A 56,337-nucleotide genomic window follows, 5' to 3' on the forward strand; every position below is an offset into this window, starting at 1 on the left:
GCCGTCCGGGCCGTGCTGCGGCCGCGCGTCGCGAGCAGCCGCGGCGGCCTCGGCCGCTGCCGTCGCCAGCACGGCCGTGACGGCGGCGACCTCTTCGGGCGTGACGCCCTTCGTGAGGAACCGGAGCTGGGACGGGTCGAGCGGGGAGGCGTCCGACGCTGCGTGGGCGCCGCTCACAGCGGGATGTTCCCGTGCTTCTTCGGCGGCATCGCCGCACGCTTGGTACGCAGCGCCCGCAGAGCCTTGATGACCGAGATGCGTGTGGCGGCCGGCTCGATCACGCCGTCGAGCTCACCGCGCTCCGCGGCGAGGAACGGACTCGCCACGTTGTAGGTGTACTCACTGGCGAGGCGTGCGCGCACGGCTGCGACATCCTCTCCCGCCTCCTCGGCGCGCTTGATCTCGCCCCGGTAGAGGATGTTGACGGCTCCCTGGCCTCCCATCACCGCGATCTCGGCGGTGGGCCAGGCGAGGTTCATGTCGGCGCCGAGCTGCTTGGAGCCCATCACGATGTAGGCGCCGCCGTAGGCCTTGCGCGTGATGATCGTGACGAGGGGCACGGTCGCCTCGGCGTACGCGTACAGCAGTTTGGCGCCGCGGCGGATGACACCGGTCCACTCCTGGTCGGTCCCCGGGAGGTAACCCGGAACGTCGACCAGGGTGAGGATCGGGATGCTGAACGCGTCGCAGAAGCGCACGAACCGCGACGCCTTCTCGCCGGCGTCGATGTTCAGCGTGCCTGCCATCGCGCTCGGCTGGTTGGCGACGATGCCCACCGAGCGGCCCTCCACGCGTGCGAACCCGATGACGATGTTGGGCGCGAAGAGCGGCTGCACCTCGAGGAACTCGCCGTCGTCGACGATCCCCTCGATGATCGTGGTCACGTCGTACGGCTGGTTGGGCGAGTCGGGGATGATCGTGTCGAGCCGGCGGTCGGCGTCGGTGATCTCCAGCTCGGGCTCCGACTCGAAGACCGGCAGCTCGGCCAGGTTGTTCTGCGGGAGGTAGCTGAGCAGGGTGCGCGCGTAGTCGAGGGCGTCCTCCTCGTCGCTCGCGAGGTAGTGCGAGACGCCGGAGATCTTGTTGTGGGTGAGCGCGCCGCCGAGCTCCTCGAAGCCGACGTCCTCGCCGGTGACCGTCTTGATCACGTCGGGGCCCGTGACGAACATGTGGCTCGACTTGTCGACCATGATCACGAAATCGGTGAGCGCGGGGGAGTAGACGGCGCCGCCGGCGGCCGGACCCATCACGATCGAGATCTGCGGGATGACGCCGGAGGCCGCGGTGTTGCGGCGGAAGATCTCGCCGTACTTGCCGAGCGCGACCACGCCCTCCTGGATGCGGGCGCCACCGGAGTCGAGGATGCCGATCATCGGCACGCCGGTCTTGATGGCGTGATCCATGACCTTGATGATCTTCTCGCCGGCCACCTCGCCGAGGCTGCCGCCGAAGATGGTGAAGTCCTGGCTGAAGACCGCGACGTTGCGGCCGTGGATCGTGCCGACGCCGGTGACGACCGCGTCGCCGTACGGGCGCTTGGCCTCCATGCCGAACGCATGCGTGCGGTGCCGGACGAACTCGTCGAACTCCACGAACGAGCCCTGGTCGAGCAGGAGGTCGATGCGCTCGCGTGCGGTCAGCTTGCCCTTCGCGTGCTGCTTCTCGATGGCGGCCTGGCCGCTCGCGGTCACGGCCTCGTGGAACCGCTCCTTGAGGTCGGCGAGCTTGCCGGCGGTCGTGAAGGGATCGGGGGTCTGACGTGCTTCGGTGTCGGTCACGCCGTTCACTCTACCTGCCAGCCGAATGCCCGTGCCGTCTACGGAATCCTACAAATCCGCGCCCGTTCGCTGGCAGAATTGAGCAATGAACTTCCGCCGCAGCCGCGCCGTCGTCCCCGTTCTCGAGGTGCTTCCCGAAGCCGCCTCCACCAACGATGTGCTGCAGTCGCGTGCGGGCGACCTGCCGGATCTCGCAGTCGTCGTGACCGACAACCAGACGGGAGGCCGCGGCCGGCTCGGCCGGGTCTGGGTCTCGCCCCCGGGCAAGTCGCTGGCCATCTCGGTGCTGCTGCGCCCGGAGGGGCTCGCCCCGGAGGCGCTGGGCTGGTTCCCGCTGCTCGCCGGCGTCGCGATGAGCCGCGCTCTGGCCGGGTTCACGGCCCGCGACGTGTCGGTCAAGTGGCCCAACGACGTGCTCATCGACGAGGCGAAGGTGTGCGGCATCCTGTCGGAGCTGCTGCCCGGGATGGACGGGGTGATCGTGGGGGCGGGGGTGAACCTGACCCTGCAGCTCGACGAGCTGCCTACGCCGACCTCCACCTCGCTCGCGCTGGCCGGAGCCACCGAGGTCGACCCCGACGCCGTGCTGGCCGCCTACCTGATCCAGCTGAGCGTGCTCTACCGCGAGTTCGTCGCAGCGGGAGGCGACCCGATCCGCAGCGCCCTGCGCGACGAGGTGTCCGAGGCCTGCCACACGCTCGGTCGCTCGGTGCGCGTCGAGCTGCCCGGCGGCGATGTGCTGCTCGGCACGGCGACGGCGATCGACGAGTCCGGCAGGCTGATCGTCGAGTCGGATGCGGGGCCGACCGCGGTGGCGGCGGGCGACGTGACGCACCTGCGGTATTAATGGGAGACATGAGCAGTACGCCGGAGGGTTCGCCCGCGCCGCCTCCGGAGCGGGTCATCGCCCGTCTCCGGTCCAACGCCCGCGCGCTCTTCTGGCCGAGCCTCGCCCTCATCGTCGTCGCCGGCGGTGTCGGCTTCTTCGCCGGACGGGTGTCGGAGGTCTGGGAGGTCGTCCTGCTCTGGTCGGCGGCCGCCGTCGCGACCCTGCTGCTCTTCCTGCTCCCGCTCGCCGTCTGGCTGAGCCGCCGCTACACGGTCACGACCCGGAGGCTCATCCTGCGCCACGGCTTCTTCGTGCGCGTGCGCCAAGAGCTGCTGCACAGCCGCGGCTACGACGTCGCCGTCAAGCGGACCTGGCTGCAGAGCATGTTCCGTTCCGGGGACGTGCGCATCAACTCCGGTCTCGACCACCCGGTGGTCCTCAAGGACGTGCCGAAGGCCGATCAGGTGCAGCGCGCGCTCAGCGAGCTGATGGAGCACGCGCAGACGATCGTCGCGGTGCGTCGCCAGCAGTCGGAGTCAGTCTCCGACGAGACCACCGTCTGGGGTTCGCGCTAGCGTCGAGCCGGTCACCGTCGCGGGCTCGGACCTGGCGGTGGCGGGCTCGGCGGCGCGAACCGCGGCGGCCTTCCTCCGCTCGGCACGTGCGGGGGAGAAGACCCACCAGCGGTACAGGGCGAACCGGAACAGCATGCCGAGCGCCAGCCCGACCACGTTCGCCGAGATGTTGTCGGCTACGGGGTTCGCCAGGCCGAGCAGATAGTGCGACACCCAGATGCAGACGAGGGGGATCCCGGTGCCGGTCGCGAGGCTGACGACGAAGAACTCGACCCCCTCGCGGGCCGCGTTCTGCTGGCGCTGACCCGAGAACGCCCAGTAGCGGTTGCCGATCCAGTTGGTCAGGATCGCGATGACCGTGGCGATGATCGTCGAGTAGATGGTGGCGTGCTGAACGTTGCGCAGAACGATCAGCAGCATCACGTTGAACACCACGAGGTTCACGCCGAAGCCCACTGCGCCCACCGCGCCGAACTTGATCAGCTGCGGGAGGAGGCGGGCCCTGCTCGCCGTGGTGTTCGTCTCGGTCGTCATGCTCCAGCCAAGGGATGCGGGAAGATAGGAGGTGCGTTCGCCACAATACGCGAGCCGGAGCGGCCGTATCTGGGAGTTGCCCGCGCAGCGTGTGAAGAGTATCGAGGAGAGACATCGGAAATGGCCAGGAACACGATCGGAGTCATCGGCGGCGGTCAGCTGGCACGGATGATGATTCCGCCCGCGGTCGCGCTCGGGATCGACATCCGCGTCCTCGAGGAGGCCGAGGGGATGAGCGCCGAGCTCGCGGCCACGGGCGTCGGCGACTACCGCGACCTCGACACCGTGCTCGCCTTCGCGCAGACCGTCGACGTAGTGACCTTCGATCACGAGCACGTCCCTCCGGCGATCCTGCGTGAACTGGTGTCGCGCGGGATCCCCGTGCACCCGGGACCGGACGCCCTGCTGTACGCGCAGGACAAGCTGCAGATGCGCGCGAAGCTCAGCGAGCTGGGCCTGCCGGTGCCCGACTGGGCGGCGGTGGAGTCGGCCGACGAGCTCGGCGCCTTCCTCGCGGACCACGGCGGCCGCGCGGTCGTGAAGACGGCGCGCGGCGGCTACGACGGCAAGGGCGTCCGCGTGGTGTCGGAGGCGTCAGGAGCCGACGACTGGTTCCTCGCGCTCGCCGAGGACGGCCGCGGTGGAGCGCTGCTGGTGGAGGAGCTCGTCGACTTCCGGCGCGAGCTCGCCCAGCTGGTCGCCCGGCGGCCCTCCGGCGAGATCGCCGTGTGGCCGGTCGTCGAGACCGTGCAGAAGGACGGCGTGTGCGCCGAGGTCATCGCCCCCGCTCCCGGCTCGGCGGGCAGGGTCGCCCTGGTCTCCGCCGAGATCGCGACCCGCGTCGCCGAGGGGCTCGGCGTGACGGGCGTGCTCGCCGTCGAGCTCTTCGAGACCACGGATGGCCGGGTACTGGTCAACGAGCTCGCCATGCGGCCGCACAACAGCGGCCACTGGTCGATCGAGGGCGCGGTGACCGGCCAGTTCGAGCAGCACCTGCGCTCCGTCCTCGACCTGCCGCTCGGGTCCACCGCCATGCGCGAGGAGTGGTCGGTGATGGTGAACATCCTCGGCGGCCCGGCGGAGGGCTCGCTGCAGGACCGCTATCCGGCGGCCCTCGCCGCGCATCCCGAGGCGAAGTTCCACGGCTATGGCAAGGCACCGCGCCCCGGCCGCAAGGTCGGCCACGTGACGGTCACGGGCGACGACCTCGACGACGTCGTCTACAGCGCGCGGGCGGCCGCGTCGTTCTTCGAGGGGTAGAGAGGCCGGGGGAGGAGCGGCTCTCCCGCGCGCCTAACCCACCCCTCCCGCACCCCGCCCCTATCCTGGTTGCCATGCCCGCCTCCTCCCAGCCCCTGGTGTCCGTCGTGATGGGCTCCGACTCGGACTGGTCGGTGATGCAGGAGGCGTCACGACTGCTCGACGAGTTCGGAGTCGCCCATGAGGTGGAGGTCGTCTCCGCGCATCGCACGCCCGAGAAGATGATCGCCTTCGGTGCGGAGGCCGCCGGTCGTGGCGTCCGGGTCATCATCGCCGGCGCCGGCGGTGCCGCCCACCTGCCCGGCATGCTCGCCGCCGTGACGACGCTTCCCGTCGTCGGCGTTCCCGTCCCGCTGGCGCGACTGGACGGCTTGGACTCGCTGCTGTCGATCGTCCAGATGCCCGCCGGCGTGCCGGTCGCGACCGTGTCGATCGGTGGCGCGAGGAACGCCGGGCTGCTCGCCGTCAAGATCCTCGCGACCGCCGACCCCGCGCTCACGACCGCGCTGGCCCGTTTCGCCGACGACCTCGAGGCGAGCGTCGAGGAGAAGAACCGGGCGCTGAAGTCGAAGCTATGAGCTCGGCGACCGTGCTGCGCCACCCCGACGTGTCGTCGCCGGGCGAGATGACCGCGCGCGGCTGGTGGCTCGTCGGCCTCAACATCGTCTTCCCCGGCACCCCGCAGCTGGTCGCCGGCAACCGGGTGCTCGGGCGAGTCGGGATCCTCGCGACGCTGCTGCTCTGGGTGCTCGCCGTGATCGCGCTGGTGCTGATGCTCGTGGCGCCGTCGTCGCTCTACACGTTCGCCACCCAGGCCGGGAGCCTCACCGCCCTGCAGCTCCTGCTCATCGGGTACGCGGTGCTGTGGGTGGTGCTCACGCTGGACACCCTCCGGCTCGTCCGGCTGGTGAAAGCGCGCTCGAACGCCCGCGGCTGGATCGCGGCGTTCTCCGTGGTCGTGCTCGCCGGTCTGGCCGGGACCGCCGCCTACGGGTCCACCGTGGCCGGCTCCGCGCGGGGAGCCCTGAGCGACATCTTCGCGGCGGGACCGTCCGTGCCCCCGGTCGACGGCCGCTACAACATCATGCTGCTGGGCGGCGACGCGGGGCCGGACCGTGAGGGCCTGCGGCCGGACAGCATGTCGATCGTGAGCATCGACGCGGCGACCGGCAAGGCGGTCACGATCGGTCTCCCGCGCGACCTGAACCCGGTGCCGTTCTCGGCGAAGTCGCCGCTGCGCACGCTCTACCCCGAAGGCTACGGCTATCACGACGCGTGCGACGTCGACGTGTGCCAGCTCAACTCCATCTACACGGAGGTCGAGCTGTACAAGCCCGACCTCTACCCGAACGCGAAGAAGCAGCAGAGCGAACCGGGCATCGAGGCGATGCGTGACGCGCTGGAGGGCGCGACCGGACTGACCATCCAGTACTACGTGCTCATCGACATGCAGGGCTTCGCCGACTTGATCGACGCGCTCGGCGGTGTGGACATCACCGTGAGCGAGAAGGTGCCGATCGGCGGCGACGAGGACCTCAACGGCGTCGTCGAATGGATCCAGCCCGGCAAGCACCACCTGGACGGGTACCACGCCCAGTGGTACGCCCGCGCCCGGCACGGCACCAGCGACTATGACCGGATGGCGCGCCAGCGCCAGCTGCAGGACGCCATCCTCAAACAGTTCAACCCGCTCAACGTGGTCACCAAGTTCCAGGACATCGCGAAGGCCGGTGCCCAGGTCATGAAGACGGATATCCCGCAGTCCATGCTGGGATACTTCGTCGATCTGGGCATGAAGACGCGCGCCCAGCCCGTCGACAAACTGGAGCTGGTGCCGCCGGCGATCAACCCGACGAAACCGGATTACACGCAGATTCACCAGCTGGTCCAGCAGGCCCTCGCACCGTCGAAACCCACCCCCACGGGACGCTGACCGCTCCCAGGTGACCCCTGAACAGGTCACAGGAACCGCCCAGGGGTGACCCGTAGCGTCGCCGGCCTATGGCGGGTACTGGTGGAACCGTGGACGAGAAGACCGTGACGAAGAACGGAGCACGACTGACGGCCCTGGACGGCCTGCGCGGCCTGGCTGCCGTCGTCGTGCTCCTCCACCACGCCTTCTACACGAACCCCGGGTTCCCGGGTACGCCCGGTGGCGGCCACGCCCCCGTCGGCTCGCCGATGTGGTGGATCAGCTACACCCCGCTCAAGCTCGCCACCGCCGGCGTGGAGTCGGTGATCGTGTTCTTCGTGCTCTCGGGGCTCGTCGTGACGCTGCCCGTCGTCCGCCGTCGCGGCTTCGACTGGGTGGCCTACTTCCCGCGGCGTGTCGTGCGGCTGATGGTCCCGGTGGTCGCCTCCGTGCTCCTCGCGGCGGCGTGGGTGGCGGCGATCCCGCAGGTGAGCACGCAGCCGCACGGCACCTGGCTCAGCGACTCGTCGACGCCGAACTTCTCATGGGAGTACATCGTCAAGGCCGTCGACCTGCTCGGCGGGGACGGCCAGATCAACAACCCGCTGTGGTCGCTGCGCTGGGAGCTCGCGTTCTCGCTGCTGCTCCCGGTCTTCGCGATCGCCGCCCTCGCCGTGCGCCGCTGGTGGATCGGTGGGCTCGCGCTGGCGTGTGCGCTCACCTGGCTGGGGGCCCGCGCCGGGTCGGCCGAGCTGGAGTACCTCCCGGCCTTCTTCGTCGGTGCGGTGATCGCGGTCCGCCTCGACATCGTCCGGAACACCGCAGACCGCATCAACCGGCGCTGGTTCCGGCACCCGCTGTGGGCGCTGCTGGCCATCGGGAGCGCGTTGCTCCTCATCGCACCGTGGCTGGTGGGACCGGGAGTCGGGCAGATCCCCGAGCTCGAGCCTGTGCTCAAGGGCCTCGTGCCGATCGCCGCAGCAGGGCTGGTGGTCGCGGCGCTCGGGTGGACACCGCTGCGTGCGGTCTTCGAGTCGCGCCCGCTCCAGTTCCTCGGTGCGATCTCCTTCAGCCTCTACCTCGTGCACGTGCCGATCATCATCTTCAGTACGTACCTGTTCGCCGGGCAGGCCTGGTACGTCCCGCTGCTCTTCGCGATCCCGGTGGCCGTGCTGGTGGCGGTCGGCTTCCGCTGGCTGATCGAGAAGCGCAGCCACGGCTGGTCGAAGGCCGTCGGCGCCTGGGCGTCGGATCGCTATCGGACCTGGTTCGGACGGGACGACGACGAGGAGCGCCGTCAGAGCGCGCCGGCCTCCGAGGAGCGCGTCGCGGGCTGAGCAGGGGAACCCGGCCGTTCCCCGGGGTAGCGCGAGGCGAACGTACCGGAGACGAGCTTCCCGAACCAGCGCGAGAGACCGTGCGAGCGCCTCTCGACGAGCCAGTAGAACAGCACGGCGACCCCGAGTGCGCTGACGATCGCAAGTCCCGCGACCACGGGGAGCGACGCCCCACGGAGCAGGTAGGAGAGCGCGACGATGATCGGCACGTGCACGAGGTAGAGGCTGAACGAGATCCTGCCCGCCCATTGGAAGGGCTGTAGCGACAGCAGCGCACCGAGCGGCCGCCACTCCAGGCAGCACACGATCAGCCCCAGCGCGGCGAGCGGCTGGAGGCCGACGAGCGTGGTGCTCGTCATCGGGTGTCCCGCCGGCACGAACCAGGTCGAGATCAGCAGCAACGCGGACGCGGCGAGTGCGACGAGCCACACCAGCCAGCCCACGCGCCAGGAGCTGATGCGTGTTCCGACCGCCCGGAGCCTCGGCAGGCCGACAGCCGCGAGCGCGCCGACGAAGAACGCCGGGAGGTAGTGGAACCCGTCGGCGCGGGAGTCCTTGCCGAGGAACACCGCGAACACGGCGAGGGCCAGCAGCAGCGGCCACCAGCGGCGCAACAGCACGGCTGCGCCGACGAAGAGCGGCAGCATCATCGAGAACGCCATCTCCCAGTAGATCGACCACAGCGGGTTGTTCAGCGCGAAGTCGCCGGCCATCGGGTCGAGGTTGGCGACGAACCGCTCGATCCAGACGGGGTAGACACTCGTCGCGGCCACCCACGACGAACGCGCGTGCTCGGGATTCTGCGTCACCAGCAGGGCGAGCGCAGCCGCGAGCAGGATCGAGCAGACCACCGGGAGTCCGATGCGCACGAGTCGTCGCGGGTAATACGACATCCAGTCGAACGGTCGGCCGTTGAGCAGCGGGAGGGTGAGCACGAAGCCGCTCAGGACGAAGAAGACGATGACGGCCTCCGGGCCCGCGGTGAGGAGCTTCAGCGGAGAGTACGTCAGCCACCAGGAGATCGAGCCCGGGTGCGGTGTCTGTCCTCCCATGTAGGTGGCCGCGATCGGAGGGTACAGCAGGGAGACATGATGGACGACGACGATCAGGGCGGCGACGCCGCGCAGGCCGTCGAGCGCCGAGAGCCGTCTCGGCAGCGGGGGGAGTGCTGGCACGTGTGTTCCGTTTCAGAGGTCGGCGTGCAGCTGCCAGACCCGCTCCGCGGAGTCACGCCAGCTGAACGCGCGCGCCCGGTCGGAGGCGAGTACGCCCAACCGGGTGCGCAGGTCGGCGTCGTCGAGCAGCCGGCCGATGGCCCCGGCCAGCCGCTCGCTGTAGTCGGCGTCGTCGGCGGCGGACGCCGGCCGTTCCACCACGATGCTGGCCCCGGCGGCGACCTCCACGAGGGCGGGGTCGTCCGAGTGGATGACCGGCAGACCGAACTTGAAGGCCTCCACGATCGGCAGCCCGAAGCCCTCTGCGAGGCTGGGATAGACGAACATGGTCGCGCGGTCGAGCACCACGGCCAGGTCGGCGTCGTCGAGGCGGCCGAGCGCACGCACCCGGTCCTCGGGGAGTCCGGCGGCGGCCGCGACACCGGTCGCGGTGCCGTCGCCGTAGCGGTCGGGCCCGGCGATCAGCAGCGGGATGCCCTGAGCCTCCGGGCGGGCGACGGCGCGGATCAGCGGGGCGATGCCCTTGCGCGGCATGATCGAGCCCAGGGTGAACGCGTAGACCTCGGGCAGCTGCAGCCGGGCGGCGCGCGCGTCGGCGTCGGCCGGGAGCCGCAGCGTCGTGGCCGGCGCTCCGCCGATCACCCGGATGCGGTCGCCGAAGTCGAACACCTCGGCGAGACGGTCAGCGACGGCGTGGGTCGGAACGACGATGGCGTCGGCGAACTTGCGGGCGCGCTTGGCCATCGATTTCGTCCACATCACCGAGGCGGCCCCGAGCGATTCGGGGTGGGTCCAGGCGAGGGCGTCATGGATCGTGACCGCGATCTGGTCGTCGGCGTCGGCGGAACGGTGCTTCCGCAGCGGCGCCAGGAGGCTCGGCGCATGGATCATGCCGCGCACACCGCCGACGGCGATGCCGGACTGCCAGGCGAGGGAGAGTTCGCGCCGGGCGAGGGGGAGGCGCACAAGGTCGGCGAGCCCGGGCAGCGACGATCGGACCTCGTCCAGCTGCTCGTCGGGCACGTTCGACACGAACGCGCGCACGTCGCAGCCGGCTGGGGCGGTGGTGATGAGCTGACGGGTCAGCTCCTCCGTGTACCTCCGGGTACCACCGGTCTCCGCAGCGGTGAGGTCATCGACCACCACGCTGAGTGTCGTCATCTGTCTCCAGCTCCAGGACTCCGTGCCGTGCCGCGTCTGCCAGGGCTTCCTGCCAGGACCGCAGCGGCTCGAGGCCGGCCTTGGCCCAGGCCTCGTGTCCGAGGACGGAGTAGGACGGTCGCGGTGCGGGTCGCACGAACGTCGCGCTGTCGGTCGGTGTGACCCTATCAGGGTTCAATCCGGCTGCGCTGAAGACAGCCTTCGCGAACTCGAACCAGCTGGCCTGCCCGGAATTCGTGCCGTGGTAGACACCGGAAGGCGCGTCGGATTCGAGCAGGGCGACGATCCGGGCGGCGAGGTCGCCGGTCCAGGTCGGCTGACCGAGCTGGTCGGCGACGACGCTCACCGTCTCGTGGGTCGCGGCCAGCTTGACCATGGTGCGCGCGAAGTTCGCTCCGCCGGCGCCGTAGAGCCACGCGGTGCGCACGATGTACGTGCCTTCGGGGTGCGCGGCGAGCGCCAGCTCCTCGCCGGCCGCCTTCGTACGCCCGTAGGCGTTGATGGGATCGCGCGGGGTGTCCTCGGCGTACGGCTCGGTGGCGTGGCCGTCGAACACGTAGTCGGTGGAGACGGTCACATAGCGCGCACCCGCCGCTGCGGCGGCGATGGCCAGGTTCTCGGTGCCCAGGGCGTTGATCGCGTACGCCTCGTCCTCGTGCGTCTCGGCGTCGTCGACCTTGGTGTACGCCGACGCGTTGACGACGGCGTCGTGACCGGCGACGGCAGCGACGACCGCATCGCGGTCGGTCACGTCGAGCTCGGCGCGACCGAGAGCGGTCACGGTGTGGGCGCCGAACGCCTTCTGCAGGTCCTGCCCGAGCTGGCCGTTCGCTCCCGCGATGAGGACGCGCATCAGTTGTCCAGCGCGGCGCGCGCCTTCAGCGGCTCCCACCACTCGCGGTTGTCGCGGTACCACTGCACGACGTCGGCGAGGCCCTGCTGGAACGGCACCAGCGGCTCGTAGCCGAGCTCCTTCTGGATCTTGGAGATGTCGACCGAGTAGCGCAGGTCGTGACCGAGGCGGTCGGCGACCCGGTCGACGTACGACCAGTCTTTGCCCGTGGCCTCCAGCAGCAGCTCGGTGAGTTCCTTGTTGGTCAGCTCGGTGCCTCCGCCGATGTTGTAGATCTCGCCGGGGCGGCCGTTCACGAGCACCATCGCGATGCCGCGGGTGTGGTCGTCGACGTGCAGCCAGTCGCGGATGTTGTTGCCCTCGCCGTAGAGCGGAACGTGCTTGTCGTCGATCAGGTTGGTGACGAAAAGCGGGATGACCTTCTCGGGGAAGTGGTAGGGGCCGTAGTTGTTCGAGCAGCGTGTGATCGAGAGGTTGAGCCCGTGGGTGCGGAAGTAGCTGCGCGCCAGCAGGTCGCTGCCGGCCTTGGAGGCCGAGTAGGGCGAGTTGGGCTCGAGCGGGCGGTCCTCGGCCCACGAGCCCTCGGCGATCGAGCCGTAGACCTCGTCGGTCGAGACGTGCACGAAGCGCTCGAGCTTGTTGCGGAGCGCGGCGTCGAGCAGCTGCTGGGTGCCGAGGACGTTGGTCTCCACGAAGATGGAGGCGTCGCGTACCGAGCGGTCGACGTGCGACTCGGCCGCGAAGTGAACGACGGCGTCGACCGTCGGGAAGAGCTCGTCGAGCAGGCCGCCGTCGCGGATGTCGCCCTTGACGAACGTGTAGCGGGGCGAATCGGCGACCGGGGCGAGGTTCGCCAGGTTGCCCGAGTACGTGAGCGCGTCGAGTACGACGACCTCCGCGCCCTCGAGGCCGGGGTAGGCGTCCTGCAGGGTCCGGCGGACGAAGTTGGAGCCGATGAATCCGGCGCCACCGGTGACGAGAATCTTCATGCGGATGGGCTGCTTTCTGTCGGTGAACCGCCGACGAGTCTACCGGAGGCCCGGGGCGCACCCCCTTGGTAGACTCCCGGGGTGCAGATCCGAGAACTTTCGATCCCCGACGCCTACGAGATCACCCCGGTGCAGCACGCGGACGACCGCGGCCTGTTCTTCGAGTTCTACCGGTTCGACCGGTTGGAGGAGGCCGTCGGCCACTCGCTCGACCTCAAGCAGGGCAACACCTCGGTGTCGCGCCGCGGCTCGGTCCGCGGCATCCACTTCGCCGACATCCCGCCGAGCCAGGCCAAGTACGTCATGGCCCCGCGCGGGGCCGTGCTCGACTTCGTCATCGACATCCGCGTCGGCTCGCCGACGTTCGGCGGGTGGGACTCCGTCCTGCTCGACGACACCGACCGGCGTGCCATCTACGTCGCGGAGGGCCTGGGGCACTGCTTCGTGGCGCTGACCGACGACGCGACAGTGAGCTACCTGGTCACCGACGTCTACAACCCGGGGCGCGAGCACGGGATCAACCCGCTCGACGCCGAGATCGCGCTCGAGTTCCCCGTGCCGGCCGACGAGCTGCTCCTCTCGGCCAAAGACACGGACGCCCCCGGCCTCTCGGAGGCTCGGGAGACCGGCCTGCTCCCGACCTGGGACGCGGCCCGCGCCTACTACGCCTCCCTCGACCAGAAGTAAGGACGACACCACACTCATGCGCGGAATCATCCTCGCCGGCGGATCCGGCACCCGGCTGTGGCCCATCACCAAGGGCATCTCCAAGCAGCTCATGCCCATCTACGACAAGCCGATGATCTACTACCCGCTGTCGACGCTGATGATGGCCGGGATCAACGAGATCCTCATCATCACGACGCCGGAGTACAACGGCCAGTTCCGCGCGCTCTTCGGAGACGGCTCGCAGCTCGGCATCACCATCGAGTACGCCGTGCAGCCGTCGCCCGACGGCCTGGCGCAGGCCTTCATCATCGGCGAGGAGTTCATCGGCGACGAGTCGGTGGCGCTCGTGCTCGGCGACAACATCTTCCACGGCACCGGCCTCGGCTCGTCGCTGCGCCAGCACAACGACATCGACGGCGCGCTGATCTTCGCCTACCAGGTGAGCGACCCGACGGCGTACGGCGTCGTCGAGTTCGACGACAGCTTCACGGCCCTGTCGATCGAGGAGAAGCCGACCGTTCCCAAGAGCAAGTACGCGGTTCCCGGCCTCTACTTCTACGACAACGATGTGATCGAGATCGCCAAGAGCATTCAGCCGAGCGCCAGGGGCGAGCTCGAGATCTCCACCGTCAACGAGCGTTACCTGAAGGCCGGCCGGCTCCAGGTGCAGGTGCTCGACCGCGGGACCGCGTGGCTCGACACCGGCACATTCGAGTCGATGATGCAGGCGTCTGAGTACGTGCGCGTGATCGAGGATCGACAGGGCTTCAAGGTCGGCTGCATCGAGGAGATCGCCTGGCGTGCCGGGTGGATCACCGACCCGGAGCTCGCCGTGCTCGCCCAGCCGCTCCTCAAGAGCGGCTATGGTCGCTACCTCGCCGCGTTGTTGTCCTGATCAGCGGGAACCTTCGGAATGCGCCTCGTCAGGTACCAGGCGCGAACGGACAGGCCGGATCGGAGCGTCCAGCGCAGCGGCGCCAGCCAACCGGCCGAGTACTTCTTGCTGAGGTACCGGTAAGCGCTGTCGTGGTGCACCTGGATCATGCGGGCCGAGTCGTTCGTGGTCGAATGGGCGCCGGTGTGCATCACGCTCGCCGACGGAACCAAGACGCTCTTGAGGCCCTTCTTGCCGAGGCGGTAGCCGAGATCGACGTCCTCGAAGTACATGAAGTAGCCCTCGTCGAAGCCGCCGATCGCATCGAACGCGGCGCGGTCGACCATGACGAACGACCCGGAGAGCCACCCGACCGGGCGTTCCACCGTGAGTGAAGCGGCCTCCTCGCGATAGGAGCGGGTCCACGGATTCGACGGCCAGATCAGCCCGAAGACGGCGTGCCCGACACCGGTGCGCAGCGAAGGCAGGCGGCGCGCGGACGGATACACCGAGCCGTCCTCGTTCACGACGCGCGGGCCGACCGCGCCCGCGTGCCATCGTTGCATGGCATCGACGAGCGTCGAGATGGCACCGGGAGTGACGACGACATCGGGATTGGAGACCACCACGTAGCGGATCTCGGCCGGCAGCGAAGCCACGACGCTGTTGATGGCGCCGCCATAGCCGCGGTTCTCCCCGAGCTCGAGGAGCTTCGCCCCGTGTGCGCGGGCGATGCTCCGACTGCGGTCGACGTCCGTCGACGCGTTGTCGGCGATGACGACCAGGAGCCCTCCGGGCTCCGCCTCGGCCAGGGAGGCCAGGAACGGCTCCAGCTGCGAACTCGAGTTGTACGCCACCGATGCGACCGCGACGGAACGGAGCGGGGAATCGGTCATCCCTCACAGCATAGATGCTGGTCAGGGGGGCGAGAGCACGCAGAGAAAGTCCAGCCGGACGATTGCTAGACTTGTGCGCTGTCCGATCCGGCCTGGCCGGGGAGCGAAGCGAGGGTGGATTGACTGCGATCAGCAGAGGCTGGAAAGTGCTTACGGAGCAGGGTCCACGGGCACTGTTCGCCAAAACGGCTCGGCTGGCGCTCCGGCCGTTCCGCGTCCTCCGCGACGAGGGCCCCCGGTCGCTCTTCGCGCGGGTCCTCGGCAAGGCTCATCGCCGCCTGACGGTGAACACGCCGATGATGCTGGTCGCATTCGATGATGCCGCAGAGGTCGACTGGACTACCCCCGCCCCGCAGCTCCAGTCCCCGATCTCGGTGGCAGAGGGACCGATCGACATCGCCTGGATCATGTCTCCGCCCGGCAAAGAGTCCGGCGGGCACCAGAACCTGTTCCGCTTCATCGACTTCGCGGAGCAGGCGGGGCATCGCTGCACGATCTATCTCTACACGTCGGCCGAGGGCGTCGTCAGCATCCCCGAGGTCCGCGCGATGCTGGCGACGACGGACGCGTACCCTTCGCTGGAAGCCGACATCCGCATCTACTCGCGGGAACGTGGTGTGCACGACTCCGCTCAGGCGCTTTTCGCCACCGGCTGGGAGACGGCATATCCGGCTTACCTCGACAAGAGCTCGGCCAGGCGTTTCTATTTCGTCCAGGACTTCGAGTCGATCTTCTACCCGCTCGGCAGCGAGTCCGTTCTCGCTGAGAACACGTACAACTTCGGCTTCCACGGGATCACCGCGGGCGGATGGCTCGCCCACAAGCTCAGCAGCGATTACGGGATGTCAACGGACCACTTCGACTTCGCGGTGGACAAGCGCCGCTACAACGTCGTCAACACGGAGCGCCGCAACGAGATCTTCTTCTACGCCCGGCCGGTGACGCCGCGTCGAGGCTTCGAGTTCGGGTTGCTGGCGCTGGAGGAGTTCGCACGGCTGAAGCCCGACGTGACGATCAACCTCGCCGGCTGGGACGTCTCCAACTGGAACGTCCCGTTCGAGTACCGCAATCTCGCCAGCCTCGAGATCTCGGAGCTGAACGACGTCTACAACCGGTGCGCCGCCGGCCTGGTGCTCTCGCTCTCCAATATGTCGCTGCTTCCGCTGGAGCTGCTGTCCAGCGGCGTCGCGCCGGTCGTGAACGACGGGCCGAACAACCGGATGGTCTCCGACAACCCGTTCATCGAGTATGTTCCGTTGTCTCCGCCCGCGATCGCCCGTCGACTGGTCGAGGTCGTCGACCGGGCGGACCAGGTCGAGCGCTCCCGGCTCATGTCCCAGTCGGTCGCCGAGATCTCCTGGGAGGACTCGGGCAAACAGTTCGTGACCGCGTTCGAGAGGGCTATGCGTGGCTGACGCCGTCGTCATCGGAGCCAACGGGTTCATCGGGTCCCACCTCGTGGACGGGCTCGTCGACGCCGGGCACTCGGTGCGGGCATTCGACCGCTTCAGCTCGCGCCGTCCGACGTTCCAGCGGCCGGCCGAGGTGATGGTGGGGGAGTTCCTGAGCCGCGCCGACCTCGAGGCGGCCGTGGCCGGCCAGGACTACGTGTTCCATTTCCTGTCGACGACCACGCCGGCGACAGCCGAGGGCGACCCCACGCTCGACATCCGCACCAATCTGGCGCAGACGATCGAATTGCTCGAGGCGAGCGTTCAGGCAGGCGTGCGACGGTTCTACCTCGCGTCCACCGGCGGCGCGATCTACGGCGATCAGGGCAAGCGCGAGTACTCCGAGCTCGACGCGACGGTGCCTGTCTCCCCCTATGCGATCGGCAAGCTGGCGATCGAGCAGTACCTGAGATTCTTCCGTGTCAAACATGGGCTGGAGTCGACGGTCTTCCGCATCTCCAACCCGTACGGGACACGGCAGCATCCCAGCAAGAAGCAGGGACTCATCCCGATCGCGCTACGCCAGATCCTCAACGGCGAGCCCGTCGTGCAGTTCGGTGACGGCTCCATGGTCCGCGACTACCTCTTCGTCGAAGATCTCGTCCGGATGATCGTGCCTCTGACCGAGCGTGCGACCGAGTACGACCTCTACAACATCGGCAGCGGAGAGGGACACACCGTCGAAGAAGTCCTCGCGGCGCTTCGGCGGGTCACGGAGACCGACTTCGCAATCGAGCGTCGTCCGACCCCGCCGACCTTCGTCGACCACGTCGTCCTCGACACCGGACGCTATCGGACCGAGTTCGGCGAGATGCCGCTCACTCCGTTGGACGAAGGAATACGAAAGACCTACATCGAACTGAAAGAGGAACCGCAGTGACCCCGTCACCGGTCGTCACGGTCGCCATCCTGACCTACAACGGCGAGAAGTACATCGAGCGCATCCTGAAGAAGCTCCGCAAGCAAGACTTCGCTGAGCCGTTCGAGGTGCTCGTGATCGACTCCGGCTCCACGGACAGGACGCTCGAGATCGTCCGTTCGTACGAGGAGGTGCGCCTCCACGAGATTCCCAACTCCGAGTTCGGTCATGGCAAGACACGCAACCTCGCGGCCCAACTGGCCAACGGCGAGTTCGTCGCGTATCTGACCCATGACGCCGTCCCGAGCAACCGGAAGTGGCTGAGTGAGCTGATCGCGCCGTTCCAGCGGTTCCCGGAGGTGATGGCCGTCCTCGGCAAGCAGGTGGCCCGCCCGCGGGCGTTCCCTTTGCAGAAGTACGAGATCCACGGCATGTTCCGGCACCTGGGCCCGGATTTCGGAACCACGCTGTTCTATGCGACCCCGGACCTGCTCGAAGACGCGGCCAGCATCTCGGTCATGTCCTATTACTCGGACGTGAACTCGGCCGTCCGCCGGAAATTCCTGCTCGAGGTGATCCCCTACCGAGACGTCCGCTACGCGGAAGACCAGATGTTCGGGCGTGACCTGATCCTGGCCGGGTACACGAAGGCGTACGCGCCGCGGGCGATGGTCGAGCACTCGAATGACCTGACCCTCCAGGAGTACGGCCACCGCATCTTCGACGAGACGGTCGGACTCCGTCAGATCGGCAACGACATCCCGGTGATCAGCCGTGCAGCGGTCGTCACGTACGCGGCCAAGGGCACGATCGGCGATGGCATCCGTATCGCACGCGACCGCGCATACAGCTGGAAGCGCAAGGCATACTGGCTCACCATCAACCCTGCATTCCATTTCGCCAAGTGGAATGCGTACCGGCGCTCAGCCCTGGTCGATCTGGATGATCACGGCGCCATCCAGGCCGGCTCGCTGGAGCACAAGCGCAAGGTCAAGCACGAGCAGAGATCGGCCGAGAGCGCCTGATCAGCGCGCGCCCAGCGAGGTGTAGATCCCGTCGAACTGCGCTGCGAGGGTGGCGAACCCGAAGCGATCGCGGATAGGACGCGCGATCGTCTCGGGCGCGACGTCGGCAAACCTCTCGTGCGCGGCCTCGATCGCCCGCGCGAAGGCGTCGACGGTCATCCGATCGCGGGGGATGATGACCGAGTTGGATTCGTCCGCGAACTCGGTGAAGCCGCCGACCGCGGCGGCGACGACCGGCACACCTGTCGAGAGGGCCTCGGCCGCGGATGTGAAGAAATTCTCCTGCGTCGAGGGGAGGAAGTAGACGGACGCATGTTCGTACTCGACGAAGCGCTCGGCCGGGTCGACATTCCCCACGAGGGTGAACGCGTTCTCCAGCCCCAGCTCGGCGACACGCCGTTCCACATCAGCGCGCAGCGGGCCGTCGCCGACCCAGCGCATGGTGACTGTCGGGTGTTCGGCGCGCAGTGCGGCGACCACGTCGACGGCGAGGAGTGGGTTCTTGCGGGGGACGAGCGCGCCCATCGCGACGAGGTGGATGCCATCCGGCCGGGAATCGGGTATCGGCCGAGGGTTCTCGACGACACACGGGATGACGGCGGTCGGTGTTCGTCCGGCGAAACGTCGCATCCGGTCGGTGAGCTCGGTGGTGTCGCCGCCGACGTAGTCCGCGAATCGAAGCGTATTCCGGAGCCAGCTGAAAGCCGTCCAGACCTTGCCGACGGACTCGGGACGCGAGACTCCGTTCCAGTGCTCGGCGTGGACCCACGGGCGTCGCATCCATGGACGCACCAGGCTGAGCGCGAGGACGGTCGAGAACGCCATCGACTGGACGACATCGGCGTCGGCGCTGTTCTTTCGGAGGGTTCGCAGCCCTCGGATCGCACGAATCGGGTGACGGGGGGAGAGCGGGATGCGGGTGACGGGGAGTCCGCCGTACGCCTCGACCCGGATCGGCCCGCTCGCGCCGAGCTGCACGTGCGTGACCGCGACGTCGGAGGTGTCGGCGATGGTGTGCGCGTGTTCGAGGTTGAACGGCGCCTCGGTCGGACGCGCCTCGGAGGGGAACCACGTGCTGACGACGGCCACCCTGCGCCGCGTCACGTGAGCTCGATCTTCGCGTTCCGGACGAGAGGGACGGCTCCTTCCGCCGTGACGGACGTGCGCAGGGCGAGGACCCCGTTGCCGTAGTCATCGCCGGGGACCTGGAAGGTGCCGGCAGGAGTGGCGAGGTCGTAGTTCCGTCCGGCCTTGTCGCCGAGTCCGACGTTGATCATGTACTGACCGGGCCCGACACGGAGGTCGGGGATGGTGAAGACGAGTTCGTGGCGGCCGGTCGAGGTCGGTAGTGCGAGTTCGTCGAACGTCGTCATGTTGTACAGTCGCATCCCCAATGCGGTCTCGATCGAGAACCCGACACCCCAGTCCGGGACGGACTCGTTCACGTCGACGCCGAGGCGGGCGGTCAGGGTGGTCGTGCCCGCGTCGAAGCTCGATTCGAGGTCGAACGAACCGACTTCGAGAGCGAGCTTCCGGCGGCTGCCGTCCGCATTGCGCAGTACGGCCCGGCGCTCGTCTTCGTATCCTTCTCGGAGGATGCGGATGCCCTCGCCTGGATTGCCATCGTGCTGGATACGACCGCCGTCGAGTACCACCACGCGGTCGCACAATGAGCCGACCTGCTCCGCCGAATGGCTGACCAGGATGATCGTGCGACCCTCGTGCTGGAACTGCGCGATCTTCTCCATGCACTTGCGTTGGAACGGCTCGTCGCCGACCGCGAGGACTTCGTCGACGAGGAGAAGGTCCGGGTCGACGTGCACAGCGACGGCGAACGCCAGCCGCACGTACATTCCGGAGCTGTAGAACTTGACCTGGGTGTCGATGAATTCACCGATTCCGGAGAAGTCGACGATCTCGTCGAAATGCCGGTCGGTCTCCGAGCGGGTCAGCCCGAGGATGGCTGCGTTGAGATAGACGTTCTCGCGGCCGGTGAGGTCGGGATGGAACCCTGCTCCGAGCTCGAGCAGCGCGGCCATCCTGCCGCGTCGGAGAATACTGCCCTTCGTCGGCTGGATGATCCCGCCGATCACCTTGAGGAGCGTGCTCTTGCCCGATCCGTTGTGACCCACGAGCCCGACGGTGCTGCCCGAGTGGATGTCGAGGGAGATCTCGCTCAGCGCCCAGAAGTCGTCGCGGTGGCGGCGCGCCCTGCGGAAGTTGACGAAGCGTTCCTTGAGCGACTTGTCCTTGTGCATGATGAAGCGCTTGGAGACATCGTTGACGCTGACGATAGTGGGGGACGACATGGAAGGCGTTCTCAGAGCTCCTGCGCGAAGTTTCCCTGGAGCCGCGCGAACACGCGCTGTGCGAGCCAGAGAAGGACGATGCTGATGACGAATACCACGAGCAGGCGGATGCCGAGACCGGGCGGCCAGACCTGCGCCATCGGTCCGGTGGCGGTGTCGCCCGCGGACCACAAAGCGCGCTGCATGCCGAGGATCGCGATCGTGACGGGGTTGGCCAGGTAGAGCTGCTCCAGCCAGTTCCCCTGGAGGAGTTTGTGCACGTATGTGTAGGAGTAGACGATCGGCGAGGCCCAGAACAGGATGATGAGCGCGATCTCGACGAGGTGCTGGGCGTCGCGCAGGTAGACGTTGACCGCGGAGAGGAACAGCCCGATCGCCGTGGAGAACACCACGAGCGTGATGACGCTGGCCGGCGCGAGCAGGATCCCCGCGCTCCAATCGAACGGCACGCTCGCGAGGAAGATGATCGCCAAGACGAGCACGATCAGTTGCACGAGGAAGTTGAAGAGGGCTCCGCCGATCGAGCTGAGCGGGAAGATCTCGCGCGGCAGGTACACCTTCTTGACCAGGCCGGAGTTGGCCAGGATGGAGGTGGTGGAGCTCTGGACGATCTCCGAGAACAGTCCCCACATGGTGAGTCCGATGAAGACGAAGATCGCGAAGTCGGGCGTCGCCCGCGCGGCGCCGAGCACCTGGCCGATGGCGAGGTAGTAGATCAGCAGCTGGGCGATGGGCCGGAACAGGCTCCACAGCACGCCGAGCGAGCTGTCTTTGTAGCGCGACTTGATCTCGCGGCGCACCAGCAGTCCGAGGAGGTCGCGGTGCGCCCAGATGTCCGCCACCGAGCGCGCGGTTCCCCGGAACAGGCCAGAGGTCGTGCCCACCGCGACGAGCGGCTCGGTGGAGATGAGCGCAGCTCGGGAACGCGCTTCGGGAGAACTCATGGCGAATAGCTTAACTCAGCGCACCTGAACGAAGAGCGGACGCCGCACGTACTCGCCGAGGCGGCTCTGTACCCCTTAATAGGGCTGTGTCTGCCCTCGTGGCCCGGAAAGCGCCTGGCTAGACTCGACGGAGCGACCCGAAAGCACACGACGCGACAACCGTCGCATCTCGCCGACCCCGAGAGACGACATCCACATGAGCAGGTCCGCACCCCCCACCGCCTTCGCCTTCGCCGTGCTCCTCGCCGCAGCAGCGCTGCTGACGGCGTGCACATCCGCGCCTCCGGAGGCGACGGGTCCCGCAGCGCCCTCGGCGACCAAGACCAGTTCGCCGGGCGCGGACGAGGCGACGCCGGCGCCGATCGAAGCGGTCCTGGTCGTCGCCAGCGTCGATGTCGACGGCCGCAATGTCACGGCATCCGGCTATGTGCAGGGGACCGTTCAGGACAGCGGGACGTGCGAGTTCACCTTCAGCGCGAACGGATCGGAGTTCACCGTGGAGCACGACGCGAGCGCCGACCGGATGACCACGTCGTGCGGCAGCGTCCAGGTGCCGATCGAGAAGTTCCAGCGGGGGCCCTGGAAGGTGACCGTCGGCATGACGATCGACGGCACGCCCCACACGTCTGAGGCGACGACAGTGGAGGTGCCCTGATGCGGGGCCGTGTCATCGCCGTCGTCGCCGTCGTCGCAGCGCTCTGCGCCGTGCTCGTCCCCGTGGCATCCCCGACGCAGGCTCCGCCTGCCGCGGCCGCCGACGCACGCCAGTTCGATCCAGGCGACATCATCAGCGACGCCCTCTTCTTCGATGGTGGAGCCATGGGCGCCGGCGACGTGCAGTCCTTCCTCGCGAGCAAGGTCGCCTCGTGCACCGCCGGCTACACCTGTCTCAAGGACTATCGGCAGACGACGTCGTCGAAAGCCGCCGTGAGCGGCCGGTGCGACGCGTACGCGGGTGCGGCGAACGAGCTGGCCTCCACGATCATCGCGAAAGTCGGCGCGGCCTGCGGCATCAGCCAGAAGGCGCTCATCGTCCTGCTGGAGAAAGAGCAGAGCCTGGTGAGCGACACCTGGCCGACGGCCGGGCAGTACCGATCTGCGACCGGATACGGATGCCCCGACACGGCGGCGTGCGACACCGAGTACTACGGCTTCTTCAACCAGGTCTACAACGCGGCGCTGCAGTTCAAACGGTATGCCGCGACGCCGACGAACTGGAATCACATCGCCGGCCGGGTGAACGCCATCCGTTACAGCCCGAACGCCGCGTGCGGCTCGGGAAACGTGTTCATCCAGAACCAGGCGACCGCCGGCCTCTACAACTACACCCCGTACCAGCCGAATGCGGCAGCCCTCGCCAACCTGTACGGGACGGGGGACGGCTGCAGCGCGTACGGCAACCGCAACTTCTGGCGGATCTTCACCGACTGGTTCGGCTCGACGACCGCCGCAACAGCGCTCATGCGCACGATCTCCAACGCGACGGTGTACATCGTCTCGGGAACGGTCAAGTACCCGATCTCGAGCCAGCTCATCCTGAACGCGTATGCACCGCTCGGGCCCGTCGGGTACGTGTCCCAGAGCTACCTCGACGGCTTCACCACCCAGCAGACCGCCGGACGGGTCATGCGATCGCCGGGCGGGACGATCTACTTCACCGATGCCAGCATCAAACTGCCGTTCCTCTCGTGCGGGCTCGTCGCGGACTACGGCGGCCAATGCGGCACGAGTGGCTACGTGCAGTTGACCGACGAACAGCTCTCCGGGTTCGCCACCGGTCCCGCGATGGGGCCTGTCCTGGGAACCACTTCCGGCTCGCGCTACTACGTGACCCAGGGGTCCAAGCGCGAAATCCTCGACGCCACGTCGCAGGCCAACGCCGGTCTGCCCGCGAGCTACAACGTCCTCACCGAGAACGCCGTCGCGACGCTCCCTCTCGGCCAGCCGATCATCCGGGAGGGGGTCTACGCCCTCGACCGAGGCACCTCGACGTATTCGTATCTGGGCAACGGGCAGCGGTATGCGGTGGACGCGGGTGCCGTCGGCTCTTCCCAGGTCGCGTCGCGGTCCGTCGGGTCGCTCTCGAGCGCGAGTCTGGCGATGCTGCCTGCCGCCTCCACGTCGTTCGCGGGCCTGGTGACCGTGTCCGGCTCCAGCACGGTCTCCGTCCTCGCAGACGGCGGACGCTACGACTGGCGCGCGTCCGGCCCGACCCTGACGACGGTGCCGGTGCCGCAGGCGTTCCTGGACACGTATCCGTCGAAGGGCCAGATCGCGGCGGGCTCCAGCATCAAGACGTCGAGCTCGGCGACGGTCTACCTGGTGATGAGCGACAAGCTGCTGCCCGTCGGCGCCTGGGAGTCGCTGGTCGCCCTGTCGGGCGGGGGGACGCCGGTGATCAGCACGGTTCCGGACGCGCTGGTCAACGCCATCCCGAAGGGACCTGTCGCTCTCACCACGAACACGCTCGTCCGGTCGGATGCCGATGCCACGGTGTACCTGATCAACGGGGTGACGAGCAAGATCGCCATGTCGAACTTCGCCTACGCGACGGAAGCCGGCCTGACCGCGTTCAGCTACACGACGCAGGCCCGGATCGACGCCTATCCCCGGGCGACCACCCTGCTGGGATTCGGACTGACCTGCGGCAGCAACAACTATGTGAGCGCCGGGGGCAGCATCCACCAGGTCACCGATGCCCAGAAGGCGCTCTACCCGTTCACCTTCGTGGCGCTCGACAGCTACGCCTGTCAGCTGCTCACCATCGGCACACCGGCCACGTCGTTCATCCGCACACCGGACGGCAGCATCTATCAGCTGGTCGGCGGACAGAAGCGCCACATCGACTCGATGCAGCGCTTCGCTGAGCTGAGCCAGGGCCAGACGTTCCTCAACGTCCACGCGTTGTTCGGGGCCGCGATCCCGACGGGCCCGGCCGCCTGAGCGAGCCGAGCCGCGATCGATAGACTCGGGTGGTGTCATCCGCTGAATCCGTACGTGCCGGACGTCGTTCGTTCCCCACGATCATCCTCATCCCGATTCTGATCTTCCTGGCGCTCGGCGCCTGGGCGGTGTCCTCGCCGATCGGATCGAGTCCGGACGACGACTTCCATCTCGCGAGCACCTGGTGCGGTCTCGGAGACCGGCCCGGACTGTGCGAGGCGGTCCCCGGGCACGCGGACGAACGCTCCGTGCCCTATGCGGCTGCGGAGACGCTGTGCAATCGGACGACCGCAGCCCAGGACGCACGGTGCAGTCCCGCGGAGGTGGCCAAGCCGCATCCCGCGCTGGTCGCGACCGACCGCTGGAACCACGGCGGCCAGTATCCGCGTGTCTTCTATGCGATCCAGAGCATCTTCGCGAGCCCTGACGTCGCCGTCTCGGTCATCGTCATGCGTCTCTTCAACGCCGCGCTCTTCGCGGGGGTCGGCACTCTGCTCTACTTCCTCCTTCCGACCCGTCGACGTGGCACGCTGCTCTGGATGTGGTCGGTCACGGTCGTCCCGCTCGGGATGTTCCTGATCGCGTCGAACAACCCCAGCTCCTGGGCGGTGATCGCGGGCGGCTCGGTGTGGCTCGCCCTGGTGGGATTCTTCGAGACCACCGGCAAGCGGATGTGGGGACTCGGGGCGGTCGCTCTCGGCACTGCGGTCATGGGAGCGGGCGCGCGCGCCGACGCCGCCGTCTATGTCGGCGTCGCCGTGGCGGCTGTCGCGGTCTTCGAGGCCAGGCGGACGCGGGAGTACGCGCTCAAGTGCATTCTGCTCGCCGGGCTGCTCGTGCTCGCCCTGCTCCTCTACCGCAGCGCCGGCCAGTCGGGTTCGAGCGGTGGTCTCGTCGGCAGCCACGAGGGGAGCGGCCTCAGCGCGGTCGGACTGCTCTGGAACAACCTCCTCGACCTGCCGGGACTCTGGTCGGGGTCGCTGGGGACCTGGGGACTGGGATGGCTGGACACGCCGATGCCGGGCGTCGTGCCCATGTTCGCGATCGGCGTCTTCGGCGCCGCCCTCTTCGCCGGCGCAGTCGCTTTCAGCGTCCGGAAGCTGCTGGCGATGATCGTCTCCGGCTTCGCGCTGGCGGCCATACCCAGCTATGTCCTGTTCGCGGGCGATGCCATCGTCGGCAAGGAAGTACAGCCACGGTACGTCCTGCCGTTGCTCATCATGTTCGCCGGCTTCGCACTCCTCGACACGAATGGTCGTGGGCTGCGATTCACCCGCTTCCAGGTGGTGGCCACTGCCGTCGCCCTCGCCGCAGCCAACGCCGCCGCACTGCACGTCAACATCAGGCGGTACATCTCAGGCTTGAGCGTTGAGGACCCCAACCTCAATCACTTCGTGGGCCAGTGGTGGCTGGGGCCGGTCTCGCCGATGGTGGTCTGGGTGGTCGGGACGCTCGCGTTCGCTGGAGCCGTCGCGATCGCGCTGTGGTCCACGCGGGTCGAGCGCGAGGAACCTGCGGAGCTCGCTGTCGTGACGGATCAGACAGCCGCGCCGATCACACGATAGGCGGCACCCGGCCACGCGTCGGGCGAGCTGACGCGCCGTCCGTCGACGACCGCGCGTACCCCGGGGATGTCCGTCGAGCCGAGCGAGCGATACTCCGCGTGGTCTGTCTGGATGACTGCGGCGTCGGCCGCGCCCCCGAGGTGATACGGCCGGAACCCGAGAGTGCGAAGCTCGTCATCCGTGTACAGGGGGTCGTGCACGACAGCGACAGCACCTCGCGCCTCGAGCTCCGCGACGGTGGGGAAGACGCCTGAGAACGCCGTCTCTTTGACACCACCGCGGTAAGCGGCGCCGAGCACGACCACAGTCGCGCCGTCGAGACCACCGGTAGCTGCGTCGAGCAGGTCGACGGCGTGGGCAGGCATCAGCGAGTTCGCCTCGCGGGCAGCGCGGACGACCGTCGCCTCCGGGTCGTTCCACAGATAGAGGCGCGGGTACACCGGGATGCAGTGGCCACCGACCGCGATCCCGGGCCGGTGGATGTGGCTGTACGGCTGTGAGTTCGACGCCTCGATGACCTGGTACACGTCGATGCCGGTGCGCTCGGCGAACTGCGCGAACTGGTTCGCCAGCGCGATGTTGACGTCACGGTAGGTCGTCTCGGCCAGCTTGGCGAACTCGGCGGCCTCGGCGGAGCCCAGGTCCCAGACCCCGTTGGGCCGGTCGAGGTCGGGGCGCTCGTCGAACTCGAGCACCTGCTCGTAGAACTCCCTGGCACGGTCGGCACCGGCCGCGCTGAGACCGCCGATGAGCTTGGGGTAGCGTCGGAGGTCCGCGAAGATCCGTCCCGACAGCACGCGCTCGGGGGAGAACGCGACATGGAAGTCGGTGCCCTCGGTCAGGCCGGAGACCTCTGCCAGTCGTGGCGCCCAGCGGGTCCTCGTCGTGCCGACGGGCAGAGTTGTCTCGTAGGACACGAGAGTGCCCGCTGTGAGGTGACGGCCGATCGAGGCCGTCGCCGAGTCCATCCAGGTCCAGTCGGGGCGCGCCTCGGCGTCGACGAAGAGGGGGACCACCACGACGACGGCGTCGGCGTCGGGGATGGCCTCGGAATAGTCGGTGGTCGCACGGAGCAGGCCGGAGCCGACGACCTCGCTGAGCCGTTCCGGGAGCTCGGCCTCACCGGGGAATGGTGCGATCGCCGCATTGACCGAGGCGACGACCGCGGGGTCGACATCGACACCGACGACGGTGTGCCCCTTCGATGCGAACTGGACGGCCAGCGGCAGCCCGATCTTCCCGAGCGCGACGACGGTGATTCTCATGATGCTCCATCTTACGGTCCGGTTCTGAGGGGTCCTTCAGCGTCTAAGCTGAGTTGATGCGCATTCTGAGTGTGGTCGGAGCTCGGCCCCAGTTCGTCAAGCTCGCCCCGATCGCACGGGCCTTCGACGGGCACGTCGAGCACATCGTCATCCACACGGGTCAGCACTACGACGAGCTGATGTCGGACGTGTTCTTCCGTGACCTCGGCATACCGGCGCCCGACGTCAACCTGGCGATCGGGTCGGGGCGGCACGGTGCCCAGACCGGGGCGATGCTCGCCGCGCTGGAGCCGGAGCTGGAGCGATACGCTCCCGACTGGGTGCTCGTCTACGGCGACACCAACTCGACGCTGGCGGCCGCCGTCGCGGCGGTCAAACTGCACCTTCCGCTCGCCCATCTCGAAGCAGGGCTGCGTTCCTTCAACCGGCGGATGCCCGAAGAGCACAACCGGGTGCTCACCGACCACGCGGCCGATCTGCTTCTCGCGCCGACGGAGGTCGCGCTCGAGCACCTCGAGGAGGAGGGTCTCGGCTCCCGAAGCGTGCTCGTCGGCGATGTGATGACCGACGTGCTCTTTCGCGTCCGCGACAGCGTGCGCACGGCGTCCACGCCGTTCGACGGCCTCGAACCGGGCGGCTATCACGTGGCGACCCTGCACCGGCCCGACAACACCGATCGACCGGAGCGACTGGCGGCGATCGTGGATCAGCTCTCCGGGCTGACGCGGCCCGTCGTCCTTCTCGCGCATCCACGTCTCCGCGCCGCCGCCGACGCCGCCGGCATCGCGCTCGACCGCGGCTCGATCGTCGTCCACGACCCGTTGGCGTACCCCGATCTCGTCACCGCCGTGATGAACAGCGCCGGTGTCGTCACGGATTCCGGCGGGCTCCAGAAGGAGGCCTTCCTGCTCCGGATCCCGTGCACGACGGTCCGCTCCGAGACCGAGTGGGTCGAGACCGTCGACCTCGGCTGGAACGTGCTCGTCGATTCCGACCTCTCACAGCTGCGCAGCGCGGTCGAGCGTCCTCGGCCGGAGGACACCTCCGCGGCGCCTTACGGAGACGGGCACGCTGCCGAGCGCGTCCTGGAGGCGCTCAGCCGGTGACCGGTGCGCTGTTGCCGACGGTCGCGAGTGCCGCTTTCGCACCGCGGTCGCCGATCGCGTCGAGCGACGCGTTGTCGGCGACCCAGCGGCTGCGCTCGGCCGCGCGAGCGGCGCGTTCGCCATTCGCCTCCGCGCGGGCGGCCGCGATCATCGCTTCGGCGACCTCCGCGGGATCGTAGCCGGCGCGCCACCCGAGACCGCTTTCCGCGACCAATTGCGCCCCTGCGCCGATGCCGGCGAACACCACGGGCGCTCCGCACGAGGCCGCGGCGTAGATCTTCGTCGGCTTGGCGAAGTCGTAGCCGACCCCCGGTGTGATGCTGGCGAGCGCCGCTGTCGCGCCGCGCAGCCAGCGCGCCGCGACCGCAGGCGCGACCACGCCCCCGAACTCGACAGAGCCGGGAGCGAGCTGCTCTGCGAGTTGCCGGGTGGCCTCCTCCTCGACACCCTGCCCGAAGAAGTGGATGCGAGCGGAGGGGAATTCTTCGAGCACCCGAGGCAGGGCCTTGACGAAGACGCCGGGAGTCTGCCACTCCGACATCGACCCCGTGTAGACGAACGTCGGTCGTGACTCGTGCTGCACCTCGCCGTCGAGGCGGAACGTCTCCATGTCGACGCCGTTTCCGATGTTGGTGATCCGTTCCGCCGGCACACCGAACTCGGAGACCCGCTCGGCGACACCGTCGGAGACCGCGAGCACCAGTGCGGCATTGCGGAGGGTGAACCTCTCGAGAGTGCGCATGATCGCGACGACGAATCGCGGCGCACCGAGAGCGACCACGCCGTCGGTCCAGATATCGGCGGCGTAATGCACGTAGGGACGTCTGCGGAGCCACGACGTGAGAGCGACGACCGTGCCGGTCGTCGGCGGCGGTTCGCAGATCACCAGGTCGCCTCGGGCGAACAGGAGCCGGAAGAAGAGCGGGAGGTCGAAGCTGAGGTACTGCAGGTAGCCTCGGACGTTGCCCCCCGAATCCCGGAGCACGGGGAAGCGCGACACCCGGACGCCGCGGTCCTTCGGTGGCTTCGGCGAGTGACGCGGCGGTCTCGTCGTCACGACCCGCACCTCGGAGCCGTTCGCGGCGAGGCCGCGCGCGAGCGCGCGCAGCCGGAAGGCCGCCGCGGCGACCTCCGGCGCATAGAGACGCGTCGCCACCAGGACGCGTATGCCGCTCACCGGTCCACCTTGACCGAGACGCCGAGCGCCGCCGAGCGCAGCAGGGCTTCGGCGACGCGGACGTTCTCGACTCCCTCGGTCATCGTGACGATGTCCGAACCGACGCCGAGGATCGCGTCGCGGAACGCTTCGTGCTCGACACGCAGCGGCTCGCGCTTGTTCAATGCGAACCGGGTCACGGTGCCCTCCGAAACCCCGCGGAAGGCCATGACCGACTCCCAGTCGAGCGAGAAGGTGCCGTTCTCGAAGAACGTGAGGTCAGCGCTGACGGTGTCGGCGACCAGAGCTCCACGCTCGCCGGTGACGACGGTGACCCGTTCCTTCATCGGGGACAGCCAATTGACGAGGTGGTTGGTGATGATGCCGCTCTCGAGCTGCGCAGTCGCCGAGACGAGGTCTTCGTGCGGACGGCCGCTGCGGGAGGCGGTGTGCGCAGTGACGGTGCCGAACCGGCTCTGCGCGAGCCAGGCGGTGGCGTCGATGTCGTGCGTCGCCAGATCCTTCACGACACCCACGTCGGCGATCCGGGAGGGAAAAGGCCCTTGTCGCCGTGTGGCGATCTGGTAGACGTCGCCGAGCTCGCCTGAGTCGACCCGGTCACGCAGGCTCCGAAGCGCAGGGTTGTAGCGCTCGATGTGGCCGACCGCGCCGACGAGGCCGGCCCGCGCGAACGCGTCGGCGACCCTGCGGCCGGACTCGCTGTCTGCAGTGAGCGGCTTCTCGACCAGCGCATGAATGCCGGCACTGGCGAGCTGGAGCGCGATCTGCTCGTGAGCGTGCGTCGGCACCGAGACAACTGCCGCGTCGATCCCCGCGGCGATGAGAGCCTCGAGCGAGTCGAAGAGGGGAGCATCCCCCGCAGCGCGCCGCGGATCCCCGGCTTCGTCGACGACGCCGGCGAGGACCACGCCATCGGTCTCCGTGATGACGCGGGCATGGTGGCGTCCCATCATCCCGATCCCGATCAGTCCCAGCCGGAGGTCCGCCATCATGCACCCGCCTTCGCCAGGGAGTTCACGGCGTCGACGATCCGGTCGAGGTCGTTCCGAGTCAACGACGGGTGCACGGGCAGCGAGATCACCTCGGCGGAGGCGCGTTCGGTCTCAGGAAGGTGCTCGGTACGGGCGAAGGACGGCAGCCGATGGTTCGGGACCGGATAGTAGACACCGGATCCGATCGCGTACTCCTCGCGCAGGGCATTCGAGAAACCATCGCGATCCTCCGGGACGCGAATCGTGTACTGGTGATAGACGTGCGTCGCACCGGGGCGGACCGCCGGAGTGACGACTCCTCGGAGGCCGGCGTCGAGGACGGCAGCGTTCTCCTGACGCATGCGGGTCCATTCGGCCAGCCGGGTGAGCTGCACACGGCCGATCGCAGCGTGGATGTCGGTCATCCGTGCGTTGAACCCGACGATCTCGTTGTGGTACTGACGCTCCATGCCCTGGTTGCGCAGGAGGCGGAGCCGGCGGCGTACCGCTGCATCGGCGGTCGACACCATCCCGCCTTCGCCCGAGGTCATGTTCTTGGTGGGGTAAAGGCTGAACACGCCGAACACGCCGAGCGAGCCGACCGGCACACCGTCGAGGGTGGCTCCGTGGGCTTGCGCCGCGTCCTCGAAGATCGCGAGTCCGTGGCGGGTGGCGACGGCGCCCAGTCCTGTCATGTCTGCGGGCTGGCCGTAGAGATGCACCGGCATGATCGCGGCGGTGCGCTCGGTCACGACCGTCTCGACGGAGGCCGGATCGAGTGTGTAGGTCGTCGGGTCGATGTCGGCGAACACCGGAGTCGCGCCCGTGAGAGCGACCGAGTTCGCCGTCGCGGCGAACGTGAACGACGGCACGACGACCTCGTCGCCCGGGCCGATGCCTGCTGCCAGGAGCCCGAGGTGCAGGCCGGACGTGCCGGAGTTCACAGCGACGCACGGCGTCCCGCCGACAACGGCGTCGGCGAACTCGCTCTCGAATGCCTCGACCTCGGCACCCTGAGCCAGCATCCCGGAGGCGAGCACCGCGTCGACGGCTGCGCGCTCCGCTTCGCCCACGACGGGGCGGGCGGCAGGGATGAAGGAGTCGGTGTTGCTCATGCGGGTCGTTCCTCGAGGAGTCCAGCTCTTTCGACGAAGCGTTCGTCGGTGTCAGGGCACCGCCAGCCGTCGTCGTCGGAGACCAGCCGTGCGCCGGAGCGTCCCACCCAGCCGATGCGACGAGCAGGATTGCCGGCGACGAGCGCGAAGTCCGGTACGTCGCGGGTCACCACGGCTCCGGCTGCTACGAGAGCCCAACGCCCGATACTCACCGGAGCCACGCACACCGCGCCTGCACCGATGGACGCGCCCTCGCGGACGGTGACTCCCACAGGCTGCCAGTCGGACGCGGATTTCAGCTGCCCGTCGGGCGTGACGGCCCGAGGGTTGTGGTCGTTCGTGAAGACGACGGCTGGTCCGACGAAGACTCCGTCGCCGAGCACGGCCGGCTCGTAGACCAGAGCGTGGTTCTGGATCTTGCAGTTGTCGCCGACTCGTACACCGGTGCCGATGTAGGCGGCGCGTCCGATCACGCAGTCGCGGCCGATGACCGCGGACTCGCGGATCTGAGCGAGATGCCAGACCCTTGTGCCCTCGCCGATGACGGCGTCCGGGGACACGTCAGCTCCAGGGGCGACGTATACCAATGGTGAGGTTCCTCTCCGGCACGGAGACTTCAGGGGGCTTTCTTCTGAAACTATCATGGAGCGCGCCCCCACCGGGGGTCACGCAGCTATGGATCGGCGCAGAATCCGCAGCTCCGGCAGCATGATGACGAGCCACGCGGCCGCGAATCCGAGCGCGAGCACCACATCCGCCCAATACCCTCCGATCCACTCCCGCGTCACGACGAGCAGCACGCCGACGAGCACGACTCCGCAGGCGATGCGGACGAACAGACCCGTCCACTGCATGCGGTGCGCCCTCCAGACCACCAGGATCGGGCCGAGGCCCGAGATCACGGCGGACACGAGGAAGCCGATCGCGACGCCGGTGACCGACAGCGTGGGGACCAGCGCTGCCATGACGCCCAGCCCGACCACCACGCCCGCGAGGCTCAGCAGCGACGGCACGCGCACCGTCGAGCGATGGCTCGTCACGAGCGCGGTCACAGCGCCGACGTTGACGCTCTGAACGAAGCTCGCGGCCATCAGGATGGGCAGTATCGCATCCGCGCCCTGGAAGCGACTTCCGAACAGGACGGCGATGAGCGGCCGCGAGGCGACGATCAGGCACCCGAACGCGAGGCCGAGGAGCAGGGCCAGCGTACGCGTGGTCAGATCGGCCTGCTTGCGCAGACTGTCCCGGTCGTCCCGGCCGACGGCGTGGGCCATGGTGGGCATCATCGTGATCGAGAGGATCGAGCCGATCATGGTGGCCGGCGTGGCGAGACTGAGAGCGGCCGCGTACTCGCCCGCCGCCTGCGCTGTTCCGATCGCCCGGGCGATGACCATGCTGAGCTGGAGGAAACCTCCTGTTGTGAGCGCTGCCAGGGAGGTCCAACCGATGAAGGCGATGATCTCGTGGCGGAGCCCGGAAGGCACCCGTTCGCCGAGGCGCCCGCCGCGGGGCCAGCCCGCGATCGCGTACACGCCGTAGGTGATCGCGAGCGGGAGCAGGAGGAGGGCGCTCCAGTCGAGGACGATCACGCCGACGAGGAGGAGGAGCCCGGAGACGGACGTGACGATGTCCCAGAACAGGGCGCGATCCATCCGGCCGTGCGCGAAGTAGACGCCCCGCACGAACGAATAGGCGGAGAGCGCGAACGTGAGCAGGGCGACGAGCACAGGCTCCAGCCAGTCGCCCGGATCGAAGACGAAGGCCGTGAGGCCCGCTGCGATGAGCGACAGCACTGCGCCGGTGAGCAGCGTCATCCGTGCGAGGAAGGCGGTTATGCCGACGGCGAGAGCGTGCGAGCCCGCGCCGTTCGTGCGCGCGATGAACGTCGTGGCCGCGCTTCCCAGCCCGGCAGGCGCCGCCAGCGACAGGAACTGGGCCAGTGCGATGCTGCTGTTCACGACGCCCAGTGCCGCCGGCCCGAGAAGGCGCCCGACGATCAGGCTGTAGAGGAAGCGGAGAAGGCCTTGAGCGGCCACGCTGCCGGTCGACAGCGCTCCGCGCCGGGCGAGGGAGAGCCTGCCGGCGTCGGATCCTGCTGCGGAGGGCTCCTCTGACACCGGATAAGGGTAGCAGCGCGCATCCAAGCTAAAATGAGGGCGCTCATCGCGGCGATGCCGCAGATCTCGAGGAGAGACCCATTTCCATACCCGTCGAGCAGCGAACCTGGCTTGTCGTTCCGCTGTACAACGAAGCGACCGTCGTCCGTGCAGTCATGGAAGAGGCGCGTAAGACGTTTCCCAAGGTCGTCTGCGTCGACGACGGCAGTTCCGACGACTCAGCCGCCGAAGCGCGTGCCGCAGGAGCGGTGGTCGTGCAGCACCCCGTCAACCTCGGTCAAGGGGCCGCGCTGCGGACCGGACTGGATTACGCGCTCCAGGATCCGCGGGCCGACTACTTCGTCACGTTCGACTCCGACGGCCAGCATCGTGTCGAGGACGCGCTGACCATGGTCACCATGCTGGACGGCGGCGACCTGGATGTCGTCGTCGGATCGCGCTTCCTCGACGATCGGACGAAGCTGTCTCCTCTCAAGCGCCTCGTGCTCCGCGCCGGCGTCGTCTTCGAGCGGATGAGCAGTGGTGTGCAGCTGACCGACGCCCACAACGGACTCCGGGCCTTCAACCGGCACGCGGCGGAGTCGATCGTCATCCTGCAGAACCGGATGGCGCACGCCTCCGAGATCGTCGCGGAGATCGGCAGGAACAGACTCCGCTGGGCCGAGGCTCCTGTCCACGTGCTCTACACCGACTATTCCCGTTCGAAGGGTCAGTCCGTGTGGAACTCCATCAACATCCTTTCCGATCTCTTCCTCAAGTAAGCGTGACCCTCATGGAAACCGGCCAGCTCGCCATCAAGATCCTTCTCATCGTCATCTTCGCGGCCTTCGCGATCTTCCTCATGCTTCCCGGCCGAGGGGCGCGGCATCTCGCGATCCGGCGCCTGCTCATGGTGCTGCTGCTGATCCTGCTCGTCCTCGCAGTCGTCTTCCCGTCGGCCGTCACCTCCATCGCGCAGCTCCTCGGCGTCGGCAGAGGGACCGACCTGCTGCTCTACGCGCTCATCGTGGTGTTCATCGGCAACTCCCTGGTCGTCCAGCGCAGGCATCGGAAGACAGAGCAGGAGGTCACGCAGATCGCCCGGCAGCTCGCGATTCTGCGCGCTCCCGACCCGGCGACCCTGGATCTGAGTTCCGGAGGGACGACCACCCGGCGCGAGGCCGGCTCAGAACCGGGAGAGTAGGCCGGACAGGATCAGCATCGCGATGCCGAGGGCGGCACCGTAGCCGATGATGAGCCATGTCGCCCACCGATTTCGGATGAGCAGTGCAGGCATCAGCAGGAAGACGGGAAGCAGCGGCGCGCCATAGCGTGGCGGCAGAGCGAAGTAGCTTCCGGTGGTGACGGTGAGCGCGACCGCGAGCATCGGCGCGAATGCCACGGATGCGATCGCCGTGGCGATGATGATCGGGCCGGTGCGTCCCCGGACCCGTGCAGACCAGAACGCGCCGAGCACACCGGCGATGCAGATCCACGAGAGCGGCGCGACGGCCCAGTCGAAGATCGGGAGCGCATACCCGCTTCCACCGGTGATCCACACGTTCGACGTGAGCGTACCCGGCAAGAAGTTGGTGAGCTGGACGGCGAGAGACTTGAGGCTCAACGGGCCGCCGAGTCCCTGATTGGCGGAAGGGCCGATCGCGAGTGCGCGGTGTACGGCCAACCATGCCACCTGGGTCGCAATCCCGGCCCCGACCGAGAGGACTGCGAAGAGCGGCAGGCCCAAAGATCGACGTTCCACACCGGGTCTCTGCGTGCGCCAGCCGTCCGTCCACCTCGTCTTACGCAGCTCCCAGAGCCAGACGAAGACCAGGTAGAGAGCCAGTAGGCAGACGGCGAGGATGTTCGTGACCTTCATCAGCACGGCGAACGCCGAGAGCCCGACGAGCCACCACCCGCTCAGCCGGCCACGCGCGTACTTCGTCCCGAGGAGCACGAGCAGGGTGGCGAGCAGCACGGTCGGAGCATCGGTGCTCACGAAGGTGTAGGTCCACCAGGTGAACGGCGACACGATGAACGCGAGCCCCAGCGCCACCGTGACGGCCGGCGGAACCCGGAAGGAGCGGAAGAGGAGGAACAGCGCCACCATCGTTCCCGCCAGCCACAGGGGTCCCGTCAATCGCCATGAGGTCAGCTGGTCGATCCCGGTCGCGAGATGGATGGCACCCCCGACGACCCACGTGATCCCGAAGTACGTCGGCGTGTACGCGTCCGCCGATGTCTTGCCCTGGAAGGGGAACTTGGCGATGTCGCTGTAGCTGGAACCGCACTTCGCGCCCATCGGTCCGTAGGGGAAGACGCCGTTGCAGGCCATCCGGTCGAGCGCTTCGTGTCCGATCGTCTCGCCCTGATGCACCAGGAGCTCGGTCGGCACCTTGTCGAGGTAGTCGCTGTACACCCACTCGTCGATCGGGGAGAGCGATTTGGAGTGCATCGCTGTGACCGTTCCGCCGTACCCGAGTGCGACCACGACGAGGAGGACGGGGACCCAGAACCTCCGCAGCCAGGCGGTGAACCGATCGGACGAGCGGACGGGAGCGGGTGCCGTAGCTGCCATGTTCTGCGTGCTTTCCTCTCGCGCGGGCCTCGACAAGTGTAGCGGTCCCGGGTCTGCGGACTCGCCGCGAGCGGCGTCTCCTAGACTGTCGGAATGAGAATCCTGGTCACCGGCGGGGCCGGGTACATCGGCGGTCATGTCGTCCTCCAGCTTCAGCAACGGGGGGACGACGTCGTCGTGGTCGATGATCTCGTCACCGGAGACTCCGCCCGCATCCCCGACGTGCCGGTCCTCCGCGCAGACCTGTCCGAGCCCTCGGCAGTGCCGATGCTGACGGATGCCCTGGCCGGGGTCGACGCCGTCGTTCATTTCGCGGCACGCAAGCGCGTCGACGAGTCGGTGCTCCGACCGGCGTGGTATTACCAGCAGAACGTCGGCGGAATGGCGAACCTGCTGCTCGCCATGGAGGCCGCGAGAGTCTCAGCTCTCGTGTTCTCCTCATCAGCGGCTGTCTACGGTTCGACGGAGGGCGACAGCATCCCGGAGTCCTCTCCCACCTCGCCGATCAGCCCGTACGGCCGCACCAAGCTGATCGGTGAGCAGATGCTCGACGAGGTCGCTGCTTCCCGCCCGTTGCGCGCGGCGAGCCTGCGTTACTTCAACGTCGCGGGGGCGGGCTCGCCGCGGCTGGGCGACACCGCCGTCCTCAACCTCGTGCCGATGGTGTTCGAGAAGCTCGACGCGGGGGAGGAGCCGGTCATCTTCGGGGCGGACTACCCGACGCCCGACGGTACCTGCGTGCGTGACTACATCCACGTCGCCGATCTGGCGTCGGCGCATCTGGCCGCGCTCGACGCCGTGGCCTCCGGCGCTATCTCGGGCAACCGGCCCTTCAACATCGGCACCGGCCGGGGCAGCAGTGTTCGGGAGATGATCTCGGCCATCGCGGCGGCCTCCGGTCTCGATCTCGTGCCTCGCGTCGCAGAGCGACGTCCCGGTGACGCTGCGATCGTCGTCGCCGACCCGTCGCGTGCTCGCTCCGAACTCGGGTGGGAGGCGCGTCACGACCTGCGCGACATCGTCGAGTCGGCATGGGCCTCGCACCAGCTTCTCAGCGGGAGCCCGCGTGGCTGAGCGCGTCTCGGTGGCACTCTGCACGCACAACGGCGTAGACCACCTGGACGAGCAGCTGCGCTCCGTCCTCGCACAGTCGCGCATGATCGACGAGATCGTGCTCTCCGACGACGCGTCGAGCGATGGCACGCGCGAGCTTCTCGAGAGTTTCCGCGTGTCGGCGCCGGCGGGCGTCGACGTCGTCATCCTGAAGAACGACCGTCCGCTCGGGGTCACCGCCAACTTCGAGGCCGCCATCCGTGCGACCACCGGAGACGTGATCCTCCTGTGCGACCAGGACGACCGCTGGGCGTCCGACAAGGTGGAGTCGTTGCTCGGCCTGCTCGCAGCCCCCGGCGCGCTCCTCGCCCATTCGGATGCGCGGATCATCGACGGCAGCGGGTCGCCGACGGGGGATACCTTGTTCGGTGCTCTCGGCGTGAGCGCCGGCGAACTGAGGGCCGAGGAGCGCGGCGATGGCGCGAGGGTACTGTTGCGCCGGAACATCGTCACGGGAGCGACCGCGGCCCTCCGGCGGGAACTCGCGGAGGCCGCGATGCCGTTCCCGGGTTCCTGGGTGCACGACGAATGGCTCGCGATGCTGGCCGCGATCGGAGACGGGCTGCGGGTCAGTCGGCGCACCCTCACCGACTATCGCATCCACGGGGGCAACCAGATCGGCGCGAGTCGGCTCACGGCAGGCACGGCGATGGGCAGGCTGACCGCATCGAGGGCCGCGCGCAACGCCCGTCTGCTGGCCCGGGCGGAGGACCTCTTTCTCCGGGTCTCCGCCGATGGCTCGGCCGACCGTCAGCTCGTCGCGGTGCTCGAGGCCAAGGTCGTCCACGAACGGATCAGGTCCGGTTACCCTGCGGCTCGGCCGCTGCGTATCGTCCCGGTCGTCCGCCAGGCGTTGACGGGAGCGTACACGCGGTACGGCGGCGGCCTCCGCGATGTGCTGCGGGATCTCGTTCAGCCCGCCTGAGCGCGCTCAGTACCCGACGATGTGGCGTGTGAGCGCCCGGATGCCGTCCGTGTTCCAGTGCCTGAGCGCTGCCGGCAGTTTCGTGGCCGCGTTGAGTCGTGACGACATGTGGAAGCGCGCCACCCGCGCCGCGTGATGCCATCCCGCCTCGTCCATGAGTTTCCGGGCGGTGGCGAAGAAGGCACGTTCCTCGGCGAAGCGCGAACCGTCTTTCGCCGACCACGACGAGACGCTGCCGGCGTGCCGACGGTAGCGGAACAGCGGGTCCGGCAGCACGACGAGCGAGCCTCCGCCGCGGATGATCTCCAGCTGCAACGCGAGATCGAGCACGACCTCGAAGTCCTCCACGAACCCGTACTGGCGGACCACGTCCGCGCGCCAGCAGATGGACGGGAAGTACGTCCAGTTGCCGCGCAGCAGGCTGCTCGCAAGCGACTCGCCGGACAGGATGGAGGTGCTGGCACGGCGCGGCCGCGCCCACCGCTTGACGCGGTCCGGAAGGGGGGTCGTGGGATTGCCGTCGCTCCCGATCACCGTCACGCCCGGCTGGAAGTACGACGCGGTCGGATACTCCAGGATCGCCGACCCCATCCGCCCGACGTACGCAGGCTCGAGGATGTCGTCGCAACCCATGAGGAGGAAGTAGTCGGAGCGGACCAGTTCGAGACACTTGGAGAAGTTGCCCGCCACACCCAGGTTCGCCTCGTTGCGGACGTAGCTGATGCGCGCGTCCCCCAACCCGACGAGCCAGTCACCCGGTGACGTGTCGGGATAGTTGTCGTCCACGACGACGAGCCGCCAGTCCGGATCGCTCTGCGCGACGACGCTTTCGACTGCCCGGCGGAACTGCGCCGGATCGCCGTAGAACGGCATCATGATGTCGATCGTCACTGCTTCCAGACTTTCGTCGTAAGGTGGGCATGCTGCGAGAAGTGGCCGAAGTCCATCATGTCATGCGCATAGGGAGCGTCCCTCATAACATCGTCCGAGCCCCTCAACGAACCGCTTCCCGACACCGACGATATCGCACCGCGCAGCGACAAGCGTTCCATTCCGTTGATCCTCGCAGCTACGGTCGTCTCCGGCCTGTCCGGGTACCTGGTCACCTGGCGGGTGTTCGTCGAGGCGGGCGCCGCGGGGTACGGTCTGTTCTCCGTCTTCTGGTCGGCACTCTTCCTAGTCGTGGGCATCCTCTTCGGTCTGCAGCAGGAGTCGACAAGGGTCGTGGCCCACGAGGCGGCCGACATCCGGCCGCAGGGTCGAGCGACGCTCTGGCGGTTCGCGGTCGGGGTCTCCCTGGTGGTGGCGACGGCGATCATGCTGCTGGCCCCGTTGTGGGCGGTCCCGAGCCTCGGGGCGGAGAACGCGAACCTCGCGTGGTTGGTCAGCATCGGCGCCGCCCTGAACGGCCTCGTCGCCGCAGCCTCCGGGGTGATGGCGGGCGCCGGGATGTGGAGGCATCTCGCGGCCATCGTGGCGCTCGACGGCATCCTCCGCGTCGTCTTCGTGCTCGGAGTGCTCACCGTCAGCCATGATGTCGTCGCGCTCGCCGTCGCGGTCATCCTGCCGTTCCCGCTGTCGCTGCTGGTGGTGGGGATCGCCGGGCGCCAGCGTCTCGCCGGGCACGGTCGGGTCTCGATCGGCTATGGTCGGCTCGCGCTCAACACGGCGCGGACGATGGTGGCCGCGAGCGCGACGGCCGTCCTGATCAACGGGTTCCCGCTCGTGCTTTCGTTCTTCGCCGGCCCGGACAACCACGATCTGCTCGGCACGCTGGTCCTCGCAGTGACGCTCACACGTGCCCCGGTCCTCGTTCCGCTCATGGCACTCACCAGCTACCTGGTGAGCCGGTTCTCACACGCACCGGCGAGCGTCGCTCGATGGACCACGCTGCTCCTGCTCGGTCTGACCGGCGTCGTCGCGGTCCTCTGCCTCGGAACCTGGCTCTGGGCCGTGCCTGTCCTGCAGTTCGTCTTCGGCCATCAGTTCACGATCTCGGCCCCGGTCCTCACCGGGCTCGTCGCGTCGTCCGGACTCATCGGTGCGCTGTGCATCTCCGGCTCCGCCGTTCTCTCCAGGAACCAGCACGGGCTGTATGCCGCAGGCTGGGTCGGCGCCTCCGTCGTGTCCATCGTCGTCCTGGCCCTGCCGCTGCCGTTGCCGCTCCCGGTGCGCACCGTGATCGCGCTCGCATCCGGTCCGGCCATCGGGCTGATCGTGCATCTCCTCGGACTCCGGCTCGTCAGCCGGCGTCGCGTCGTGGGAGCCGCAGCCGCCAGCTCATCCCCTGGGACGCCTTGACGGTGCAGATCACCAGCAGCATCCAGCCGGACTCGATCAGGATCGAGCTCTCGAAGACGCTCGTGACGAGCAGCGAGACCATCACCAGCGGAGCCCACGCGTAGACGACGCTGCGACGGTTGGACGCGAGCAGCCAGGAGCGGCTGAACGCCAGCGCGATCAGCGCGACGAAGAGCAGCAGGCCGATGAAGCCGACCTGGAGGTAGACGTCGAGGTAGGCATTGAGGCCGTCCGGGTGATAGGTGCCCGTCGCATCCTGGATGGCGTTGAACGGGTAGAGGTCGGTCGGCCAGGCGCCCACCCAGCCCCATCCCGCGATCTGGTTGATCGGGATGAGCTCCCAGATCTGGATCCAGAGCTTGTAACGCACCTGGAAGTCGGCACGGGCGTTCAGCAGGTCGATCACGCGCGTCCGGTAGATGTACGCCGTGACGAGGATGGCGATCGTCAGGAGCGCCAGCCCCCACTGCACCAGGGTGCGGCGGTGCGCAGGAACCTTGCGCAGCAGGTAGAGCGCAAGGGTGGCGAACCCGACGACGACCGATACGGCCGCGATAACGGGGGAGTGCGCCAGCAGGATGCAGAGCACCGCGAGCGTGATCGAGTACGCCGCCAGCTGCGGGCGCACCGAGCGGGTGCGCAGCTCGACCAGGAACGTGACGAACGCGATGAGGGCGACGATGCTGAGCGCGTTGCGCGACCCGAACAATCCCTGGATCGGGCCGCCCGCCGCGATATTGCCCGCGATGCCGAGGAAGCGGATGGGCATGTCGAGCAGCAGGCCGCTGAGGATCTCCAGGGCGAGAGACACGGTCAGCAGCGCGCGGAGGGCGTCGCCGACCACGCGGACGATCTGGATCGCGTCGCGCACCAGCGCGATGTAGACCGCGAGGAATGCGAACAGCAGCTGGTAGACCACCCCGGCGAGGGTGGCCCACTGGTAGTCGCTCCAGATCAGCGAGAGCGCGCACCAGCCGACGAAGAGCAGCGCGGAGATCGGCAGCAGGCCGTGCCATTCGATCAGCTTGCGCTGCGCGACGAACGACAGGCCGGCGAGCACCGCGATCGTGCAGAGCACGCCGATCAGGCCGGGCCAGCCGATCAGAGCGCGGATCGCGTGCGTCGAGAACCCGGTCACGACGGCGAGCAGGGCGAGCGTGGAGGTGAACCTCGCCGATCCGAGGAACTCGGTCACCGCGGGCGGCACCAGAGTTCGACGCGGTTCGGCCATGAAGAGAATCCTACGGCGCGGACTGCTTGGTCTTCACGGAGACGAGCACGAGAAGCGTCCAGCCCGCCTCGATCAGGATGCGGCTCTCCGCCAGGCTCTGCGCGAGCAGCGCGGCGAGGAGGAGCAGCGGCAGGAGGGTCAGCGCGGTGTAGGGCAGGGAGTCACCCGCGGCGAACCGGGGGCGGTCGACGGCCTGGAACCACGACCTCCACAGCGTGCTGACGATGAGCAGCGCGAAGATCACCAGGCCGACGATCCCGAGCTGCAGCCAGACGTCGAGCCAGGCGTTGTGCGCCTGGAGGTAGACCACGCCGCCGCGTTCGGCGAGGTTCTTGAACGGAGACACCCACGGCGCCCAGTAGCTCACCCAGCCCCAGCCGAACGCCGGCCGCTCCTGCGCGAGGTGGATGACCGAGTTCCAGATCGTGAGCCGGCCGGTGAGGTCTTCGCTCTTGCCGAGCAGCACGGGGATCTTCGAGGCGAACAGCACGACGGCGACGACCGCGACGACCACCAGGGCGGCGGCGGTCAGGTAGACCGGCCTGCGGCGCTCGGGGCCGGCGCGCCGGGTCCACAGGGCGAAGCCCAGCACCACTGCGGTGAACACCGTCGCGATGAAGACGGTGGAGGAGCGCGTGAGCGCGAACGTCACCACCGAGACGACCAGCCAGGTGATCGCCGTGCCCCGGCGGATGGTGCGGTCGGCGAGCTGGACGCCGAACACCACGAGCGAGAGCAGCGCGATCATGGCGAGCAGGTTGCTGTTGCCGACGATGCCCTGGATCTGGCCGCCGTGGAACAGCAGGTTGCGGCTCCAGTAGAACGCCGAAGGGATGTGCCCGCTGGGCACCGGCTGGGCCGGCGTGAGCGGCAGGATCGGGTGCCGCACGAAGACCGCGACGATCAGCTCGAACAGCAGCGACAGCCCGAGGATCCAGCGGAACGCGTTGGCGAGCGCGGTCAGCACCGCCCGCCAGCTCAGGCACAGCGCCAGGAACACGGCGGCGGCCGTCGTGGCCAGCTGGGCGAGGAGCCCGAGCGCCGTCGCGCCGGGGTAGGCCGACCACGCCAGCGAGACGATCGCGAGGGCGAGGAAGAGCACGAGGGTCTTCGGCGTCTTGCGCCAGCGGAACGCCGGCCGCGTCCTGACCAGGAAGACGATGCTGCCCGCCGCCAGCACGGCGGCGAGCACGAAATAGCCCGGCCAGCTGATCAGGTTTCGCCAGAAGTCCCCGGCGAAGAGCGTGAACAGCAGCAGCACGGCGAACACGGACGCGCCGGTCCCCGAGGCCCCCCGCGCCGTGCGGATGCGGTCGCTCAGCGACAGACCGCTGGACGGCACAGGCCTCGGGCTGTTCACTCCCGCAGAATAGCTCACCGGTTCGGCGTCGCGAGGAACAGCGTCCCCGCACCGCCGACGACCGACAGCCTGAGCTCGTCCTCCGTCACCACGGCGGCCTCCCCGCGCGTCAGGCGCAGCGCCTCCGTCGCGCCCTCGACCTCGAGGTCGCCGGCCGTGCAGAGGACGATCGCGGTGCCGGGCAGCCCGACGGAGGCCGACGGCACGTCCCCGCCCACCTCGATGCGGGTGAGCCGGAAGTCGGGGACGTCGGGGACGAACTCCTCGACACCGGGCGCCGGGCGCTCGCGCACCATCGGCGTCACGGCGAAGGGCGCGAAGTCGAGGATGCGCACCAGCTCGGGGACGTCGATCCGCTTGGGGGTGAGACCGCCGCGCAGCACGTTGTCGGAGGCCGCCATCAGCTCGATGCCGAGCCCGCGCAGGTAGGCGTGGATGTTACCGGCGGGCAGGTAGAGCGCGTCGCCTGGCCTCAGGGCGACGCGGTTGAGGAGCAGGGCGAGCACGATGCCCGGGTCGCCGGGGAAGGCGGCGGCCAGCATCCGGACGGTGTCGGCGTCGACGCCGTCGGCCTCCCGAGCCGCGGCGACGACCGCGTCGACCACCTCGGCGACCTCGGGCGCCCCGCCGAGCAGCCACTCGGTCGCGCCGCGGAGCACCTCGGCCGGCGGCCCGACGAGTGTCGCGGCGAACGCGGCGACCGCCGGGTCATCGCCGGCGAGTCGTTCCAGCGCTGCACGGCTGTCGGCCGGCTCGCGGAAGCCGCACAGGGCGTCGAACGGGTCGGAGAGGGCGAAGATCATCTCCGGCTTGTGGAAGGGGTCCTTGTAGTTGCGCTCCGGCGAGTCGGGCGCGAGACCCTCCGCGTTCTCGCGCTGGAATCCCGCGCGCGCCTGTGCGGACGACGGGTGCGCCTGCAGCGACAGCGGGCTCGCAGCGGCGAGCACCTTGAGCAGGTAGGGCAGTCTGCCGGCGGCCTCCTGCCAGGCGGCCAGGTCGGTCGCGCCGTCGGTCTGCGTGGAGTCGAGGATCCGGGAGGGGGAGCCGGGATGCGCGCCCAGCCACAGTTCCGCCTCCGGCGCACCGCTGGGCGTCGTGCCGAGGAGGCCGGCGATCGCCGTGGTGGATCCCCATGCGTAATCGCGCGGGGTGTTGCCGATGCGCACAAACATCCGTCGTCTTCCCTTCGATCCGGTTAGACCAAAGTACCAATCGCGTTGCCGCGCCCCGGACCGTTCCCTAGGCTGACGACGCCTCTGCCCGACCGGACGCAATGGAGCACACATGTCCTTCGAGACCCTCGCCAGCGACTTCTACGGCTTCGAGAACCTCCTCACCGAGCGTGAGAAGGACTTCCTCGCGAATCTGCGCGCCCGCCTGGAGGGCGAGATCAAGCCGATCGTCAACGAGTACTGGGAGCGCGCCGAGTTCCCGCACCAGATCATCGAGGTGCTGCACGGCGCCGGTGCGATCGGCCTGGGCTTCGCCGAGACGGCGCCGTTCGAGAACTCGGCTGTCTTCCGCGGCTGGGTGGCGCTCGAGCTCGCCCGTGTCGACGCCTCGGTCAGCACCTACGTCGGCGTGCAGAACGGCCTGGCGCTCGGCGCCATCGGCGTCTGCGGGTCTGCGGAGCAGCGGGCGCAGTGGCTGCCCAAGCTGGCGAGCGGGGAGGTGCTCGGCGCGTTCGGGCTCACCGAGCCCGACTCCGGCTCCGACTCGGCGCAGGGGCTGCGCACCGTCGCCACCCGCGACGGCGACGACTGGATCCTCAACGGATCCAAGCGCTGGATCGGCAACGCGACGTTCAGCGACATCACCGTGATCTGGGCGAAGAGCGCGGAGGACGGCCAGGTCAAGGGCTTCATCGTCCCGACGAGCACGCCCGGCTACACCGCGACGAAGATCGAGGGCAAGCAGTCGCTGCGCATCGTCCAGAACGCCGACATCACCCTGGAGAACGTCCGGGTGCCCGAGTCGCTGCGCCTGCAGAACGCGAACAGCTTCCGCGACACCGCCGCCGTGCTGCGGTTGACCCGCGCGGAGGTCGCCTGGGCCGCCGTGGGCGTCGCGGTCGGCGCCTACGAGGCCGCCCTGCGCTACGCGAAGGAGCGTGTGCAGTTCGGCAAGCCGATCGCCAAGCACCAGCTGATCCAGGACCTCCTGGTGAAGTCGATCGGCGACATCACCGCCTCCATCGCCCTGTGCACGCGTGTCTCGCAGATGCTCGACGACGACGAGCAGCGCGACGAGCACTCGGCCCTCGCGAAGGCGTTCGCGACCGCGCGGATGCGCGAGACCGTCGCCCGCTGCCGCGAGTTGATGGGCGGCAACGGCATCGTGATCGACTACGACGTCGCCCGGTTCTTCGCCGACGCGGAGGCCCTCTACTCGTACGAGGGCACCCGCGAGATGAACACGCTCATCGTGGGACGGGCGATCACCGGAGAGGCCGCGTTCGTCTGACCCCGGCCGGCCGTCGGCCGCTCACCCCGCCCGGAGGGCGACTGCGGCCTGCGCCGAAGCGTCCCGCTCCAGCCGCAGGGCCAACCGGTGGGCGAACAGCAGCGGGATGATCCCGAGCACGCCGAACGAGATGTCGATCAGCTGCCATCCGAGCGGGATGCCCCGCACGGCGCCGGCGATGACCGCGAGCGGCACGATGCCGGCGCACGCGATCATGCCGAACCGGAGCACCCAGATGTTCCTGACCGGATCCATCAGCGGCCCGATGAAGGCGACGGCGATGACGAGGTGCGCGAAGGCGAGCCAGTCGGTGCCGTACGAGAGGAACGGATAGCGCGCGGTGTCCTCCAGCGCGTGGTGCACGCGGTCGACCCACTCCACGAGGCCGGGAGCGATATCAGGCGCCGGCGTCGCGTGCAGGACCTGCGATGCGAGGGAGACCTCCCAGGCCAACGGGAAGGCGGTGATGCCGCTGAGCACGAGGCCCACGATGAAGATCACGATCCAGGTGCGCGCCGCAGCGATGGTGCTCATGCTCCGACCCTAGGAGCCGGCCGCCCGCCGAGTCGTCCTCCTCGCGGACGATAGGGTTCTCACGACCCCCTTTTCCGCTCGAGGCTGGAGGACGCCGTGGCGTGGTTGGTGACCGGAGGTGCCGGATACATCGGCTCCCACGTCGTGAGGGCGTTCCGCGCTGAGGGGATCGGCGTGGTCGTCGTGGACGACCTGTCCAGCGGCCACGAGGAGTTCGTCCCGGCCGACGTGCCGTTCTACCGCGGCACCATCCTCGACGGCGACCTGCTGGAGCGCGTGTTCCGCGAGCACACGATCAGCGGTGTCGTGCACGTGGCCGGGTTCAAGTACGCCGGCGTCTCGGTCCAGCGCCCGCTGCACACCTACGAGCAGAACGTGACGGCGACCGCCGTGCTGCTGGCGGCGATGCAGGAGGCGGGGGTCGACGCCATCGTCTTCTCGTCGTCGGCCGCGGTCTACGGAACGCCCGACGTGGAGACGGTCACGGAGACGACGCCCAAGAGCCCGGAGTCGCCCTACGGCGAGTCCAAGCTGATCGGGGAGTGGTTGCTGCGCGACCAGGGCGTCGCCACCGGCCTCCGCCACACCTCCCTCCGCTACTTCAACGTGGTCGGCTCCGGCGACCCGGCTCTGCGCGACACGAGCCCGCACAACCTGTTCCCGCTCGTCTTCGACGCCCTGGTCGACGGCCGCGTCCCGCGGATCAACGGCGACGACTACCCGACGCCGGACGGCACCTGTGTGCGCGACTACATCCACGTCGCCGACCTGGCCGTCTCGCACGTGGCTGCGGCCAAGCGCCTCGATGCAGGCGAGCCCGTGGAGGCCGTGTACAACCTGGGCAGCGGCGACGGTGTCAGCGTCGGCGAGATCATGTCGACGGTGGCCTCCGTGACCGGAATCGCCTTCACCCCAGAAGTGGGGCCTCGACGTCCGGGCGACCCGGCGAGGATCGTTGCCTCGGGAGAGCTCGCAGCCCGCGACCTCGACTGGAAGATGCGCCACACCCTCGACGAGATGGTAGGCAGCGCCTGGGAAGCACGCCAGGCGGCGTCCTGAATCCCGACCGGCGGGGGTAGACAGGTCGGGCGTGTCGCGATCGTTGTCGATCGTCGGCGCGTCGTGAAGTCTCGACCAGGCGTTAAGGCTTTACGATTCGCGACTTGACTGAATCGAATGACAACGGTGTAATTATTGCGACACGACAAATGTGTCGCAGGCAGTTCAAGGGTGGGGAGACCGATATGGCAGTTCCTGAATATCGTTCTGGGGTACCCGACGACTGGTTCATCGATCCGGTGCGACTCGGGGTTCCAGGTGTGCGAGCGGGGGTCGACGACGACAACCCTCTCGCCTGGCAGTCCGACGCCTTGTGCGCGCAGACGGATCCCGAGGCGTTCTTCCCCGAGAAGGGCGGCTCGACGCGTGACGCGAAGCGGATCTGCACCTCGTGCGAGGTCCGGTCCCAGTGCCTCGAATACGCCCTCTCGAACGACGAGCGTTTCGGCATCTGGGGCGGGCTCTCGGAGCGCGAGCGTCGCAAGCTCCGCAAGCGCGCCGGCTGACCGGGTCGAATACGCGCCGCGCCCGACGCACTACCGGGATCGGCGCAGCCCCAACTTAGGCTGACTCCCGATGTATCCGAGAGTCACCGCCATCGTCGTCGCCCACAGCGGCGGCCCCCGCCTGCAGCGCACTCTCGACGCCATCGCGGCGCAGACCCGCCAGCCGGACGCCGTGATCGCCGTCGACTGCGCGAGCACGGACGACGCCGCACGCCTGCTGGCGGACGCCCGCCCCACCCACCTCCTCCGCAGCGGTGAGAAGCTCCCGTTCGGCACGGCCGTCTCGACCGCCGTGCGCGTCCTGCCGCCCACCTCGTCGTCCGACGAGCTGCTCTGGCTGCTCGCCCAGGACACGGCCCCCGAGCCGGAGGCCCTGCAGGCCCTGCTCGGCGCTCTCGAGGTGTCGCCGTCCGTCGCCGTGGTCGGCCCGAAGCTGGTCGACGCCGACGACGCCACGTTCATCCGCGAGTTCGGCGAGGCGATGACCCCGTTCGGAGCCTCGCTGCCGCTGGTCGAGAACGAGCTCGACCAGGCCCAGCACGACGGGCTGAGCGACGTGCTCGCCGTGTCGTCGGCCGGCATGCTCGTGCGCCAGCCCGTCTGGGAGGCCCTCGACGGGTTCGATCCCGCCCTCCCGACCGTTGACGACGGCCTCGACTTCTGCACCAGGGCACGCCTCGCCGGCTACCGGGTGACCCTGGTCGCGCAGGCCCGCGTCGCCGTGGGCGGCGACGGCATCGCCGGTCCCAACCTGTCGCGCAAGTGGTCGGTCCGTCGCAAGCTCGCGGGGGAGCGGCGCCGTGCGCAGCTCCACCGGCGCATGGCCTACGCGCCCGGCTGGGCGGTCGTCCCGCACTGGTTGACGCTCGTGCCCCTCGCGATCCTGCGCGCGATCCTGCGGCTGTTGCGCAAGGAGCCGGGCTCGGTGAGCGGCGAGCTGGGTGCCGCGTTCCGGGTCGCGTTCTCCGGACTCGCGGTCAGCAACGCGCGCCGGCGGCTCGCGAAGGCCAAGACGGTGACCTGGGCGGCGATCGCGCCATTGCGCATCCCGTTCGGCGATGTGCGCCGCAGCAGGGCCCTCAAACGCGAGGCGGCGCTGGTGCGCCAGCAGGGCGAGCGCCAAGATCTGGACTTTTGGGGGACCGGCGGCGGCTGGACCGTGCTGGCGGCGCTGGTCATCGGCGTCGCGCTGTTCTATCCGCTCGCGTCGTCCACGGCCATCACGGGCGGGGGGATGCTGCCGCTCAACGCCTCCGTCGGCCAGCTCTGGGCGAACCTCGGCTACGGCTGGCGCGACATCAACCTCGGTTTCGTGGGCGCCGTCGACCCGTTCTCGGCCGTCCTCGCCGTGCTCGGCACCCTGACCTTCTGGCAGCCCAGCGCCTCCCTGGTCGGCGTCTGGCTGCTCGCGCTACCGCTCGCGGCGCTCGGGGCCTGGCTCGCGGCGGCGCGCCTCACCGTCCGCCCGACCATCCGGGCGTTCGCGGGAATCGCCTATGCGCTCGCCCCGACGCTGTTCATCGCGCTGCAGGGCGGCCGCCCCGGGGCCGTGCTCGCCCATGTCCTGCTCCCCTGGCTCTTCTTCGCCGGTCTGGCCGCTCGCCGCTCGTGGACGGCCAGCGCGACGACGGCGCTGCTGGCCGCCGCGACCGTGGCCTGCGCCCCTGTGCTCATCCCGGCGCTCGTCGTCGCGTGGATCGCGGCCATCGGCTTCGCCGGACGCCGGGCCGCTCGGATCGTCTTCATCCCGCTGCCCGCCGTCGTGCTGTTCGCACCGCTGGTCTGGCAGCAGGCGGCCCGCGGAGCCTGGCTCTCCGTGTTCGCCGACCCCGGCGTGGTGCTCGACGCCCGGCAGACGCCCGCCTGGCAGCTCGCACTCGGCTTCCCCGACGGCACGCTCGGCGGCTGGCACGCCATCGCCCAGACGCTGACGCTCGGCACCGGAGCCGGCAACATCCTGGTGCCGATCCTGCTCGCACCCCTCGGCATCCTGGCGATCCTCGCGCTGTTCCTCCGCGGGACCGTGCGAGCCGTCGTCGCCCTGCTCGTCGCGCTCGCGGGATTCCTGACCGCCGTTGCCGCGCTGCACCTGGAGGTCGCGGTGAGCGGCGCGACGGTCGCACCGATCTGGCCGGGCAGCGCTCTGAGCCTCTACTGGGTCGGGTTGGTCGGGGCGGCGGTGCTCGCGCTGTCCGCGCTGAAACGCGGCTCGCTGGCACCGGCGTGGGTCGCCATGATCACCCTGGCGATCGCCGCGGTGCCCTCGGCGGTCGCCACGCACGACGGCAATGCGACCGTCACCGCCGCCGACGGCCGGACCATGCCCGCCGTCGTGACGGCGAAGGCCGCCACCCAGCCGCGCGCGGGCACCGTGCGCATCACACCGCAGCCGGACGGCGGAATCGAAGCGGAGGTCGTCCGCGGCGCAGGGCAGACGCTCGACGGGCAGAGCACGCTGAGCTCCACGTCGCGCTCGTTGACCCCGGGCCAGCGCGAGCTCGCCACGCTCGCGGGCAACCTGTCGTCGCGCAGCGGCTACGACGCGTCGGGCGAGCTCAAGCGACTCGGAATCGACTTCGTGCTGCTCGCGCCGCCGGCGACCGCACTGAACCAGAAGCAGGCCGGCACCGAGCCGGACACCACCGCGGCCGAGGCGACCAGGACCCGAGCGAGCGTCGCCATGGACGCCGACCCGCTCCTGGTGTCCGTCGGCCAGACGACGAGCGGGTCGCTCTGGGCATTCGATCGCGGCACCGCCGTCGTGCCTCCCGCCGCCCAGATCCCGCCGGACGCCGGTGGAATCTGGAGGCTGATCGTGCTGCTCGTGCAGGGGGTGATCGTCGGCTTCACTCTGCTGCTGGCGATCCCGACCACACGCTCGGCCGACCGGGTCTCGGAGCTCAACGCGCGCAGGCCGGAGCGCCGTCACGGCGGCGAGCCTCCCGCGGTCGAACCGGACGACGAGCCGGATCCGCCGTCGGACGGAGACGTGCCGATCGCGGAGGAGAGCCTCGACGATTGGGAGGCGGAGCCTGACGAGGAGGCGGCCGTCGAGTCGTACGGCGAGGACGTCGGTTCCGTGCCCGAGGTGCCGCAGCAGGAGCAGGGGCCGGAACGCGAGCAGGCGCCCGAGGCGGAGCCGGAAACCGAGCGGGCACCCGAGCCGGACCCGGAACCCGAGCAGGCGCCAGAAGCCGAGCAGACCCCCGAAGCCGAGCAGGCGCCCGAACCCGAGCAGGCGCCCGAACCCGAGCAGGCGCCCGAACCCCGACCCGAACGTGACCTCGAGTCCGCGCCGGTGCCCGTCGGGGCGCCGACGACCCTGGAGGACGGCCTCGATGAGACGATCATCCGACCGCGCCCGTCGACAGAGGGGAGCGATCGTGGCTGACCGTCGAGCACTCGCCCAGGGCGGCGTCCGCGCGATCGGCGGGATCGTGGGCATCGGCATCGCGGCCGTCGTCATCGCAGGTGCGACGCTGCTGCCGCTCCCCGGTTTCGCGATCGACTCGCCGTCGAAGACCGTGCGTCCCGTCCCTGCGGACCAGCAGCGCGTGTGCCCGGGCCCGGTGCTCGCCCTCGCCGCCGATGCCGGTCAGGCCACTCGACCGAGCGCGATCGGCGACGTCACCACCGTCTACGGGGCCTCGGGCGCCGACACGCAGTCGCGCTCCCTCAAGCCGGACGCCGACACCACCTCGTCCGACCAGGCGCCGCTCGCGTTGACGGCGACGACCCCGCAGGGTGCGGGTCACGCCCCGCTCTTCGCCGGGTCCCAGCTGGAGAACGTGACGACCGACGATCTCGCCGGGCTGGCCGCGGCCGCCTGCGCGGAGCCGTCGGCCGACAGCTGGCTCGTGGCCGGCGCCACCACGCTCGGCCAGACGAGTCTGGTCATGCTCTCGAACCCGACCTCCGTCGACGCGACGGTCAACCTCGACATCTACACGGAGACCGGCCGCGTCAGCGCTCCAGGAGCCACCGGCATCCTGGTGCCGGCCGGATCGCAGAAGGTCGTGCCGCTGGCCGGTCTCGCCCCGTCGGCGACGGCGCCCGTCGTGCACGTGACGACGACCGGCGGCCAAGTGGTCGCCACGATGCAGCAGAGCTTCGAGCAGGGCATCCAGCCGCGCGGCGTCGAGCTCGTCGGGGCGACGGGAGCCCCCGGGCGCGTGCAGACCATCCCCGGCGTGACGATCGGGTCGCTCGCGGCGATCACCGCGGGCCAGTCGGCCGAGAGCGTGGGAGTGGACTATCCGACGGTCCGGATCCTGGTGCCCGGCAGCCAGGACGCCAAGATCACCATCGGCGCCGTCGGGGAGACCGGGACGAACGCAGGCAACTCCTACGCGCAGACGGTGAAGGCCGGGAACGTCGCCGAGATCCCGCTCGACAACCTCAAGGACGGCAACTTCACAGTGACCGTCCGCTCGGACGTCCCCGTCGTCGCCGCGGTGCGCACCTCCGTGATCGGCACGAAATCCCGTGACTTCTCGTGGTTCTCCTCTACCGCGCCGCTCGGTCACACGCAGCTGGTCGCCGTCCCGCCGGGCGCCGGCCCGCAGCTGCACTTCGCCAACGCGGGGGATAAGGACGCCACGGTCAAGGTCAGACTGTCGACCGGCGACTCGACCACGGTGACTGTGCCGGCCGAGGGCGGCGCCAACCTCACCGTGCGCAGCGGGCGTTACACACTGACCGGAGTCGATGGTCTGGAGGTGAGCGTCAGCATGAGCGGTGACGGGCTCTCGAGCTCCTTCGCGGTGGCACCCGCCGGGCCTCTCGCGGCGCCGATCGAGGTCTATCCGCACTGACCCGATCGCGGCCGGTGCGTGGCGCCCGGTCAGTGCGGAACGCGGATCAGAAGTGCCGGAAGCGGTCGGGCGCGAGGTCCCACGGGTCTTTGCCCAGCAGCTCCGCCACAGCCCGGAACACGCACCCCTCGATGTACATGCGGCGGTGCAGATCGTCGTCGCGATGCAGCTTGGTGAGGCGCTGGATGGGCACTCGGTACAGCACGATCCGGCGGCGGGCGTGATCCACGTACCAGCGGTCGACGCCATCGGTGCCGGTGTTGCCGATCGGCGTCGCGGCGACCTCGAAATGGACGTTCGCGAGCTCCTGGGGCCACACGCCCTTGAGATAGTCGGCGGTGGAGGCGACCGTCATGTCGAAGAAGTCGATGCGGTTCTGCAGCATCGGAAGATGCGGACCGGTCACCGGACCACGCGCCCCTCTGCCGTGACGGCTGCGCCACCGGCTGGTCGCCGGGGGGTTGCTGCTGGTGCGGCGGTTGCGGGGCATGTCGCAATCCTACGTCGGTGGTGCTCCGGTAGTCTGAGCGCGATGTTGAGCCGTCCGTGTTCCCGTGTCGCCTGTCCGCGCGACGCCGTGTCGACGCTGACCTACGTGTATGCCGACTCGATGGCCGTGCTCGGCCCGCTCAGCCTCTCTCACGAACCCCACTCCTACGACCTCTGCGCCATCCACGCCGAGCGGCTGTCGGCGCCGCAGGGATGGCAGATCGTGCGCCACGAGGTCTTCGGCGAGATCAAGTAGGGTGACCCGCGTGCATACTTCTGACTCGGTCGACGACTTCCGCGCCGCCCTCTCGGCGGTGGTCAAGACGTACGACGTCCGCGGACTGGTCGGCAGCGGGCTGACGACCGAGGTCGTCACCGCCGTCGCCGCCGGATTCGTCGACGAGATCGGCGCCGCGGGCTCTGAGGTCGTCGTGGGTCACGACATGCGCGACTCGTCCCCGGAGTTCGTCGCCGCCTTCGCACGCGGCGCCCGAGCCCGCGGGGCGGACGTCGTGTCCATCGGCCTGTGCTCGACCGACGAGTCGTACTACGCGTCGGGAGCCCTGAACGCGGCGGCGGCGATGTTCACCGCCAGCCACAACCCGGCCACCTACAACGGCATCAAGCTCTCGCGGGCCGGCGCCCAGGGCATCAGCCTCGACACCGGTCTCGCCGCCATCCGCGACCGCGCCGCGGTGTATCTGGCGGAGGGCCTCGTCGAGGTGGACAGGCCGGGAGGCTACCGTGAGCTCGACGTCCTCGCCGACTACGCGGCCTACCTGCGCGGCCTCGTCGACCTGACCGGCATCCGCCCCATCCGCGTGGTCGTCGACGCCGGAAACGGCATGGGCGGCCTCACCGTCCCCGCCGTGCTCGGACAGGACGCCGGGCTGCCCGCGCTGCCGATCGAGATCATCCCGATGTACTTCGAGCTCGACGGGAGCTTCCCGAACCACGAGGCGAACCCGCTCGAGCCCGCGAACCTGGTCGACCTCCAGGCCGCCGTCGTCGAGCACGGTGCCGACCTCGGACTCGCCTTTGACGGCGACGCCGACCGCTGCTTCGTCGTCGACGCGACGGGGGCCGCGGTCTCGCCCTCGGCCGTGGCCGCGATCGTCGCCGTCCGCGAGATCGCCCGGGTGCGCGCGACCGACCCGGACGCCGACATCACGGTCATCCACAACCTGATCACCTCGAACATCGTGCCGGAGACCATCGAGGCCGCGGGGGCGACGCCGTACCGCACCCGTGTCGGTCACTCCCTCATCAAGGACGCGATGCGCGAGACCGGTGCCGTCTTCGGCGGGGAGCACTCGGCGCACTACTACTTCCGCGACTTCTGGAGCGCCGACAACGGCATGCTGGCCGCCATGCACCTGCTGGCCGAATTCGGCTCGCAGGACCGACCGCTCTCGGAGCTGGCGGCGGTCTACAGCCCGTACTCGCAGTCCGGCGAGATCAACTCGTCGGTGGAGGACGTGCCGGCGGCCTATGCGCGGATCGTCGAGGCCTTCACGGGCCGCGGCGAGTTCGATGAGCTCGACGGCCTCACCGTCACCGGACTGACCGACGAGAGCGAGCCGTTCTGGTGGTTCTCGGTACGGCCGTCGAACACGGAGCCGCTGCTGCGACTCAACGTGGAGGCTGCGGACATCGCCACGATGGGACGCGTCCGCGACGAGGTGCTGGGGCTTATCCGGGGGTAGGCAGGTCCTCAAGGCACGTCGCGTTGGGTACCTCGGTCGCAGGCTCCCTCGGCGCTGGGGTCGCGGCATCGCTTCGCGCTGCCCCTTAGCTCCACCGCGCGGGCATGACAGAATAGCCGCATGCCTTCGTCTGCCATTGACACCTCCCTGTCGTTCCGGGTCGCGGACCTCGCGCTCGCCGAGGCCGGGCGGCACCAGATCCGGCTCGCCGAGAACGAGATGCCGGGCCTGATGGCCCTCCGCGAGGAGTTCGGTCCGACGCAACCGCTGAAGGGCGCACGCATCGCCGGCTCGCTGCACATGACCGTGCAGACCGCAGTCCTCATCGAGACGCTCGTCGCCCTCGGCGCGCAGGTGCGCTGGGCGAGCTGCAACATCTTCTCTACGCAGGACGAAGCGGCGGCGGCGATCGCCGTCGGCCCGCACGGCACGGTCGAGGCACCCGACGGCGTCCCCGTCTTCGCCTGGAAGGGCGAGACGCTCGAAGAGTACTGGTGGTGCACCCAGCAGATCTTCGACTGGACCGCCGAGGCGCAGGCAGCCGGTGCCGACTGGACCGGCCCGAACCTGATCCTCGACGACGGCGGCGACGCGACGCTGCTCGTGCACAAGGGCCGCGAGTTCGAGCTCGCCGGCGCCGTCCCGGGCGATGCTCCGGGCGACAGCCACGAGTACCGCGTGATCCTGGCCGCCCTCCGCGCCTCCCTCGCCACCTCCGGCGACCGCTGGACGCGCGTCGCCGACGGCATCCTCGGCGTCACCGAAGAGACCACCACCGGTGTCCACCGCCTGTACGAGCTCGCCAAGAGCGGCGACCTCCTGTTCCCGGCCATCAACGTCAACGACTCGGTCACCAAGAGCAAGTTCGACAACAAGTACGGCATCCGGCACTCGCTTCCCGACGGCCTCAACCGCGCGACCGACGTGCTCATGGGCGGCAAGGTCGCGTTCGTGTGCGGTTACGGCGACGTCGGCAAGGGCGCGGCGGAGGCCCTGCGCGGCCAGGGCGCACGCGTGATCGTCAGCGAGGTCGACCCGATCAACGCCCTGCAGGCGGCGATGGACGGCTTCCAGGTCACCACCCTCGAGTCGGTCGTCGACCAGGTCGACATCGTCATCACCGGCACGGGCAACCTCAACGTCGTCACCCTCGACCACATCCTCGCGATGAAGCACCTCGCCATCGTCGCCAACGTCGGCCACTTCGACAACGAGATCGACATGGCCTCGCTGGAGGCCCTCCCCGGTGCCGAGAAGGTCGAGATCAAGCCGCAGGTGCACGAGTGGCGCCTCCCGACCGGCCGCAGCGTCCTGGTGCTGTCCGAGGGGCGCCTGATGAACCTGGGCAACGCGACAGGTCACCCGAGCTTCGTGATGAGCAACTCGTTCACCAACCAGGTGCTCGCCCAGCTCGAGCTGTACGTCTCGACCGAGAAGTACCCGGTGGGCGTGTACGTGCTGCCGAAGCATCTCGACGAGAAGGTGGCGCGACTCCACCTCGCCGCACTCGGCGTGAAGCTGACGACACTGACCGACGAGCAGGCCGACTACATCGGCGTCCCCGTGGACGGCCCGTACAAAGTCGACCAC

General features: G+C 69.0%; 52 protein-coding genes (2 of these 52 running past the window's edge). 28 read left to right on the forward strand and 24 right to left on the reverse strand.

Annotated elements, in window-relative coordinates:
* Nucleotides 1–177 carry the 5' portion of an acyl-CoA carboxylase epsilon subunit gene (locus KNO15_RS22925; protein WP_241704780.1) on the reverse strand. 75 nt of this gene lie to the left of the window's left edge, so 177 of the gene's 252 nt are visible here — the first part of the coding sequence; the start codon lies at nucleotides 175–177; the stop codon falls past the left edge of the window.
* The gene (locus KNO15_RS15890; RefSeq protein WP_208038388.1) at nucleotides 174–1,787 is read right to left on the reverse strand and encodes an acyl-CoA carboxylase subunit beta; all 1,614 of its coding nucleotides are present in this window, start codon (nucleotides 1,785–1,787) and stop codon (nucleotides 174–176) included. The genes KNO15_RS22925 and KNO15_RS15890 overlap by 4 nt, the downstream gene beginning before the upstream one ends.
* Nucleotides 1,788–1,863: 76 nt before the next feature.
* Here KNO15_RS15890 and KNO15_RS15895 point away from each other — a divergent pair, with 76 nt between their 5' ends.
* Complete coding sequence (locus KNO15_RS15895) at nucleotides 1,864–2,625, forward strand: biotin--[acetyl-CoA-carboxylase] ligase (protein WP_241704781.1); 762 nt, start codon at nucleotides 1,864–1,866, stop codon at nucleotides 2,623–2,625.
* 8 nt (nucleotides 2,626–2,633) lie between these two features.
* The gene (locus KNO15_RS15900) at nucleotides 2,634–3,182 is read left to right on the forward strand and encodes a PH domain-containing protein (protein ID WP_241704782.1); all 549 of its coding nucleotides are present in this window, start codon (nucleotides 2,634–2,636) and stop codon (nucleotides 3,180–3,182) included.
* Here the strand turns inward: KNO15_RS15900 and KNO15_RS15905 are convergent.
* Nucleotides 3,144–3,716, reverse strand: coding sequence for a GtrA family protein (locus tag KNO15_RS15905; protein WP_241704783.1), 573 nt, complete (start codon nucleotides 3,714–3,716; stop codon nucleotides 3,144–3,146). The two genes, KNO15_RS15900 and KNO15_RS15905, sit on opposite strands and share 39 nt — an antisense overlap.
* 120 nt (nucleotides 3,717–3,836) lie before the next feature.
* Here KNO15_RS15905 and KNO15_RS15910 point away from each other — a divergent pair, with 120 nt between their 5' ends.
* From KNO15_RS15910 to KNO15_RS15925, 4 genes are all read left to right on the forward strand, one after another.
* The gene (locus tag KNO15_RS15910) at nucleotides 3,837–4,976 is read left to right on the forward strand and encodes a 5-(carboxyamino)imidazole ribonucleotide synthase (RefSeq protein WP_241704784.1); all 1,140 of its coding nucleotides are present in this window, start codon (nucleotides 3,837–3,839) and stop codon (nucleotides 4,974–4,976) included.
* A gap of 74 nt (nucleotides 4,977–5,050) precedes the next feature.
* Nucleotides 5,051–5,554 carry a 5-(carboxyamino)imidazole ribonucleotide mutase gene (gene purE / locus KNO15_RS15915; RefSeq protein WP_241704785.1) on the forward strand — a complete coding sequence of 168 codons (504 nt, stop codon included), beginning with the start codon at nucleotides 5,051–5,053 and terminating at the stop codon, nucleotides 5,552–5,554.
* Nucleotides 5,551–6,909 carry an LCP family glycopolymer transferase gene (locus tag KNO15_RS15920; RefSeq protein WP_241704786.1) on the forward strand — a complete coding sequence of 453 codons (1,359 nt, stop codon included), beginning with the start codon at nucleotides 5,551–5,553 and terminating at the stop codon, nucleotides 6,907–6,909. Before purE ends, KNO15_RS15920 begins: the two co-directional genes overlap by 4 nt.
* A 68-nt stretch (nucleotides 6,910–6,977) precedes the next feature.
* A complete protein-coding gene (locus KNO15_RS15925; RefSeq protein WP_241704787.1) occupies nucleotides 6,978–8,225 on the forward strand; it encodes an acyltransferase family protein in 1,248 nt (415 codons plus the stop codon).
* On the opposite strand, the gene KNO15_RS15930 is transcribed toward KNO15_RS15925, so the two are convergent.
* Genes KNO15_RS15930 through rfbB form a run of 4 tightly spaced genes read right to left on the reverse strand, consistent with a single transcriptional unit; the run spans nucleotide 8,186 to nucleotide 12,403 of the window.
* A complete protein-coding gene (locus KNO15_RS15930) occupies nucleotides 8,186–9,400 on the reverse strand; it encodes an acyltransferase family protein (protein WP_241704788.1) in 1,215 nt (404 codons plus the stop codon). The genes KNO15_RS15925 and KNO15_RS15930 overlap by 40 nt on opposite strands.
* A gap of 12 nt (nucleotides 9,401–9,412) precedes the next feature.
* Nucleotides 9,413–10,561, reverse strand: a complete 1,149-nt coding sequence (locus tag KNO15_RS15935; RefSeq protein WP_241704789.1) for a glycosyltransferase family 4 protein — start codon at nucleotides 10,559–10,561, stop codon at nucleotides 9,413–9,415.
* Complete coding sequence (gene rfbD / locus KNO15_RS15940) at nucleotides 10,533–11,414, reverse strand: dTDP-4-dehydrorhamnose reductase (protein WP_241704790.1); 882 nt, start codon at nucleotides 11,412–11,414, stop codon at nucleotides 10,533–10,535. The genes KNO15_RS15935 and rfbD overlap by 29 nt, the downstream gene beginning before the upstream one ends.
* A complete protein-coding gene (gene rfbB, locus KNO15_RS15945; protein ID WP_241704791.1) occupies nucleotides 11,414–12,403 on the reverse strand; it encodes a dTDP-glucose 4,6-dehydratase in 990 nt (329 codons plus the stop codon). Before rfbB ends, rfbD begins: the two co-directional genes overlap by 1 nt.
* Before the next feature lie 81 nt (nucleotides 12,404–12,484).
* On the opposite strand from rfbB, the gene KNO15_RS15950 reads away from it, so the two are divergent.
* Complete coding sequence (locus KNO15_RS15950; protein WP_241704792.1) at nucleotides 12,485–13,090, forward strand: dTDP-4-dehydrorhamnose 3,5-epimerase family protein; 606 nt, start codon at nucleotides 12,485–12,487, stop codon at nucleotides 13,088–13,090.
* A gap of 16 nt (nucleotides 13,091–13,106) precedes the next feature.
* The gene (gene rfbA, locus KNO15_RS15955; RefSeq protein ID WP_241704793.1) at nucleotides 13,107–13,967 is read left to right on the forward strand and encodes a glucose-1-phosphate thymidylyltransferase RfbA; all 861 of its coding nucleotides are present in this window, start codon (nucleotides 13,107–13,109) and stop codon (nucleotides 13,965–13,967) included.
* Here rfbA and KNO15_RS15960 read toward each other — a convergent pair.
* Entirely contained in the window at nucleotides 13,943–14,842 is a 900-nt protein-coding gene (locus KNO15_RS15960; protein ID WP_241704794.1) for a glycosyltransferase, read from the reverse strand. The two genes, rfbA and KNO15_RS15960, sit on opposite strands and share 25 nt — an antisense overlap.
* A 146-nt stretch (nucleotides 14,843–14,988) precedes the next feature.
* Between KNO15_RS15960 and KNO15_RS15965 the strand changes: the two genes are divergently transcribed.
* Genes KNO15_RS15965 through KNO15_RS15975 form a run of 3 tightly spaced genes read left to right on the forward strand, consistent with a single transcriptional unit; the run spans nucleotide 14,989 to nucleotide 18,177 of the window.
* Nucleotides 14,989–16,257, forward strand: coding sequence for a rhamnosyltransferase WsaF family glycosyltransferase (locus tag KNO15_RS15965; RefSeq protein ID WP_241704795.1), 1,269 nt, complete (start codon nucleotides 14,989–14,991; stop codon nucleotides 16,255–16,257).
* The gene (locus KNO15_RS15970) at nucleotides 16,250–17,173 is read left to right on the forward strand and encodes an NAD-dependent epimerase/dehydratase family protein (RefSeq protein WP_241704796.1); all 924 of its coding nucleotides are present in this window, start codon (nucleotides 16,250–16,252) and stop codon (nucleotides 17,171–17,173) included. The genes KNO15_RS15965 and KNO15_RS15970 overlap by 8 nt, the downstream gene beginning before the upstream one ends.
* On the forward strand, nucleotides 17,170–18,177 hold the full coding sequence (locus KNO15_RS15975) for a glycosyltransferase family 2 protein (protein WP_241704797.1): 1,008 nt from the start codon (nucleotides 17,170–17,172) through the stop codon (nucleotides 18,175–18,177). Before KNO15_RS15970 ends, KNO15_RS15975 begins: the two co-directional genes overlap by 4 nt.
* Here KNO15_RS15975 and KNO15_RS23380 read toward each other — a convergent pair whose 3' ends face one another.
* From KNO15_RS23380 to KNO15_RS15990, 3 genes are read right to left on the reverse strand one after another with little or no spacing between them, the layout of a single operon-like run.
* On the reverse strand, nucleotides 18,178–19,281 hold the full coding sequence (locus KNO15_RS23380) for a glycosyltransferase family 4 protein (protein ID WP_241704798.1): 1,104 nt from the start codon (nucleotides 19,279–19,281) through the stop codon (nucleotides 18,178–18,180). It abuts the gene before it with no gap.
* Nucleotides 19,278–20,486 (reverse strand): ABC transporter ATP-binding protein, encoded by a 1,209-nt coding sequence (locus KNO15_RS15985; protein WP_241704799.1) that lies wholly within the window; start codon nucleotides 20,484–20,486, stop codon nucleotides 19,278–19,280. The genes KNO15_RS23380 and KNO15_RS15985 overlap by 4 nt, the downstream gene beginning before the upstream one ends.
* Nucleotides 20,487–20,497: 11 nt before the next feature.
* Nucleotides 20,498–21,430, reverse strand: a complete 933-nt coding sequence (locus tag KNO15_RS15990) for an ABC transporter permease (protein WP_241704800.1) — start codon at nucleotides 21,428–21,430, stop codon at nucleotides 20,498–20,500.
* 196 nt (nucleotides 21,431–21,626) lie between these two features.
* On the opposite strand from KNO15_RS15990, the gene KNO15_RS15995 reads away from it, so the two are divergent.
* The 3 genes from KNO15_RS15995 to KNO15_RS16005 are packed head-to-tail and all read left to right on the forward strand — an operon-like array spanning nucleotide 21,627 to nucleotide 25,938.
* The gene (locus KNO15_RS15995; protein WP_241704801.1) at nucleotides 21,627–22,085 is read left to right on the forward strand and encodes a hypothetical protein; all 459 of its coding nucleotides are present in this window, start codon (nucleotides 21,627–21,629) and stop codon (nucleotides 22,083–22,085) included.
* Nucleotides 22,085–24,373 carry a hypothetical protein gene (locus KNO15_RS16000; RefSeq protein WP_241704802.1) on the forward strand — a complete coding sequence of 763 codons (2,289 nt, stop codon included), beginning with the start codon at nucleotides 22,085–22,087 and terminating at the stop codon, nucleotides 24,371–24,373. The genes KNO15_RS15995 and KNO15_RS16000 overlap by 1 nt, the downstream gene beginning before the upstream one ends.
* Nucleotides 24,374–24,405: 32 nt before the next feature.
* Complete coding sequence (locus KNO15_RS16005) at nucleotides 24,406–25,938, forward strand: DUF2142 domain-containing protein (protein WP_241704803.1); 1,533 nt, start codon at nucleotides 24,406–24,408, stop codon at nucleotides 25,936–25,938.
* Here KNO15_RS16005 and KNO15_RS16010 read toward each other — a convergent pair.
* Nucleotides 25,911–27,203: a nucleotide sugar dehydrogenase gene (locus KNO15_RS16010; protein WP_241704804.1), complete on the reverse strand. Its 1,293-nt coding sequence runs from the start codon at nucleotides 27,201–27,203 to the stop codon at nucleotides 25,911–25,913. The two genes, KNO15_RS16005 and KNO15_RS16010, sit on opposite strands and share 28 nt — an antisense overlap.
* Before the next feature lie 56 nt (nucleotides 27,204–27,259).
* Here KNO15_RS16010 and wecB point away from each other — a divergent pair, with 56 nt between their 5' ends.
* On the forward strand, nucleotides 27,260–28,309 hold the full coding sequence (wecB, locus tag KNO15_RS16015) for a non-hydrolyzing UDP-N-acetylglucosamine 2-epimerase (protein WP_241704805.1): 1,050 nt from the start codon (nucleotides 27,260–27,262) through the stop codon (nucleotides 28,307–28,309).
* Here the strand turns inward: wecB and KNO15_RS16020 are convergent.
* From KNO15_RS16020 to KNO15_RS16040, 5 genes are read right to left on the reverse strand one after another with little or no spacing between them, the layout of a single operon-like run.
* A complete protein-coding gene (locus KNO15_RS16020) occupies nucleotides 28,299–29,486 on the reverse strand; it encodes a glycosyltransferase family 4 protein (RefSeq protein WP_241704806.1) in 1,188 nt (395 codons plus the stop codon). The genes wecB and KNO15_RS16020 overlap by 11 nt on opposite strands.
* Entirely contained in the window at nucleotides 29,483–30,475 is a 993-nt protein-coding gene (locus tag KNO15_RS16025) for a Gfo/Idh/MocA family protein (RefSeq protein WP_241705306.1), read from the reverse strand. The genes KNO15_RS16020 and KNO15_RS16025 overlap by 4 nt, the downstream gene beginning before the upstream one ends.
* Nucleotides 30,475–31,572, reverse strand: a complete 1,098-nt coding sequence (locus KNO15_RS16030) for a DegT/DnrJ/EryC1/StrS family aminotransferase (protein ID WP_241704807.1) — start codon at nucleotides 31,570–31,572, stop codon at nucleotides 30,475–30,477. Before KNO15_RS16030 ends, KNO15_RS16025 begins: the two co-directional genes overlap by 1 nt.
* Nucleotides 31,569–32,216, reverse strand: coding sequence for an acyltransferase (locus KNO15_RS16035; protein ID WP_374113180.1), 648 nt, complete (start codon nucleotides 32,214–32,216; stop codon nucleotides 31,569–31,571). The genes KNO15_RS16030 and KNO15_RS16035 overlap by 4 nt, the downstream gene beginning before the upstream one ends.
* 21 nt (nucleotides 32,217–32,237) lie before the next feature.
* Complete coding sequence (locus KNO15_RS16040) at nucleotides 32,238–33,689, reverse strand: lipopolysaccharide biosynthesis protein (RefSeq protein WP_241704809.1); 1,452 nt, start codon at nucleotides 33,687–33,689, stop codon at nucleotides 32,238–32,240.
* 122 nt (nucleotides 33,690–33,811) lie between these two features.
* Here KNO15_RS16040 and KNO15_RS16045 point away from each other — a divergent pair, with 122 nt between their 5' ends.
* A complete protein-coding gene (locus tag KNO15_RS16045; protein WP_278046583.1) occupies nucleotides 33,812–34,450 on the forward strand; it encodes a glycosyltransferase family 2 protein in 639 nt (212 codons plus the stop codon).
* A gap of 11 nt (nucleotides 34,451–34,461) precedes the next feature.
* Nucleotides 34,462–34,872 carry a DUF2304 domain-containing protein gene (locus KNO15_RS16050; protein WP_241705307.1) on the forward strand — a complete coding sequence of 137 codons (411 nt, stop codon included), beginning with the start codon at nucleotides 34,462–34,464 and terminating at the stop codon, nucleotides 34,870–34,872.
* Here the strand turns inward: KNO15_RS16050 and KNO15_RS16055 are convergent.
* Complete coding sequence (locus tag KNO15_RS16055; protein WP_241704811.1) at nucleotides 34,855–36,246, reverse strand: hypothetical protein; 1,392 nt, start codon at nucleotides 36,244–36,246, stop codon at nucleotides 34,855–34,857. The two genes, KNO15_RS16050 and KNO15_RS16055, sit on opposite strands and share 18 nt — an antisense overlap.
* Nucleotides 36,247–36,339: 93 nt before the next feature.
* On the opposite strand from KNO15_RS16055, the gene galE (KNO15_RS16060) reads away from it, so the two are divergent.
* A complete protein-coding gene (gene galE / locus KNO15_RS16060) occupies nucleotides 36,340–37,320 on the forward strand; it encodes a UDP-glucose 4-epimerase GalE (RefSeq protein ID WP_241704812.1) in 981 nt (326 codons plus the stop codon).
* Nucleotides 37,313–38,284, forward strand: coding sequence for a glycosyltransferase family 2 protein (locus KNO15_RS16065; protein WP_241704813.1), 972 nt, complete (start codon nucleotides 37,313–37,315; stop codon nucleotides 38,282–38,284). Before galE (KNO15_RS16060) ends, KNO15_RS16065 begins: the two co-directional genes overlap by 8 nt.
* A gap of 6 nt (nucleotides 38,285–38,290) precedes the next feature.
* Here the strand turns inward: KNO15_RS16065 and KNO15_RS16070 are convergent, their stop codons facing one another.
* Nucleotides 38,291–39,175, reverse strand: a complete 885-nt coding sequence (locus KNO15_RS16070) for a glycosyltransferase family 2 protein (RefSeq protein WP_241704814.1) — start codon at nucleotides 39,173–39,175, stop codon at nucleotides 38,291–38,293.
* A gap of 165 nt (nucleotides 39,176–39,340) precedes the next feature.
* Here KNO15_RS16070 and KNO15_RS16075 point away from each other — a divergent pair, with 165 nt between their 5' ends.
* Complete coding sequence (locus tag KNO15_RS16075; RefSeq protein ID WP_241704815.1) at nucleotides 39,341–40,585, forward strand: lipopolysaccharide biosynthesis protein; 1,245 nt, start codon at nucleotides 39,341–39,343, stop codon at nucleotides 40,583–40,585.
* Here the strand turns inward: KNO15_RS16075 and KNO15_RS16080 are convergent.
* Genes KNO15_RS16080 through manA form a run of 3 tightly spaced genes read right to left on the reverse strand, consistent with a single transcriptional unit; the run spans nucleotide 40,527 to nucleotide 44,348 of the window.
* Entirely contained in the window at nucleotides 40,527–41,816 is a 1,290-nt protein-coding gene (locus tag KNO15_RS16080) for an O-antigen ligase family protein (protein WP_241704816.1), read from the reverse strand. The genes KNO15_RS16075 and KNO15_RS16080 overlap by 59 nt on opposite strands.
* 10 nt (nucleotides 41,817–41,826) lie before the next feature.
* Complete coding sequence (locus KNO15_RS16085; RefSeq protein ID WP_241704817.1) at nucleotides 41,827–43,176, reverse strand: O-antigen ligase family protein; 1,350 nt, start codon at nucleotides 43,174–43,176, stop codon at nucleotides 41,827–41,829.
* 14 nt (nucleotides 43,177–43,190) lie between these two features.
* The gene (manA, locus tag KNO15_RS16090; protein WP_241704818.1) at nucleotides 43,191–44,348 is read right to left on the reverse strand and encodes a mannose-6-phosphate isomerase, class I; all 1,158 of its coding nucleotides are present in this window, start codon (nucleotides 44,346–44,348) and stop codon (nucleotides 43,191–43,193) included.
* Between the two features lie 112 nt (nucleotides 44,349–44,460).
* Between manA and KNO15_RS16095 the strand changes: the two genes are divergently transcribed.
* Nucleotides 44,461–45,639, forward strand: a complete 1,179-nt coding sequence (locus KNO15_RS16095; protein ID WP_241704819.1) for an acyl-CoA dehydrogenase family protein — start codon at nucleotides 44,461–44,463, stop codon at nucleotides 45,637–45,639.
* Nucleotides 45,640–45,660: 21 nt separating this feature from the next.
* On the opposite strand, the gene KNO15_RS16100 is transcribed toward KNO15_RS16095, so the two are convergent.
* Nucleotides 45,661–46,173, reverse strand: coding sequence for a hypothetical protein (locus KNO15_RS16100; RefSeq protein ID WP_241704820.1), 513 nt, complete (start codon nucleotides 46,171–46,173; stop codon nucleotides 45,661–45,663).
* 96 nt (nucleotides 46,174–46,269) lie between these two features.
* Between KNO15_RS16100 and galE (KNO15_RS16105) the strand changes: the two genes are divergently transcribed.
* The 4 genes from galE (KNO15_RS16105) (at nucleotide 46,270) to KNO15_RS16120 (ending at nucleotide 52,552) form a co-directional block, all read left to right on the forward strand.
* Nucleotides 46,270–47,232, forward strand: coding sequence for a UDP-glucose 4-epimerase GalE (gene galE / locus KNO15_RS16105; protein ID WP_241704821.1), 963 nt, complete (start codon nucleotides 46,270–46,272; stop codon nucleotides 47,230–47,232).
* Between the two features lie 185 nt (nucleotides 47,233–47,417).
* Nucleotides 47,418–47,738, forward strand: coding sequence for a WhiB family transcriptional regulator (locus KNO15_RS16110; protein ID WP_208038356.1), 321 nt, complete (start codon nucleotides 47,418–47,420; stop codon nucleotides 47,736–47,738).
* Between the two features lie 70 nt (nucleotides 47,739–47,808).
* A complete protein-coding gene (locus KNO15_RS16115) occupies nucleotides 47,809–51,129 on the forward strand; it encodes a glycosyltransferase (protein ID WP_241704822.1) in 3,321 nt (1,106 codons plus the stop codon).
* Entirely contained in the window at nucleotides 51,122–52,552 is a 1,431-nt protein-coding gene (locus KNO15_RS16120; protein WP_241704823.1) for a DUF5719 family protein, read from the forward strand. The genes KNO15_RS16115 and KNO15_RS16120 overlap by 8 nt, the downstream gene beginning before the upstream one ends.
* A 46-nt stretch (nucleotides 52,553–52,598) precedes the next feature.
* On the opposite strand, the gene KNO15_RS16125 is transcribed toward KNO15_RS16120, so the two are convergent.
* The gene (locus KNO15_RS16125) at nucleotides 52,599–53,042 is read right to left on the reverse strand and encodes a metallopeptidase family protein (protein WP_241704824.1); all 444 of its coding nucleotides are present in this window, start codon (nucleotides 53,040–53,042) and stop codon (nucleotides 52,599–52,601) included.
* A gap of 42 nt (nucleotides 53,043–53,084) precedes the next feature.
* On the opposite strand from KNO15_RS16125, the gene KNO15_RS16130 reads away from it, so the two are divergent.
* The 3 genes from KNO15_RS16130 to ahcY all read left to right on the forward strand — a co-directional run.
* Nucleotides 53,085–53,297: a DUF3499 family protein gene (locus KNO15_RS16130; protein WP_055918289.1), complete on the forward strand. Its 213-nt coding sequence runs from the start codon at nucleotides 53,085–53,087 to the stop codon at nucleotides 53,295–53,297.
* A 10-nt stretch (nucleotides 53,298–53,307) separates the two neighbouring features.
* Nucleotides 53,308–54,747, forward strand: a complete 1,440-nt coding sequence (locus KNO15_RS16135) for a phosphomannomutase/phosphoglucomutase (protein ID WP_241704825.1) — start codon at nucleotides 53,308–53,310, stop codon at nucleotides 54,745–54,747.
* Between the two features lie 120 nt (nucleotides 54,748–54,867).
* Nucleotides 54,868–56,337, forward strand: partial view of an adenosylhomocysteinase gene (gene ahcY, locus KNO15_RS16140; RefSeq protein WP_241704826.1) — the 5' portion only. The gene runs 12 nt beyond the window's last position; the window shows 1,470 of its 1,482 coding nt (coding positions 1–1,470); the start codon lies at nucleotides 54,868–54,870; its stop codon lies off the right edge, out of view.

This window comes from Leifsonia shinshuensis, from assembly GCF_022606355.1.
Lineage (GTDB): Bacteria > Actinomycetota > Actinomycetes > Actinomycetales > Microbacteriaceae > Leifsonia > Leifsonia shinshuensis_B.

What these genes read in the sequence shown, in the direction of transcription:
- KNO15_RS15895 (WP_241704781.1), top strand. Translation starts at nt 1,864, where the DNA reads ATGAACTTCCGCCGCAGCCGCGCCGTCGTCCCCGTTCTCGAGGTGCTT.
- KNO15_RS15900 (WP_241704782.1), top strand. Translation starts at nt 2,634, where the DNA reads ATGAGCAGTACGCCGGAGGGTTCGCCCGCGCCGCCTCCGGAGCGGGTC.
- KNO15_RS15905 (WP_241704783.1), bottom strand. Translation starts at nt 3,716, where the DNA reads ATGACGACCGAGACGAACACCACGGCGAGCAGGGCCCGCCTCCTCCCG.
- KNO15_RS15910 (WP_241704784.1), top strand. Translation starts at nt 3,837, where the DNA reads ATGGCCAGGAACACGATCGGAGTCATCGGCGGCGGTCAGCTGGCACGG.
- purE (WP_241704785.1), top strand. Translation starts at nt 5,051, where the DNA reads ATGCCCGCCTCCTCCCAGCCCCTGGTGTCCGTCGTGATGGGCTCCGAC.
- KNO15_RS15920 (WP_241704786.1), top strand. Translation starts at nt 5,551, where the DNA reads ATGAGCTCGGCGACCGTGCTGCGCCACCCCGACGTGTCGTCGCCGGGC.
- KNO15_RS15925 (WP_241704787.1), top strand. Translation starts at nt 6,978, where the DNA reads ATGGCGGGTACTGGTGGAACCGTGGACGAGAAGACCGTGACGAAGAAC.
- KNO15_RS15935 (WP_241704789.1), bottom strand. Translation starts at nt 10,561, where the DNA reads ATGACGACACTCAGCGTGGTGGTCGATGACCTCACCGCTGCGGAGACC.
- rfbD (WP_241704790.1), bottom strand. Translation starts at nt 11,414, where the DNA reads ATGCGCGTCCTCATCGCGGGAGCGAACGGCCAGCTCGGGCAGGACCTG.
- rfbB (WP_241704791.1), bottom strand. Translation starts at nt 12,403, where the DNA reads ATGAAGATTCTCGTCACCGGTGGCGCCGGATTCATCGGCTCCAACTTC.
- rfbA (WP_241704793.1), top strand. Translation starts at nt 13,107, where the DNA reads ATGCGCGGAATCATCCTCGCCGGCGGATCCGGCACCCGGCTGTGGCCC.
- KNO15_RS15960 (WP_241704794.1), bottom strand. Translation starts at nt 14,842, where the DNA reads ATGACCGATTCCCCGCTCCGTTCCGTCGCGGTCGCATCGGTGGCGTAC.
- KNO15_RS15985 (WP_241704799.1), bottom strand. Translation starts at nt 20,486, where the DNA reads ATGTCGTCCCCCACTATCGTCAGCGTCAACGATGTCTCCAAGCGCTTC.
- KNO15_RS15990 (WP_241704800.1), bottom strand. Translation starts at nt 21,430, where the DNA reads ATGAGTTCTCCCGAAGCGCGTTCCCGAGCTGCGCTCATCTCCACCGAG.
- KNO15_RS15995 (WP_241704801.1), top strand. Translation starts at nt 21,627, where the DNA reads ATGAGCAGGTCCGCACCCCCCACCGCCTTCGCCTTCGCCGTGCTCCTC.
- KNO15_RS16000 (WP_241704802.1), top strand. Translation starts at nt 22,085, where the DNA reads ATGCGGGGCCGTGTCATCGCCGTCGTCGCCGTCGTCGCAGCGCTCTGC.
- KNO15_RS16010 (WP_241704804.1), bottom strand. Translation starts at nt 27,203, where the DNA reads ATGAGAATCACCGTCGTCGCGCTCGGGAAGATCGGGCTGCCGCTGGCC.
- wecB (WP_241704805.1), top strand. Translation starts at nt 27,260, where the DNA reads ATGCGCATTCTGAGTGTGGTCGGAGCTCGGCCCCAGTTCGTCAAGCTC.
- KNO15_RS16025 (WP_241705306.1), bottom strand. Translation starts at nt 30,475, where the DNA reads ATGGCGGACCTCCGGCTGGGACTGATCGGGATCGGGATGATGGGACGC.
- KNO15_RS16030 (WP_241704807.1), bottom strand. Translation starts at nt 31,572, where the DNA reads ATGAGCAACACCGACTCCTTCATCCCTGCCGCCCGCCCCGTCGTGGGC.
- KNO15_RS16035 (WP_374113180.1), bottom strand. Translation starts at nt 32,216, where the DNA reads ATGATAGTTTCAGAAGAAAGCCCCCTGAAGTCTCCGTGCCGGAGAGGA.
- KNO15_RS16050 (WP_241705307.1), top strand. Translation starts at nt 34,462, where the DNA reads ATGGAAACCGGCCAGCTCGCCATCAAGATCCTTCTCATCGTCATCTTC.
- KNO15_RS16055 (WP_241704811.1), bottom strand. Translation starts at nt 36,246, where the DNA reads ATGGCAGCTACGGCACCCGCTCCCGTCCGCTCGTCCGATCGGTTCACC.
- galE (WP_241704812.1), top strand. Translation starts at nt 36,340, where the DNA reads ATGAGAATCCTGGTCACCGGCGGGGCCGGGTACATCGGCGGTCATGTC.
- KNO15_RS16080 (WP_241704816.1), bottom strand. Translation starts at nt 41,816, where the DNA reads ATGGCCGAACCGCGTCGAACTCTGGTGCCGCCCGCGGTGACCGAGTTC.
- manA (WP_241704818.1), bottom strand. Translation starts at nt 44,348, where the DNA reads ATGTTTGTGCGCATCGGCAACACCCCGCGCGATTACGCATGGGGATCC.
- KNO15_RS16095 (WP_241704819.1), top strand. Translation starts at nt 44,461, where the DNA reads ATGTCCTTCGAGACCCTCGCCAGCGACTTCTACGGCTTCGAGAACCTC.
- KNO15_RS16100 (WP_241704820.1), bottom strand. Translation starts at nt 46,173, where the DNA reads ATGAGCACCATCGCTGCGGCGCGCACCTGGATCGTGATCTTCATCGTG.
- KNO15_RS16110 (WP_208038356.1), top strand. Translation starts at nt 47,418, where the DNA reads ATGGCAGTTCCTGAATATCGTTCTGGGGTACCCGACGACTGGTTCATC.
- KNO15_RS16115 (WP_241704822.1), top strand. Translation starts at nt 47,809, where the DNA reads ATGTATCCGAGAGTCACCGCCATCGTCGTCGCCCACAGCGGCGGCCCC.
- KNO15_RS16125 (WP_241704824.1), bottom strand. Translation starts at nt 53,042, where the DNA reads ATGCCCCGCAACCGCCGCACCAGCAGCAACCCCCCGGCGACCAGCCGG.
- KNO15_RS16130 (WP_055918289.1), top strand. Translation starts at nt 53,085, where the DNA reads ATGTTGAGCCGTCCGTGTTCCCGTGTCGCCTGTCCGCGCGACGCCGTG.